At 41.7% G+C, this 57,671-nt stretch carries 20 protein-coding genes and 1 pseudogene (2 of these 21 cut by a window edge); 13 read left to right on the top strand and 8 right to left on the bottom strand.

Translation table 11 applies throughout. From position 1 onward, the window contains the following. From H6G92_RS03120 to H6G92_RS03110, 3 genes are all read right to left on the bottom strand, one after another. Positions 1-222 carry the beginning of a hypothetical protein gene (locus tag H6G92_RS03120; protein ID WP_190890620.1) on the bottom strand. It extends 528 nt beyond the left edge of the window, so the window shows 222 of its 750 coding nt (coding positions 1-222); it begins with the start codon at positions 220-222; its stop codon lies off the left edge, out of view. Positions 223-513: 291 nt separating this feature from the next. Next, positions 514-927 carry a secondary thiamine-phosphate synthase enzyme YjbQ gene (locus H6G92_RS03115; RefSeq protein WP_190890618.1) on the bottom strand — a complete coding sequence of 138 codons (414 nt, stop codon included), beginning with the start codon at positions 925-927 and terminating at the stop codon, positions 514-516. A 219-nt stretch (positions 928-1,146) separates the two neighbouring features. Beyond that, positions 1,147-2,229 (bottom strand): glycosyl transferase, encoded by a 1,083-nt coding sequence (locus H6G92_RS03110; RefSeq protein ID WP_190890615.1) that lies wholly within the window; start codon positions 2,227-2,229, stop codon positions 1,147-1,149. A 6-nt stretch (positions 2,230-2,235) separates the two neighbouring features. On the opposite strand from H6G92_RS03110, the pseudogene H6G92_RS03105 reads away from it, so the two are divergent. Next, positions 2,236-2,648, top strand: a pseudogene (locus tag H6G92_RS03105) (winged helix-turn-helix domain-containing protein); the annotation flags it as partial. 43 nt (positions 2,649-2,691) lie between these two features. Here the strand turns inward: H6G92_RS03105 and H6G92_RS03100 are convergent. From H6G92_RS03100 to H6G92_RS03080, 5 genes are all read right to left on the bottom strand, one after another. Continuing rightward, positions 2,692-4,542 carry an ATP-binding cassette domain-containing protein gene (locus tag H6G92_RS03100; protein WP_190890613.1) on the bottom strand — a complete coding sequence of 617 codons (1,851 nt, stop codon included), beginning with the start codon at positions 4,540-4,542 and terminating at the stop codon, positions 2,692-2,694. A gap of 98 nt (positions 4,543-4,640) precedes the next feature. Continuing rightward, positions 4,641-6,401, bottom strand: a complete 1,761-nt coding sequence (locus H6G92_RS03095; RefSeq protein ID WP_190890610.1) for an ABC transporter ATP-binding protein — start codon at positions 6,399-6,401, stop codon at positions 4,641-4,643. 128 nt (positions 6,402-6,529) lie between these two features. Next, entirely contained in the window at positions 6,530-6,922 is a 393-nt protein-coding gene (locus tag H6G92_RS03090; RefSeq protein ID WP_190890607.1) for a DUF1636 family protein, read from the bottom strand. A gap of 11 nt (positions 6,923-6,933) precedes the next feature. After that, entirely contained in the window at positions 6,934-7,884 is a 951-nt protein-coding gene (locus tag H6G92_RS03085; RefSeq protein WP_190890604.1) for an iron-siderophore ABC transporter substrate-binding protein, read from the bottom strand. Between the two features lie 41 nt (positions 7,885-7,925). Next, positions 7,926-10,685, bottom strand: a complete 2,760-nt coding sequence (locus tag H6G92_RS03080; protein WP_190890601.1) for a TonB-dependent siderophore receptor — start codon at positions 10,683-10,685, stop codon at positions 7,926-7,928. Between the two features lie 635 nt (positions 10,686-11,320). Between H6G92_RS03080 and H6G92_RS03075 the strand changes: the two genes are divergently transcribed. The 12 genes from H6G92_RS03075 to H6G92_RS03020 all read left to right on the top strand — a co-directional run. Further along, a complete protein-coding gene (locus H6G92_RS03075; protein WP_190890599.1) occupies positions 11,321-16,657 on the top strand; it encodes a non-ribosomal peptide synthetase in 5,337 nt (1,778 codons plus the stop codon). 26 nt (positions 16,658-16,683) lie between these two features. After that, entirely contained in the window at positions 16,684-17,550 is an 867-nt protein-coding gene (locus H6G92_RS03070; RefSeq protein ID WP_190890597.1) for a TauD/TfdA family dioxygenase, read from the top strand. An 84-nt stretch (positions 17,551-17,634) separates the two neighbouring features. Then, positions 17,635-23,604: a type I polyketide synthase gene (locus H6G92_RS03065; RefSeq protein ID WP_190890594.1), complete on the top strand. Its 5,970-nt coding sequence runs from the start codon at positions 17,635-17,637 to the stop codon at positions 23,602-23,604. 51 nt (positions 23,605-23,655) lie between these two features. Further along, on the top strand, positions 23,656-24,636 hold the full coding sequence (locus tag H6G92_RS03060) for a cupin-like domain-containing protein (RefSeq protein ID WP_190890592.1): 981 nt from the start codon (positions 23,656-23,658) through the stop codon (positions 24,634-24,636). A gap of 150 nt (positions 24,637-24,786) precedes the next feature. After that, a complete protein-coding gene (locus H6G92_RS03055; protein WP_190890590.1) occupies positions 24,787-25,662 on the top strand; it encodes a class I SAM-dependent methyltransferase in 876 nt (291 codons plus the stop codon). A gap of 122 nt (positions 25,663-25,784) precedes the next feature. Further along, complete coding sequence (locus H6G92_RS03050; RefSeq protein ID WP_190890587.1) at positions 25,785-29,045, top strand: non-ribosomal peptide synthetase; 3,261 nt, start codon at positions 25,785-25,787, stop codon at positions 29,043-29,045. Between the two features lie 22 nt (positions 29,046-29,067). Further along, positions 29,068-33,711, top strand: coding sequence for a type I polyketide synthase (locus tag H6G92_RS03045; protein WP_190890585.1), 4,644 nt, complete (start codon positions 29,068-29,070; stop codon positions 33,709-33,711). Further along, the gene (locus tag H6G92_RS03040; RefSeq protein WP_190890582.1) at positions 33,708-42,740 is read left to right on the top strand and encodes a non-ribosomal peptide synthetase; all 9,033 of its coding nucleotides are present in this window, start codon (positions 33,708-33,710) and stop codon (positions 42,738-42,740) included. The genes H6G92_RS03045 and H6G92_RS03040 overlap by 4 nt, the downstream gene beginning before the upstream one ends. Before the next feature lie 196 nt (positions 42,741-42,936). Continuing rightward, on the top strand, positions 42,937-47,532 hold the full coding sequence (locus H6G92_RS03035) for a non-ribosomal peptide synthetase (RefSeq protein WP_190890579.1): 4,596 nt from the start codon (positions 42,937-42,939) through the stop codon (positions 47,530-47,532). 18 nt (positions 47,533-47,550) lie between these two features. Beyond that, the gene (locus tag H6G92_RS03030) at positions 47,551-52,200 is read left to right on the top strand and encodes a non-ribosomal peptide synthetase (protein ID WP_190890577.1); all 4,650 of its coding nucleotides are present in this window, start codon (positions 47,551-47,553) and stop codon (positions 52,198-52,200) included. A gap of 25 nt (positions 52,201-52,225) precedes the next feature. Further along, positions 52,226-53,269, top strand: a complete 1,044-nt coding sequence (locus tag H6G92_RS03025; RefSeq protein ID WP_190890574.1) for a TauD/TfdA family dioxygenase — start codon at positions 52,226-52,228, stop codon at positions 53,267-53,269. A 14-nt stretch (positions 53,270-53,283) separates the two neighbouring features. Then, positions 53,284-57,671 carry the 5' portion of a non-ribosomal peptide synthetase gene (locus H6G92_RS03020; RefSeq protein ID WP_190890572.1) on the top strand. The gene runs 1,414 nt beyond the window's last position, so only the first 4,388 of its 5,802 coding nucleotides appear in the window; the start codon lies at positions 53,284-53,286; its stop codon lies beyond the right edge, outside the window.

The raw sequence follows: 57,671 nt of genomic DNA, 5'->3' as shown, positions 1-57,671 counted from the left end.
TGGGAAGTTTTGCAACTGAGTACGGACTATGCTTTCAAGAGTTTCTCGAAGAGTGGTGAAAATTTCAATGTCTATGTTTTGTTCAGTAATCAAATCCTCCAACTCTGCAAAACTGGTAATTAATGTCTTTTGAGGATTAAGTGATAACAGGGTAAGAGACTGTTGGGCAAGTATTTCATCAATAAATTGGAAAGTATGAGTTGGTGCCAGTTCTTGCTTCATAGTAATTGAAATAGCCCAAACAGCTTATATTAAATATTATTTTATAATAGAATAACTAGAACATTAAATAACTACAAATAAACTTAACTATTAAATTTACAAATTTACATGAATTTTTAGTCTATATTCTGATTAATTTTGCATGATCAATTTTCAAGAAAAAGCTATCACGGCGAAGTTTATTTAATGCATATCACCGCGAGTTTATGAGATTATACCCAAAGGCTAGGCAGGATAACTAGAGTATTTAAACTCTATAAAACTCCACCTTAAATAAAACTTGAGAATCAGCTATCCAGAAATGTGAACAACCAATTCTCTTAAATGACTGTGCTGGCGGTGTTCCCAAATATAAATTCCCTGCCAAGTTCCCAGTACCAGATGACCACGATTAATGGGAATATGTTCAGAAGTTTGGGTGAGTGCAGTACGAATGTGTGCTGGCATATCATCGGGACCTTCTGCATCGTGGATGTATTTTCCCGATTCTGGGACGAGTTTTGCCATAAAGTTAGCTAAATCCACAAGTACATCGGGATCGGCATTTTCTTGAATGACTAAACTGGCTGAAGTGTGGCGTAAAAATAAAGTACAAAGACCAGTTTCAACTCCTGATTCTGCAACTGTAGCTTCAATTTTCGCAGTGATATTGTAAAAAGATTTACCAGTGGTGGAAATTTTTAGTAACTTTTGGTAGTGAGTCATCTGTAAATTTGATTGATTATTGACTAATAACCGTTAATTTTTTAGTTTGGATGATTTTTCCACCATATCACTAAAGTTTATAGCGGTTATCGTTTGTATACAATACGCGCTTTAAGCGCACATCTGTGCGCTCCTACTGTATTTTACATAATTGAAAACGGCTATAACCTCCTTATAGGAAAGCTAGCAGTTTATTCGATGTTGTAAATTCAGTAAAGTTTAATTACTGCGAAAATAGTTGATAATAGCATGAGCGATCGCTTCATTACCATCCTTAGTAATTGGTTCAGATTGCTTTGGCGATTGAGGTAACTCACGTAGAAAATCCCAAGTCCCTTGAAAAAACTCAGATGGGGTGATGATTTGATGCTGGTTATAATTTGTTATGCCTTCTATTAGAAATGTTGCTTCAGCAAAGTCCTCACGCAGCATCGTAACAATGGGTACGTCTAATAGTGTGGCTTCAGCAAAAGTACTGTAACCAGGTTTAGAAACAACTCGCCCAGAAATAGGCATAAAATCTACAGGGCGGTATTTGCGGTCATTAATTTTCACTAAATTAGGTAAATTAGGGGCAGATTGATCAAAGACGATAAATTGCCAATCTGGAAACCGCCGCAGGTTATCATAGGGAATTTGCTGTAAACCCAAGCCGCCAAAGGTCAACAAAATAGTTTTTTCCACTGGTGCAGTTATTCCCCAAAGAGAACGTAAATCATCAGCAGGGTAACGGGGGGAACCGCCTGTTAAGCCAACATCTGTGATATTGTGAAAAGCCTGCATCGGTTCGTGGAAGGGAAGACGAAATAAGCGATCGCACTTTGAATACCAATCACTAATCCAATCTGCAACTGCGGTAAATTCACCTCCCCAATCTCGGTAGATAAAGTCCCAGCCAAAGTTACTCATCATCCAGCAGGGAATATTTGCACCTTTGGCAAACCCAGGAGCAAGGAAGGGAATATCTGCCAAAATCAGATTAACGCGATTCTGGCGGATAAAATTTGCTTCTGAAGCAATGAGCGAATTTTGTTGTTTCTTAATATCTAGCAACTTTTCTAAAGTCGCTACTTTATCCATTGTCAAACTATCGGTTTGCACTACACCCAAATCAAATGCACGGGGACGATAGATAAAATCGCCTTCTATGTAGCACTCTAGCAACCAGCGCGGGGCTGTAGTCACCATAATTAGCAGAACTTCTGGACATAATTTTTGAATTGTCGCAGCTACAGAAGCCATGCGGGTAGTATGTCCAAAGCCGTGGTTAGTGATGGCTAAGTATAAGATTGGGCGTTCCATTTTAACCAAGATTACTTGTACGAAGAAGTCCAAACTATTTTAGATGTGTCTTTAGGCTCGATAACAGGTTGGAAACAAGCCTATGAACAGAATGGAGTTGATGGACTACGGTTAAACCACAAAGAAAAGAAAAGCTACTTGAGTAGCGAACAACGAGAAGAAGTATTGAGATGGTTGCAAACCAAGGACTGTTGGGAGCTTGGAGAACTAGAGTATAAGTTAGCTTTTGAATACGACGTGGTTTATGAGTCAAAACAAAGTTACTATGACTTGTTCGATGCAGCTGACATCAGTTGGAAGAAAACAACAAAGCTACATCCGAAAGCCGATGCAGACGCTGTTGCAGAAAAAAAGAGATTCAGTCATTGTTGGCAAACCACCGCTACGAAATCGAAACAGGAAAGCTAAATTTTGTATTGGAGAGCGATTACGCCCGCTGATGGCATCGCAAAAGTTTTCGGTCTACTGAATTTCATCTAACTTCCCTTGCGCTTCCACTCTCCCTGCTTTCATCACAATAATCTGATCGGCGCGGCGCAAGACTGAACGCCGATGAGAAACCACAAGACAGGTCGGTGTCCAATTATTTTGCTCTGGTTCTGTGCTGTTAAAGAATATTTGCGACCATAAAGCCAATTCTGTCTCTACATCCAAAGCGCTAGAAAGGTCATCAAACACCAACAATTCCGGTTGACGCACAAACATCCGCGCGGCTGCTACACGCTGTATTTGTCCACCAGAAAGCCGCACACCTTTAGAACCAACTAAAGTTTCTAGACTTTCATTCATAGTTGCTAAATCTTGCTCAAACACAGCCATGTTTAAAGCTGTAGCGATATCTTCATCATCTTTAGACAAGCCCAACAAAATATTTTCTCGCAGGGTGTAGCTAAACAATTGAGGAATTTGGGGAGTATAAGCACTGCGAGGTGGAACAAAGAAACTGGCGGGGTCTTCAATAAGATGCCCATTCCAGTAAATACATCCACTTTGCATAGGTAATAATCCTAACAATAGCCGCAGCAATGTAGTTTTGCCAGAACCAATCTGACCAGTAATCACAGTCAAACTACCACGCTGCATCTCAAAGCTAATATCTGTAATTCCTTGATTAGTACCAGGATAAATATAAGTTAAATTAGATACTTTTAATGATTGCAGGCGGTAAGCGCTAGCCATGCCGTCAAGCTTATCGCTTTGCTCGCCGTAGGCATCGCTTTTATTCTTCAACGGTTGTTCGACTGAGGGCAAGAGTTTTTTGCGACCATTCAGGTCATTAAGATAAAGTTGATTAGGAGCTACCAAAGTATCTACTGATACATCAGACAGTAAACTAGCCATACGTTCAAAAGAAACTTCTGTGTGCTTATACAAAGCCATAAAGCCGCCGAGAAAATTAAAAAAGCTAGTTACAAACGAAAGATTATACACAAACAAAGCAAAGTCACCCACTGTCAACTTACCAACACCACTCTGCATTAATTGGGAAGCCAGCAGCAGAATTATCCCTGTCCCCAGACTCACCATATTTTGAAATAGAGAATTCAGAATAGCATTGAATAGGCTATCCTTAATCATCATATGGCGGCGTTTATCATTGAGGGTGCGAAAGTAATCCAGCACATTTTCTTCTGCTCCAGCTACTTTAATCGCTTGTACTGAGCCAAATATTTCGCCTAAAATTCCTGTCACCTTTTCGGTTGCTTCGCGGCTGGCTGTTCTATACTGTTTAATACGAGTTTCTGCTCGTTGAACAATCACTATCATCCCCACCACCGGCAGAAACACAAACAATGTCATTTGGACATTGATACTTAATAAAATTACTAAAGAAATAACAGAAAATATACCTTGTCCTAAAAGTTCTGATATCAATGCCACATTTTCTTCTACTTGTTCGGCATCATCACGAAAGTAGCTAATTATTTCACCCTGAGATACAGTTTTTTCAGCCTCTTTACTAACAACCATTGGTCGTGCTGTAGGATTTTTAAAAAGGCGATCTAACAAATTATGTCGCAGTAATGACCGCATAATGAAACGGTGCTGAGTTTTGGTAACACGCCCCGCAAATATAAGCGCAATGTGTCCCGAATTCAGAGCTAGTAATAATGCAATTAAAGTCAAAGGTGATAATCCGAATTGCGCCTTGTTAGTCAAGCTGTTGAAGAATTCCCGGATAATTAATCCAGGTAGGGCAGGCAACCCCATAATTAAAATCCAGAAGCAGGAGTCAATTGTGTATAATTTTGGTTTGTACCAAATCAGTTGCCATAATAATTCCCAACCTCTAAGCTTTTTTATTGACACCATGATATTTTATAATTCGTAATTCGTAATTCGTAATACTTCTCTACGAGAGGCTGCGCTCAGTACAAGTTCGTAATTCGTAATTTACAAAGAGAAGAGTATTAGTTTAATAAATCGATCAAACCAGTTTGTAATAATTTGGTAAAATGTGAGTGAGGGTTTTTAATTAATTTTTCTCGTTGACCATATTCAATAACTTGACCCTGTTCTAAAATTAAAATTTGATTTGTTCTTTCTACAGTCGCTAAACGATGAGCAATAATAATCCCTGTACGCCCAGCTAATAACTTGTCTACAGCCTTTTCAATCAGTTTTTCTGTCACAGGATCGAGGCGAGAAGAGGCTTCGTCTAGAATTACTAAACCAGGGTCTTTGAGAAATACTCTCGTAAATGCCAGTAACTGCGCCTGTCCCGCAGATAAGCCGCTACTATCTGGCCCCAAATTTGTTTCTAAGCCTTTGGGTAATGAGTGCAACCATTCTGACAATCCTAAGATTTCTAAGGTTTCATATATGCGTTCATCACTGATATTCTGGTTAAAAAAGGTGAGATTATTACGGACTGTAGTTTGAAACAGTTGGACATCTTGAGTGACTAATCCCACTTTTTGAGGTAAATCTGTTAAAGGAGTTTGGTTAATCGGCACTCCTCCCAAGCGAATTGAGCCTGATTGGGGGTCATATAACCTAAGTAATAATCGCGCCAAGGAAGACTTACCGCTACCTGTACGTCCCAGTAAACCTAGTAAATGACCAGCAGGTAGATTAAAAGATATATCTTGCAGTACCAAATCCCCAGTCTCTAATTCTCGCTCATTGTAGCCAAATGAGACGTTCTCAAAAGTTACGGAAAGTGCACCTTGAGGAAGTTGCTGTTCGCCTTCTGTACTGAGTTTAGATTTAACTTTGAGTAAATCTTGAATGCGATAAATACTGGCTTCTGCTTGTTGGAGGTCTTCAAATTGGTCGCGAATTTGCTCAATCGGTTCACTAAGTAAATTGGTATAATAGTACAGTAGATATACTGTACCAATAGTAATAATATTTTGGCTCCAAAGGTAAGCACCAACGCTTAAGGCGATCGCAGTCCCTAAAGTAAAGATACCGTTAGTTGTACCCCAAAGAATAGTACTAGCAAAACGTGCTTTGTGAAAGATAGGTAACCAGCCTTGCAAAATTTTGTGGAAGCGGTGCATAACATAGCTTTTGGCTCCATTCGCCCGCACATCTTCCATCCCGGCGATTTGTTCACCGACGAAACCAAAAAAATCGGCACTAATTTGGCGATAACTTCTCCAATGGGGAACGGCAATAGAACGTAGACGAATTAAAGTAGATAATGCTGTTAGAGTAAAAAATGCGATCGCTAAACCAGCACGCCAATCTTCGGCAAATAGAACTACAATCACACCCGACATCAACAGCAAATTACCCAAGATGTAAATGGTAAATTTGGAGAAGAATTGCGACAGAGTGTGAACATCACCGTCTACTCTCTCTAGTAATTCACCGGGTGTAGAGAATTTATGAAAGGATAAGTCTAGTTGCAAGCAATGCTCAACTAAGTCAGCACGTAAGGCGTTGGTGGCTCTCCAAGCAACGTTTTCGCCATAATAGGTTGCAGCAATTGTGATCAGTTGAGTAATTAAAGCTACACCAGTAAATAGTAAGGCGGCGAAGAATAAACTTTGTCCAGAACCACCAGCTACGGCTGTATCGATGAAATAACGGAGAATTTGGGGGTTGACTAATTGTAGTCCGATGCTGGCGAGGAGAGCGATCGCAAATTTGGCAACTCTTCCTTTTTGGGGATTGAGATAGTCTACAAGTAAGTTCCAATATTGCTGTAGTCCAATTTTCATAAAGCTTTAGCTATCAGCAAGCAGTATTTTGGAGACTGGCTTAAGAATAAGGTAAAGGAATTGTGGTAACTGCCATAATGCAATGTATGAGGTGATATGTAATTGTATTGCATAATTTTTAGTAATAATCATTCGGCATTTTCATCAATTAATATAGGAGGAATTTGCACAAAAGTATCAGGTTGCAACAGTTCGCGGATTTTTTCATAAGGAATCCCTCCTTTGCTATTACTAATGTACAGTTCCATAAGTTCAAGTAATGCTGAAGCACTTTCATCAGGTTGAAGATCAACGATGAGATAGGTAGGTTTTTTCGGGCTAGAAATAGCCGCAACACAGCCATGATCACAAGCCCACATACATCCTACAGGCTTAATATCCAGTTCTGATGATGGGCATTTTTCCCTAGATAAAGTGTTTAGTTTCTCTAATAAACGTATACCATCTCTCTGTTGGTTTTCTAATGGTTCTTCATCGGAAGTGTGGCAAGATTTACAAACGAATAGAGTGTGTTTAGGCATCACTATTACTGTTACTCTGCTAAATATTTAAACAAATCATCAAGAATTAGATTGGCAGCGATGTAGCTACCACCATGCCAATAATCATCACCTACCTTATAGACTTTGCCCGACTTAACTGCATTCAGTTTTAGCCACAAGGGATGATTAGTAATGTGTTGATAGTTATTTGCTTGTGCGTGCTGTTGCAGAAAGATCACATCCCCGTCTGCATAGTTAATGCTCTCAAGCGAGATATCCATCCCCTTCTTTTGAGCAGAAGGACGAGGTAAGCCCAAATCCTGAATTACTCTACTACATAGATGTTGCCCTTCTCCTCGAAGGCGAATTCTATCTGCGTAAATCCTCACCAGGGAAACTTCTGTAGTGTAAAGGCGATCGCCTAATGCCTGTCTTAACTTTTCTAGCCTTTGCTGATAATTATTTATGACAATATCAGCCTCCGATGATTTGCCCAATGCTTCAGCGAACGATTGAAAGCATTCCTGCCAACGATAAACGCCGTCATACCATCGGTAGCCAACTGTCGGTGCAATTTGGGACAGTTGATTGTATAAGGTTTCTTGGGCTGCGGCATGGGAGGCAAAAAGAATCATGTCTGGCTTAAGCATCAGAATCTTTTCCAAGTTGGGTTGGTCAGCATCACCAATGCTTCCCACTCCTTGAGTTTGTTTCTGTAAATAAGGGGGGAAATTTCCCAACCAAGCAGCAGCACCTACGGGTTTAAATCCCAAAACAAGGGCGATTTCTAAGCTGATATTGTCTAGTACTACTATTCGTTGTGGGTTAATAGGAACGCAGCTTTCACCCATGAGGTGCTTGACTATTTTGCACTCCGGAGGTTGGAAACTACGAGATTTAGTCAAATTTTGAGAGAAATTGCCAGCGCCAGCAGAAAAAAGAGCGATCGCCAGAAACGTCAACCCAAATAATAACCCAATCACACGACGAATTTTATACATTGAGTAAAGTTGATTTGGTTCAACTTGAAATACTAGACAGTTTAAAACTCCACCGCCAATGTCCCGATAACTGTTAACGGCGCACCTACTTCAATGGAGTTACCAACGTTAGCACCAGATTCAAAATAGGTCACATCAAATAGGTTCTTGATATTAATGCCAGCTCGCCAGTTATTGCGTCGATAGTAAATTGCCGCATCGGTGCGGATATAACTCGGAATAAAATAAGGATCATCTGTATCATCTCCAAACTTTTGATCAACATAAAAGATCCCAAACCCAAAACCAAGTCCTTCTAAAGACCCTTGTTGAAACTCATAGTTAGTCCAAAGACTAGCTGCGTTTCTAGGAACATTGGCAAGACGAGTCCCCGGCGCAATATTTTGATCTTCGGTAATAATTGCATCTGTGTAACCATAGGAAGCAATAATTTTCCAGCCTGGAAGAATTTCGCCTGTAATATCAAACTCAATCCCTCGACTTCTAGCTTCACCAATGGCAACAGAAAAGTCTTCATTATCAGGATCGGTAGTAGGAATGTTAGTCTTGGTGATTTGATAAGCAGCAAGAGTTGCCGCCAGTTTACCATCAAATAACTCACCTTTGATCCCAACTTCATATTGTGTGGCGCGGCTTGGTTCCAAGGGTGAACCATCGGCCGTTAAGTCAAAGTAGTTGGGGTTAAATGATTGTGTGAAGTTAGCATATAGGGAAATTGGGTCAATTGGTTGATAAACAATACCAACACGAGGACTAAATGCTTGCTGACTCTGTTCTGCTAAAAATTCACTAACAGGGTCATCATAGCTAAAGTCTACACTATCGAAACGGCCTCCAATTAAGATTTTCAGATTATCCGTAAATGCAATTTGGTCTTGTAAGAAAATACCAAGTCGGTCTGTGCTGATTATATAATCTTGGGTTAAGTTCAGTTCTAAACGATTGGGGCGAGTGATATCTGGGTAAACTGGATTGAAAATATTGATTGATGGGATAAATCCGTTTGCACTTCTACGGACATTACCATCAGATGTGTTTCTAGTTAAATCAACCCCAAATACAAGAGTATGCTTGACTGAGCCTGTTGTAAATTTGCCGACAACATCTGTTTGTAGTCCATAGCTTTCTTCATAAGTTTCTCGAGAGAAGAAATAACGACCCGAAAGCTCACCTGTGTTCTCATCTAAACTTCTAGCTTCAGATCGATAGTCTAGGTAATCTGTTTTTGAATAACGAAAGGCATTACGAATAGTCCAATCATCATTAAATCGGTGTGAGAGTCGATAGCCAGTAGAAAGATTTTCTTGGCGGAGGAAATCTTGGGGTGTACTTAAGACTAAACGATCACGGGGAATATCCGCTACACCGCCATTTACCTCTATTAATCCCCGATCAAAAGGGCGCTCGTCGTTGAGATAGTCTAAATCTAATGTTATCTCAGTGCGATCGCCAAGCTTGAAATCCACTACAGGTGCAATAAAGAATCGACTGATATCAGTATCAAAATTTCCCCTCCACCTTCTTCCAGTTTCATAAACTGTATTTAGTCTATAAAGTGCAGTTTTATCTGTATTTAGTGGCCCGGAAACATCAAGAGTTGGACGAACGAATCCATCACTGCCTATAGATAATTCAGCTCCATAATAAGGCTCCGCTAAGGGCCTTTTTGTCACCAAATTAACTATACCGCCTGGTTCTAGACTACCAAACAGAATTGAAGCTGGGCCTTTGAGAATTTCAATTCGCTCAAGATTGGCAGTTTCTATTAAACCTTGCTGGTTAAATACTCTAAAACCATCTTGAAATATCTGACTGTCTGACAAACCTGAAACCGAAAAGCCTCGCAGGTTAAATTGTTCCCTAGTATCACCAAAACCACCTTCTTCGGAGTAACCACTAACGTTACGCAAAGCTTCGGGGAGTCGTAGCACCTGCTGATCTTTTAAAACCTGTTGAGGAATTACCTGAATTGATGCAGGAGTGTCTCGAATTGGAGTATCGGTTCTTGTAGCAGTTGAGGCATTTGGTACTTTATATCCATCTTGTTCACCTGTCACTACCAGTTCTATCGGTTCTTCTGTCTGAGCTGATGGTTCATTAGGCTCGGTTTGGGTTTCTGGCTGTGGTGTTGGTTGTACTTCTGGAGTCTGAGAAGTCTGTGGTGTTTGCTGTGGAACCTCTGGAGTCTGGGGAGTTTGGGCGGAAGATGCAACCGATGTCAGACCAAAAATCAGACCTTCATCACTATCAAATAGCTCTACTACTGGTACACCCGCCTCACCAATTACTGTCACCCTGATACTGTTGGCATCAACGTTCGTTACTGTGACTTCAGTGATCCCCGCAACTGGGTTTTCTTGCCGGAACGTATTGCCTCCTGATGGTAAGCGCAGTTGCGATGAAGGAATGTCAGCAATATATGTATTGCCTTGCTCCTTTTGTGTTACTTGCAACTGTTCTCCTCTCGGAGTCTCTAGAATAATTTCCAGTTTGTTGTCGATGGGATTAATCTTAACTCCCGTAACTTCCACAACATTTTGAGAACCTGCTTCACCTGGCGTTGGCGATTGCACTAACTTATCGGCACTGATGAGTGGAGGTTTGATCTCACTCAATTGTGGAATCTCTGTGTTTAGTTTAACTAACTGTACTGGAGTGGAAGAACTCGTACCCGCACCAGTTGATCTGCTGTGGCGCTGCACTTGTTGAGTTGGTATCTCCTCGCTATTAGCTGGAGTTGTTGCTAATACGACAACTGAGCTTGTAAGTAACAGGCTTTGCAGTAATTGCTCTACTTTCATTTTTTGTCTCACACCCAATAGCAAACGTCATGTTGTTTGCAACAACGCTGTAATCTCTTGCAATAAATTTGCATATTTTTTTAACTAATAGTCATTAGCTAAATGCAAATATTTCCTATTCAAAACCAACTGTATTAAGAATACTTATCATAAATACCTGGCTTTGGGCAAGTATCCCAAAAATCTCTGTTCCCATAATCATTGATCATAATGAGCCATGAACGTGCATTTTTTAGCGGAAGATCCTGTCCCAGCAATGGTTATAGATTATTTAGTAATCATATGAGAAGGTAGCTGTTGTTATACGCAGGTGATGAATTAATCATAAAAAGCTTTGTCATCTATCTAAAGATATAAAAATTTAATTAAAAAGTAAACTAATTAAATTTTTGAGGTAATGATAAATACTATTTATTATTTTGGGATTGTAAATTCGGGTAAATTGCATTAAGGTGAGATAGTTAATTGAAAATAAGTTGCAATAAACTACATTGAAATTTGCAGGAAAGCCTAGCGATTTATCCGCATTTACGACAACGGCAATCTGGTAACTGAGTGCGGTCTAACAGAATTCCGCCTTGCGCTATTGGGCGCGATCAAAAATTTTTAGTGTGCTTCAGGGTTTTAAAAGTATAATGGCTCGACCTTTTAATGAATTAGGCGTAGGAGAGGTTTCCCTTAGCTGTTCTACGATTGTTGATCTACTACGTTACAGAGCAATACACCAGCCAGACATAGTTGCTTTCACGTTCCTCCAAGATGGAGAAACGCTAGAAACAACACTGACTTATCAAGATTTAGATAGGTGTTCTCGCGCGATCGCAGCACAACTACAAGCACTAGGATTAAGTGGAGAACGTGCTTTACTGCTGTATCCACCAGGATTAGATTATCTGGTCGCTTTTTTTGGTTGTTTGTACGCCGGCGTAGTAGCTGTACCTGCTTACCCACCGCGCAATCAGCGCAAAGCACCGAGAATAGAAGCGATTGTGGCAGATGCACAAGCGAAAACTGCTCTAACTACAACAGTTCTGCTCCCCACAATCCAATCCCTGCTTGCAGACAAGACCAACTGCGGAAATCTTCAGTGGCTAACAACAGATAACTTAACGCCAGGTATAGAAGATTCTTGGCAAGAACCTTTAATCAATATTAATACTTTAGCTTTTCTACAATATACATCGGGTTCTACTGGCACACCTAAAGGCGTAATGCTTGGTCATGGCAACTTGCTACACAATGCTGCCACGACTTACCAAATCATGGAACATTCTCCCACCAGCAAATTTGTTTCGTGGCTACCCACATACCACGATATGGGACTCATCGGTGGGATATTGCAACCTTTATATGGTGGATTTCCTTGCATCTTAATGCCCCCAACATCTTTTTTACAACGTCCTTATCGCTGGTTGCAGGCTATTTCTAGATACAAAGGCACCACAAGTGGCGGGCCTAATTTTGCCTATGAACAGTGCATTCAAAAGATTACTCCAGAGCAACGCTCATCTCTTGATCTCAGCAGTTGGAGTGTAGCTTTTAATGGTGCGGAACCTATCCGTCAAGATACTCTAGAACGGTTTGCAGAAACTTTTGCCGAGTGTGGCTTTCGTAAAGAAGCTTTTTACCCCTGTTATGGTATGGCAGAGGCAACCCTCATGGTTTCCGGCAGTATCAAAACAGTCTTACCTCGTGTTAAACCTGTTGAAAAATCTGCCTTATCCAAAAATCAGGTCATTGAAGCTATTGCAGAGACTGAAGATAGCCAAAGCTTTGTTAGTTGTGGTCAAAGCATTCCGCAACAGCAAATTGTCATTGCTCATCCAGAGACTTTGACTCGTTGCCAAGCAGATGAAGTCGGGGAAATTTGGGTATCAGGGCCAAGTATTGGCCAAGGTTATTGGAATCGTCTCGAAGAAACAGAGCAAACCTTCCACGCCTATTTAAAAGATACGCAAGAGGGGCCATTTCTACGCACTGGCGACTTAGGCTTTTTGGACAATGGGGAACTCTTTGTTACAGGTAGAGCCAAAGATTTAATTATTATTCGCGGTCGAAATATTTACCCACAGGATATAGAAAGAACTACAGAATGCAGTCATCCATTATTACGTTCTGGTAGTAGTGCAGCCTTTTCTGTAGAAGTCGGTGATGAAGAACAGCTCGTTGTAGTTCAAGAGTTGGAGTTTCGCGCCAAACCAAATATTGATGAAGTAACCGCAGCTATTCGTCAGGCGGTGACTGAAGAACATGAAGTACAAGTCTATGGTGTAGTGCTAATTAAAGGTGGTACAATTCCCAAAACCTCCAGTGGTAAGATTCAACGCCGCGCTACTAAAGCAGATTTTCTGGCAGGTAAGCTGGATATAGTTGGCAGTAGTATCCTCCAAAGTAGCGAAGTCGAAGAAAACGAAAATCGTTTGCAACATGCTGAACTCTTGGCACTTTCCCCCCGCGAGTCTCAGCCATTATTAGAGTCGTATCTTAAAGAGCAAGTGGGGCGGGTGTTGACAATCGCACCCCATGAAGTCAACCCAACACAGTCGTTAAGCAGCTTGGGACTCGATTCTTTAAGAGTTTTTGAGTTAAAAAACCGAATAGAGGCTGACTTAGAAGTTGAGATATCTGTAGCAGACTTCTTTGAAAACTTGAGTACGCGATCGCTCTCTACAAAAATCCTATCTCAACTGATGACAACTTCCACCTCATCAGTATCGATAACTCAAATACAGAGAACTACATCTGCTCATCCTCTATCTTTTGCTCAACAACAACTATGGTTTATTAATCAGTTAGCGCCTAATACTCCTGCATATAATATTCCTATCGTTATTAGCTTAACGGGACACGTCAATGTTGCCGCACTAACCCAAAGCCTGAACGAAATTATCCGCCGCCACGAAGTATTGCGGACAAACTTTATCTTAGATGAAGGCAAACCAGTTCAGGTAATCAATACAGCAGTACAGTTAACTTTGCCAGTTGAGGATGTAACCTCACACGACTGGCAACGTATAGCCTCAGAATTCGCACAACAGCCGTTCGACTTGTCTTGTCAACTACTCTTGGGTGTTAAACTTCTGCGCTTGGGTTATCAAGAATATAAGCTGCTCCTCAACATACATCATATTATTGCTGATGGTTGGTCTATGGGAATTCTCATCCGAGAATTGGCAGAATTGTATGAGGCATTTTCTAATGGCAAACCTTCACCACTTGCTGAATTACCCATCCAGTATTTAGATTTTGCGTCTTGGCAGCGACAGTGGTTGTATGAGCGTATGCAACCCCTATTGACATATTGGCAACAGCAATTAGGTGGTGAACTGCCTATATTGAATTTACCAACAGACCGTCCGCGTAGAAGCTTTGCTTCTTGTCGTCAGACATCGCCAATTCAAACCTTCAAAGGCGCTCAAGCTAAATTAATTTTGCCTCAAACCCTGACTACCGCGCTCAAGAAGCTGAGTCATCAAGAAGGCGTAACTTTGTTTATGACCTTGCTAACAGCCTTCAAAATCTTACTTTATCGGTACACAGGCCAAACAGACATCCTCGTGGGTTCGCCAATTGCCAGCCGCAACCGCAGTGAAATTGATTCATTAATTGGATTATTTGTCAATGTTTTGGTATTGCGTACCGACCTTTCTGGCGAACCCAGTTATAGAGAATTATTAGCACGGGTTAAGTCAACAGCCTTAGCTGGCTATGTTCACCAAGACATGCCATTCGAGAAGTTAGTCGAGGCACTACAACCGACACGAGACCTGAGTTATAACCCACTCTTTCAGGTAATGTTCGTCCTCCAGAATATGCCTCTACCGACCCCAAAATTATCAGATATATCGATAACCACTGAAGAGGGTTATAGTGGGACGGCAAAATTCGATTTAACTCTGTTTATCGAAGATAGAGAGCAAGGATTGCTTGCAACCCTAGAGTACAACACGGATCTGTTTAACGCAGATACTATGACTCGGATGCTGGGGCATTTTCAAACTTTGTTGGAAGGTATAACTGCCAATCTCGATTCTCGTATTGCAGAGATGCCTTTGTTAACGGCAACTGAAAAACAACAGCTAATAGTTGATTGGAATCATACCCAGATAAACTACCCGCTTGAACTCTGTATTCATCAGCTATTTGAGCAGCAGGTAGAACAAACACCAGGTGCTGTAGCAGTAGTCTTTGAAAACCAACAAATAACCTACAGTGAGTTAAACAATCGAGCAAATCAGTTAGCGCACTATTTGCAAAAGCTAGGTGTCAAACCAGAGGTAATTGTTGGTATCTGCATGGAACGCTCACCAGAAATGGTGATTGGACTATTAGCCATTCTGAAAGCCGGAGGTGCTTACCTACCATTAGACCCCAGCTATCCCAAAGAACGTTTAGCTTTGATGTTGACAGATGCACAAGTACCGATGCTAATAGTGCAACAACATCTAGTCAAAAAACTACCGCCACACCAAGCCCAAGTTATCTGTTTAGATACCAACATTTCAAAACTCATTAATCAGCAAACTCAACAAAACCCAGTCAGTGAAGTTAATTCAGAAAACCTAGCTTACGTAATTTATACCTCCGGTTCTACAGGAAAGCCCAAGGGAGTAATGAACACTCACCTTGGTTTATGCAACCGCTTGCTTTGGATGCAAGATGCTTACCAGTTAACAGCAACCGACAGAGTTCTCCAAAAAACACCATTTAGTTTTGATGTTTCTGTTTGGGAATTTTTCTGGCCCTTGTTTACAGGTGCGCGGTTAGTTGTTGCTAAACCACGAGGACATCAAGATACTAATTATCTTGTAGAATTGATTGCCCAGCAGCAAATCACCACACTGCACTTCGTTCCCTCAATGCTGCAAGTCTTCTTAGAAGAACCATCTTTGAATAGATGTAATAACGTAATCAAGCGGGTGATTTGTAGTGGCGAAGCGCTTCCCTTTGAGCTTCAGCAATTATTCTTTGCTCATCTTGATGCAGAACTGCACAATCTTTATGGGCCAACGGAAGCTAGTATTGACGTAACTTTTTGGGCTTGTCAACCGCATAGCAATGAGAAAATTGTTCCTATTGGTCGCCCTATTGCCAATACACAAATATATATATTAGATAGACATTTACAACCTGTTCCTGTTGGTGTTCCGGGTGAATTACACATTGGAGGTGTAGGATTAGCACGAGGCTATTTGCATCAACCAGAGTTAACAAACGAGAAGTTTATTTCCAGTTCTTTAAAATCAGGGAAACGCCTATATAAAACAGGAGATTTAGCACGCTATCGCCGCGATGGAAACATCGAATATTTGGGTAGAATTGACCACCAAGTTAAAATTCGTGGTTTCCGCATTGAACTGGGAGAAATTGAATCGGTTTTAAGACAACATCCACAGGTGCGAGAAGCGATAGTTATTGTCAGAGAAGATATCCCCAATGAACGTCGCTTAGTCGCTTATGTAATTACCCAGAAAAATATTGAAATTTCTATCAATGAATTACGGGATTTTCTTAAGGATAAGTTACCTGAATATATGGTGCCTTCTGCCTATATACTATTAAATGAATTCCCACTTACACCTAATGGAAAAGTAGACCGTCGTGCCTTACCTGTTCCAGAGGGACTGCAACCACAATTAGCTACAACTTATCAGTCTCCTCAATCTCATGTAGAAAAAACTATTGCCCAAGTTTGGCAAGAAGTATTGCATCTAGAGAAAGTCGGTGTAAATGATAATTTCTTTGACCTTGGTGGACATTCATTACTGATAATTCAGGTGAATCATAAACTACGGAATATTTTCAAGCGGGAATTATCGGTTGTTGAGTTGTTTCAAAACCCAACTATTAACTCTTTGGCAAAGTATTTAAATCAAAATCTAGAAGTTCAGGATAATTTTGATCAAATACGCGATCGCGTGCAAAAACAAAGAGCATTGCTGACGAAGCAGACGAAAAGAAAAAATCAGTAGAAGAAGAATTTAGCAGTTGGAACTATATGATAAAAACTGAGCTATCTGGTAATACTATTACCAAAATAATTCAAAATGAGAATCATCAAAATATTTTGCAACTTTCAGTTCAAAATACTTTAGAAGCATTTCAGTCGTTTGGTATTTTGCTCTTTCGAGGGTTTAATGTCAACCATACACAAATGAAAGACTTTGCCGAAAAGTTCAGTTCTAGATTTGTTCTGGATAAAGATAGACCTATCATTGATTCAAGTAATAAATTTGTGACGTTAGTAGACCCAGGAATGCACTATGTAAGTCCTCATTGTGAAAATGCTAATTCTCCTTTCCGTCCTGATTTAGTATGGTTTTGTTGTGCTGTGCCTGCATCCCAAGGAGGTGAAACTTTATTTTGGGATGGTGTTCAAGTATGGCAGAATCTAAGTGAAGAATTAAGACAATTATTTATTTCTCAGAAAATTAGATTTTTGCAAAAATTTCCGGTTACTGACTGGAAGCGTTTTCTCGGAACTGGTGCAACCATAGCTGATGTCAAGAGAACTTTGAATAATATTGAAGGTTTAAATTATCAAATAAATTCCGATCAATCTGTTTCTATTGAATATTGTTGCTCGGCTGTGGTAAAAACAAAATATGGTAATCAAAATGCATTTGCTAACAGCCTAATTGCCGAGTATAAAAATCCTAGAGGAGCAGTAACTTTTGAAGACGGTTCACCGATTCCGGTGATAGCTATTAACCAAGTTAACGAAGTTATGAACAGGTTGACTGGGATAATACCGTGGCAAGTAGGTGATTTAGTGATGATTGATAATTCAAGATTTTTACACGGGCGTAGGTCTTTTGCTGATACCAATAGACGGATTTTTTCTTTACTAAGTTATCTGAAATAATTAGTCACAATGTGAATATTCAAAGTGACGCAGTAGAAATTAGTATAATTTCGCTAAGGTTAAATAACCCTAAAAAGAAGAAAAATGGGTAGTTCAGAAGTATACGAATCAATAGATAGAATAGCCATTATTGGCATGGCAGGTCGTTTCCCAGGAGCCAACGATATTGATGAATATTGGCAAAAATTACAAGATGGCATAGAGTCAATTTCTGCGTTTACACATGAAGATCTATTAGCAGCGGGTATAGAACCAGCTTGGCTGAACGATCGCAATTATGTTAAAGCGGGTGGTGTATTAGAAGATATTGATTTATTTGATGCTTCTTTCTTTGATATGAACCCGAAAGAAGCAGAAGTCACAGACCCACAACACCGTATTTTTCTGGAATCTGCTTGGAAAGCTTTAGAAAGTGCTGGCTATGACTCTACTAAGTGTGAAAGTCGCATTGGAGTTTACGCAGGTGCTAGCCTAAATAACTATTTATCTTTTAATTTAAATAATGACCAAGTAGGGTCAGCGAAATCTTATCAAAAACTAATTGGGAATGATAAAGATTTTCTGACAACCCGCGTTTCATATAAATTAAATCTCACAGGCCCAAGCATTACAATTCAAACTGCTTGTTCTACCTCATTAGTCGCAATCACTCTTGCTTGCCAAAGTTTACTAAATTATCAATGTGATATGGCTGTGGCAGGAGGAGTTTCGATTCGAGTCCCACAAAAAACAGGTTACTTGTATGAAGAAGGAGGAACATTATCTTCTGATGGGCATTGCCGCGCCTTTGATGCTAAAGCCCAAGGAATAGTTGTTGGTAATGGTGTGGGAGTTGTAATCCTCAAGCGGCTATCTGAAGCGATCGCTGATGGTGATTGCATTCATGCTGTGATTAAAGGTGCAGCCATCAACAACGACGGTTCTGGAAAAGTGGGTTATACAGCCCCTAGCGTTGATGGTCAAGCCGAGGCGATCGCAGAAGCGATTATGTTCGCCGATACTGAGCCAGAGACAATTAGCTATATTGAAGCGCATGGTACTGGTACAGCTTTAGGCGATCCCATTGAAGTTGCTGCACTAACCAAAGTTTTTCGCGCCAGCACCGAGAAAAAGAATTTCTGTGCCATTGGTTCAGTCAAAACAAATATCGGTCATCTAGATGCAGCTGCTGGAGTGGCTGGGTTAATCAAAACTGTTCTTGCCCTCAAACACAAACAGATCCCACCCAGCTTAAATTTTGAGCAACCCAATCCCCAAATTGATTTCCCAAACAGTCCCTTTTATGTCAATACAAAACTGACAGAATGGCAGGCGGGATTCACTCCTCGTCGGGCTGGTGTAAGTTCTTTAGGTATGGGCGGCACTAATGCCCATGTAATTATAGAAGAAGCACCAGCATTACCAGCCTCTAGCCCTTCTCGTCCGTGGCAGTTATTGGTACTCTCTGCGAAAACTGAGTCTGCATTAGAAACTGCTACCCAAAATCTAGGAGAATATCTTACACAACATCCTGAGTTAAACCTAGCGGATGTCGCTTATACCCTGCATTTGGGGCGTAGAGAGTTTAATCATCGTCGCGTATTGGTGTGTCAACATATCCAGGATGCAATCAACATCTTGAAGCAGCAAGGCTCACAAAGAATTTTTACTTCCTTTGAGGAAAACAGCAATCGCCCCATCGCCTTCATGTTTCCTGGACAAGGTGCCCAATATGTGGATATGGGTAAAGAACTTTACCAGAATGAGGCAATATTTCGTGAGCAGGTAGATCGCTGTTGTCTATTGCTCATCCCCTATTTAGGATTAGATTTACGTTCAGTAATTTATCCCAACGACTCCCAAACAGCCGCAGCAGAAAAGCTCAAACAAACTCGCCTCGCTCAACCTGCACTGTTTGTGATTGAGTATGCTTTAGCCCAGTTGTGGATAACATGGGGCATTTCTCCAGAGTCCATGATTGGTCATAGTATTGGAGAATACGTGGCTGCTTGCCTAGCTGGCGTTATGTCTCTTGAAGATGCTTTAGCTTTAGTTGCCATACGTGGGCAATTAATGCAGCAATTGCCTTCAGGAACAATGCTTGCAGTTCCTTTACCGGAAGCAGAAATTAAACCTCTACTGAACGAAAACTTATCTCTGGCTGCCATCAACGCACCAAATTCATGCGTAGTTTCGGGAACCCATGAAGCTGTAGATGCAATTGAGCAACAACTTACTGCTCAAGGTGTAGAATGTCGCCGTCTGCATACTTCCCATGCCTTTCATTCTCAGATGATGGAGCCTATTTTGGAGTCATTCATCCAAGAAGTTAAAAAAGTAAAACTTAATCCGCCCCAGATTCCTTTTATCTCCAACGTCACGGGAACTTGGATTACCGCAGCAGATGCGACAGATCCAAATTATTGGGCAAGGCATTTGCGGCAAAGCGTGGACTTTGCAGCAGGCATATCTACATTACAGCAAGAGCCAAATCGCATTCTCCTAGAGGTAGGGCCGGGGCGTACTTTGTGTACCTTAGCTAAACAGCATTCAGCACGGACTACTGAGCAGTTAATACTCTCTTCATTACGACATACTAAGGAAGAACAAACAGATATAGCGTTCTTGCTGAATAGATTGGGTCGTCTTTGGCTAGCAGGAGCCTCAGTAAACTGGACTAACTTTTATACTGATGAGCGCCGTCACCGCATACCTTTACCGACATATCCATTTGAACGCCAGCGTTACTGGATTGAACCGCAAAAACAATCTAGCAATTCTGCTTTAGCAAACCACAAAAAGCCAAATGTTGCAGACTGGTTCTATGTCCCAGTTTGGAAACAAGCGATCGCACCGCAAGTTCTCCAATCTAGAGAACAGGTGCTAATCTTTGCCGATACTCGCATCGGCGTAGAAATGGCAAAATGCCTAGAAGATGGTGGTCATAATGTAATCACTGTGGTGCAGGGAGAGCAGTTTAGCCAACTGAGCGATCGCAAATACACAATCAATCCCCAGCAGCCTGAAGATTACGATGCCTTAATTGCACAGTTGCAGACACAGGGTCAAATTCCAGATGCGATCGCCCATTTATGGAGCCTCACACCAAACGACCAGACACAAACAACAATTGAGTTTTTTGACAATTGTCAAAATCTTGGTTTCTACAGTCTACTGTTTCTGGCACAATCCTTCAGCAAACAAGATATTACTCAGCCTATAGATATTTTAGTTGTCACTAATAATATCTACGATTTGACAGGTTTTGAAAGTTTAAATCCAGAAAAAGCAACTGTGCAAGGAATATGTAAAGTCATTCCTCAGCAGTATTCCAATATTACCTGTCGCAGTATTGATGTTGTCATTCCCGCAGCCAAATCACTTCTAGAAAACCAATTAATAGACCAACTTTTAATAGAGTTGAGTGCTAAATCCGCTGACACAGTAGTTGCTTACCGTGGTAATCATCGCTGGTTACAAACATTTGAAGCGATTCATAGTGATGAGACTACAAGTAGATTACGAGAGCAAGGAGTATACCTGATAACTGGTGGATTGGGAGGTATAGGTCTGGAAATAGCCGAATACCTAGCTCAGACAGCCAGAGCCAAACTGATTCTCATAGGGTATTCAGCTTTGCCTGCGCGAGATGAATGGAATGAATGGCTGAAAACTCATGATGAACAAGATAAATTCAGCCGCAAGATACTAAAAGTACAGGAACTAGAACAACTGGGTGCAGAGGTTCTGATTCAAAATGCTGATATTGCTAATGAAACACAAATGCAAGCAGTTATGGCTAAGGCTGTTCAGCATTTTGGTCAGATTCATGGTGTCATTCATGCTGCTGGCATCAAGTTATTTAAAACTATTCCAGAAATCACTAGAAACGAATGTGAACAACAATTGAGAGCCAATGGATATGGACTGTTTGTATTAGAAAAAGTTTTGCAAGGGATAGAACTTGATTTCTGTGTATTGATATCTTCCTTATCATCTGTATTAGGTGCATTGGGCATGGCAGCTTACCCAGCCGCGCACCTCTTTACTGATGCTTTTATTTGTAAGCACAACCAAACAAGTTGTACACCGTGGATAGCTGTGAACTGGGACAACTGGTTAACCAGCCAATTAGCTGCTGAATTAGCCACAAAACCAGAAATTTCTACGGAATTATTCATGAATAATCAAGAAGGAGTAGAAGTATTTGAACGCATTTTATCCCTCAAGAAAATCAATCAAATAGTTGTTTCTACAACCGATCTTGAAACTAGAATTAAAAAGTGGATTAAGTCTAGAGAACCTGGAAATCAAGTAAATTTATTATCATTCCATTCCAGACCCAACTTACTCAACACCTATGTTGCTCCTAGAAATGAAGTTGAACAAATCATTGCTAACATCTGGCAAGAAGTTTTAGGAATTGAACAGGTAGGTATTGACGATAACTTTTTAGAGTTAGGTGGTGATTCTCTCCTCAGCATTCAAATTACTGCTAGAGCCAACAAAGCAGGCCTGCGGATTACTAATCAGCATCTATTTGAATACCCAACGATCGCACAGTTAGCTGAAATCGCCAACAGAACTCAGACTGTCTGTAGCGAACAGGGATTAGTGCAAGGAGAACTTCCTTTGACACCTATTCAGCACTGGTTTTTTGAACAGAATTTACTTGACCCGCATCATTGGAACCAGACAGTTTTGCTAGAGGTACAACAAACTCTCGACCCAATACTTTTAGAGCAGGTAGTTCAAAAGTTGCTTGAACACCACGATGCGTTACGTTTGCGTTTTGTACCCGAAGAATCTATGTGGAAACAGATAAATTTCGGTCTTGACACAGTTGTGCCATTCTCACACGTAGATTTATCGGCGCTGTCACCGCATTTGCAAGAGCAGGCTTTTGAGGAGGCTGCAATAGAATTGCAAGCATCGCTGAATTTAGCGTCAAAACCGCTTGTACAAGTTGCCCTCTTTCACATGGGTACACACCAACCAAGCCGTCTGCTGATTGTTGCCCATCATTTAGCTGTAGATATTGGTTCTTGGCGGATTTTACTTGAGGATTTAGAAACAGCATACCAACAACTTAGTCAAGAGAAAGTGGTTAAACTACCACCAAAGACAACCTCATTCAAACAGTGGTCTTCAAGGCTAATTGAATATGCACAGTCAATAGAGTTGGAACGAGAGCAGGTGTATTGGCTGGCAGCTGAGCGCGACTGGGTATCACCACTGCCGGTAGATTATCCAGATGGCGCTAACATCGTGGCATCGGCTCGGACTGTATCGGTAAAATTAAGTGTCGAACAAACCCAGGCACTGCGAGAAGAAATAACAGCAGCTTATCGAGTACAAATGGATGATGTGCTGCTGGCTGCCCTAGTACAAGCAATGACCAAGTGGACTGGAACATCCTCACTGCTGGTTGACTTAGAAGGTAATGGCAGAGAAGTAATTTTTGATGATGTCGATTTATCAAGGACGGTGGGATGGTTTACTAACATTGCCCCTGTGCTGTTGGAAATTGGAGAAATTTCGCCAGTAGGGGAAGCATTGAAAGTGATTAAAGAGCAACTGCGGAGTTTTCCGAATCAAGGGCTGGGTTATGGCGTGCTGCGCCATTTGAGTACAGATACATTAATTACAGAAAAATTGCGATCGCTACAGCCAGCAGAAGTAATTTTCCTCTACCTTGGTAATCTTGAGCAAACTTTACCTCAATCTTCTTTGTTTAAGCTATCCCAAAATTCTAGTGGCTCACCCCGTAGCCCGCGTGGAAAACGGAGCCATCTGCTAGAAGTTAATGCTTCGATTGTTCATGACCAAATTGTTGTCGATTTAATCTATAGCGAAAATATTCATCGACGAGAAACAATCGAGAAATTAGCTGATGAGTTGGTCACAACCCTACAAGCACTCATTACTAACCGCCAGCCTGACTCAGTAGAAAACTTAACACCTTCTGATTTTGCAGAGTTTAAATCTAGTCAGTGGAGTCAAGCCGACCTCGACAATATTTTGGCTGCCCTCAATCAATCTGAAGGTTTGACAGCGTATTCAGAACAAAAGTAGTAACTCCTGACATAGATAGTATTGGCAGATTATGACATTTACAAGAGTGATATGACTTTACAATTACCTATTTATTTCTATCAGACAATTTGGTTTAGTTTTGCGATTATTACGTTGATTATTGGTACACGCTTACTCATATTTATGCTAATGAGGATGTGGCGTAAGCAAAAATATAAGTTGGTATGGACGCCAATTTCTTCTATCGAACGTCGCAGTAACTTATCGTATGATGAGTTTTTCCGGGAGTATTCGTCTGTTGGCAAGCCTGTGATCATCACTGACGCGATGAAAGATTGGCCTGCCTCAACGAAATGGACTTTGGATTTCTTCAATTCAGAGTGTGGCTCCCTCAAAGCTAGCGTTAGAGAAGACGGTGATTATAAAAAGCAGCTACAGATTACTATTGGAGATTACATTGATTATTTGACTGCTGATGAGCGCAGCAAAACACTGTATTTATTTGACTTTCATCCTTATAATTATCCTCAGCTTTACAATGACTACAAAGTTCCAGTTTACTTTCCTAATTGGTTTGATAGACTACCCAAGAAGTTTCAAGAAAAATATGATTACCCGTTAGACTACATCATGATAGGTGGCAAAGGTTGTTCAATAGGTCTTCACGTTGATGGTGGATACACCTATGCATGGCTAGCATTAATTTCTGGTAAGAAAAGATGTGCCTTATTTACACCCGATCAAACAGAGTTTTTGTATAATGGCAAAGTTGATGTCTTCAACCCAGATTTAGAAAAGTTTCCGCTCTATGCTAAAGTTAAGCCCGTGGAAACTATATTAGAACCGGGAGAAATACTTTACATTCCAACTCGTTGGTGGCATCAAGTAGAGACCCTTGAAGATAGCATTGCTTTAAGCCACAATACAATAAATGAATTTAACGCAGAATTGTGTTTCCAAGATATTTATAAACACAGTCCAATAAATAGTTATATTTTACCATTGGCTTTGGAATTTCCGTTGGTTACCAAGTCTTTATTTGCTCTTAATTTTTTTCAAAAGCGTACTTGATAACTTTCCAAGTATTTATTTAAAAATTTTACATTTAAACAAAAATTATCTTTTAGAAAACTAAATAACTAGCCATCATGAACTGGGCACACTAGAAGCTGAAGTTTGACAGTGAATTAAAAACTATTTCTCTCTCAAGGATTTTTACCAATGAAAATAAAAAGCGATCGCCAAATATTTTTGAAGAATCTACCTCATCAATTAAAGTCATTTATCTACCGTAAGGATTTAACCAAGTTGCTACCTCTTTATAACAGCAAATGGAATCCTCACATATATGGTCAACATTACCAACATCACTTTGCCCCTTTGAGAACCAAAAAATTGAAGATTTTGGAAATTGGTGTAGGTGGCTATGATGATCCTCTATCTGGAGGAGATTCTTTAAGAATGTGGAAGACTTATTTTCCTAACAGTATGATTTACGGTTTAGATATCGTAGATAAAAGCTCTTTAGAAGAAGACCGGATCAAAATATTTCAGGGTAGCCAAGTTGATGAAGTGCTTTTAAAAAAGCTTGTCTCTGAAACTGGTAAACTAGACATTATTATTGATGATGGTAGTCATCGCAATGACCATGTAATTCAAACTTTTAAAATTCTGTTCCCAGAATTAAATGATGGTGGCATTTACGTAGTAGAGGATACACATACTTCTTATATACCCAGTTACGAAAATTGGTCAAAGTTTTCTAGCGATGCTTTTCCTCCTCATTGGGCAGAATATGGAGGCAGCTTGGATTTATATGATTCTAAAACAATGATCAATTTTTTTAAAAGACTGGTTGATTGCCTCAGTCATCAGGAGTTTATACATCCAGGTTATACACCTAATTATTTTGACCAGCATATTGTGGCAATACACTTTTACCGTAATCAAGTTTTTATCCATAAAGGAGATAATACAGCACCAGGTAACGCAGTTAAAGATAACGTACTTAGGGCAGAATTTTTAAAAGAAATTGGGATAAAATCAATGGATGAATTAGGGTTAGAATTCTCTAATATTGACGATCCAACAAAGTGATTAAATAAACATTAGATTCCTGCTAAAACTTTCTGCATCTGGCGCAGTTCATCACCTACCTAAAAGTTATTTTTAAGTCCAGTGAATGGAGCCAATACTCACTCTAAAATTTCTACAGCGCCATGAAAAATATTGAAGACTTTTATCCGCTTTCACCGATGCAACAGGGCATACTCTTCCATGCCCTTTATACTCCAAAATCTGGGGTTTATTGCGAACAATTTAGCTGTAATATCCACGGACATTTAAATATTTCACTATTTAAGCAAGCTTGGCAGCAACTCGTAGAGCGTCACCAAATTTTACGTACTTCCTTTATTTGGGAAGGACTTAAAGAACCCGCACAAGTGGTACATAAGCAAGTTGCGCTGCCTTGGGAGCAACAGGATTGGCAGGGTTTAACGAACGTCGCCCAGCAAGAACGAATGGAGGATTTTCTCAAAGTAGAACGAGAGCGAGGCTTTGAACTTTCTCAACCACCGCTAATGCGCTTGAGTGTGATTCAGTTAGGCGAAAATGACTACCGTTTTATCTGGAGCCATCATCACTTACTGCTGGATGGATGGTCTTCTTCCCTACTCCTCAATGAAGTCTTTGCCCTTTACAAAGGATTCACTCAAGGTGAAAACTTATCTCTAGAGCGCCCTCGTCCTTTCCGTGATTACATAGCTTGGTTGCAACAGCAAAACCTAGCAGATGCCGAGATATTTTGGCGGCAAAGGCTTAAAGGTTTTTCCACATTAAATTCTTTTAGGGTAGACCGGAAAACTGATAGCTTGGTTAGTCAAAGCAATAACTATGACACACAACACGTCCGGTTATCAGAGAAAGAAACTTCTGCATTGCAACAGTTTGCTCGACAGCAACAGCTTACACTCAACACCTTATTACAGGGCGCATGGGCTATCCTCCTGAGTCGTTATAGTGGCGAACACGATGTCAACTTTGGAGCCATTGTTTCTGGCCGTCCGCCAACTTTAGCTGGAACTGAATCGATGGTGGGGTTGTTTATCAATACTCTGCCAATGCGAGTGTGCATTCATCCAGAAGAGTCTCTCTTACCTTGGCTAAAGAGCCTGCAAACAGAGCAGATTGAGGCACGTCAGTATGAGTACAGTCCACTAGTAAAGGTGCTTGGGTGGAGTGATATGCCTAATGGGTTGCCCTTGTTTGAGAGTATTTTAAACTTTCAGGACTACCCAACAGATTTTTTTGCACAACAGCAGTTTGACAACCTGCAAATTTCCAATTTTTGCAATTTTGCTCATACCCATTATCCGCTCACAGTATCAGTAGAAGTGGATTCACAGTTATTACTAGAAATTGAATACGATCGCCAGCGCTTCGACTCAGCTACAATAACTCGAATGCTGGAACATCTCCAGACTTTACTTGCGGGTATGGTCGCAAATCCGAATCAGCGACTTGCTGACTTACCGTTACTGACTGCACAAGAGCGTCATCAATTACTGGTAGAGTGGAATAACACTCAAGCTGATTACTCTCAAATCTGCATTCATCAGCTATTTGAGGCACAGGTAGAACGTACACCTGACGCTGTGGCAGTGGTTTTTGAGCAAGCACAACTGACCTACAGAGAACTAAATCAACGTGCGAATCAGCTAGCAAATTACCTGCAAAAACAAGGAGTTGGGCCAGAAGTACTTGTGGGGATTTGCGTAGAGCGATCGCTGGATATGATAATAGGTCTATTAGGCATCCTCAAAGCTGGTGGAGCTTACGTTCCTCTCGATCCAACTTATCCTCAAGAACGCTTGACCTTCATGTTGAAGGATACGCAAGTTTCAATCATCTTAACGCAGCAATCATTGCTGGCTGTACTCCCTGAACATCAGCAACAAGTAGTGTCATTAGATACAGACTGGTCAGTTATTGCTCAAGAAAGTTGGGAAAACTTGGTAACTCAGACTCAACTTGATAATCTCGCCTACATTATTTATACATCCGGCTCTACTGGTACACCTAAGGGTGTAATGATTGAACATCGCTCCTTAGTCAACTATATTGAAACTGCTTGTTTAGAGTATCAGATCAAACCGAGCGATCGCATTTTGCAATTTGCCTCAATCAGCTTTGATGCCGCAGCCGAAGAAATTTTTCCCTGTTTAGTACAAGGTGCAACTTTAGTGTTGCGTACTGATGAAATGTTGAGTTCCATAGCAGAGTTTGTGCAACAATCTCGGCATTTGGGATTAACAGTACTTGACCTACCCACCGCTTTCTGGCATCAACTGACAGCCGAAATATCTACTGCAAATTTGCCATTACCCGAAACACTACGATTAGTAATTATTGGTGGCGAACGCGCTGAATATTCTTATCTAGAAATTTGGCAGCAATATGTAAGTCAACAAGTGCGCCTCGTTAATAGTTATGGCCCCACAGAATCAACGATTGTCGCAACGCATTGCGATTTATCTGGGCCCATAGCTGTTAAATCATTTGGGCGAGAATTGCCCATCGGCAAGGTAATTCAGAACGCTCAAACCTATGTGCTTGACTCCAATTTACAACTTACTCCGGTAGGCGTTCCAGGCGAACTTTACATCGGAGGGGTAGGTGTGGCACGAGGCTACCTCAACCAACCAGAACGCACAGCTTTAGCATTCATATCTAATCCTTTTGAGAAGGCAGAAGGAAGTCGTCTTTATAAAACGGGTGACTTGGTTCGTTACCTCCCAGATGGAAAGCTGCAATTTCTAGGGCGGATCGACAACCAAGTAAAAATTCGTGGTTTCCGCATCGAACTTGGAGAAATTGAAGCGGCATTAACACAATATTCAGCAGTGCAGCAGGCTGTAGTGATAGCACAAGCAGATGAGCGGGTTCACAACTATTTAGTGGCTTATGTTCTTCCTAACCAAGAACAAACACCCACAATTACTGAACTGCGGCATTTCTTGGAAGATAAATTACCGAATTACATGATGCCTTCAGTATTCATTTTCTTGCAGGAAATACCACTTTTACCTAATGGCAAACTGAACCGTAATGCGCTACCGACACCAGATAATTTACGCCCACAATTGGCAGTTGATTATGTGATGCCAAAAACAGAGCGTGAACAAGCCATTGCTAATATTTGGCAGCAGGTATTGAATGTAGAAAAAATCGGTATCCACGATAATTTTTTTGAATTAGGTGGGAATTCATTGCTAATGCTTCAGATTCATAGCCAATTGCGTAAGGTATTGTCGTTAGAATTATCCTTGCCGGAAATGTTTAAATATCCTACTATCAATTCATTAATAGATTATTTTAGTCAAGCCAATAATAAAGTTTCTTATTCTGAACGAACTGAAAAGCTAACAGAAGGTAAGCAAAGACTCGAACAACGTCTTAAACAAAGACAAAAATCTTAAACTATTAAAGAGTTAGAGAAAAATGAATACTTCTGCTGAAGCATACAGCGTAACAACTGGTTTAGAAATAGCAATTATTGGCATGGCGGGGCAATTCCCCGGAGCTAAAAATATTGATGACTTTTGGACAAATTTACAAAATGGTGTAGAATCAATTTCATTTTTTCCGGATGAAGAAGTAAAGGATTCAGGAATAAATCATAATTTGCTACAGGATACCAATTATGTAAAAGCTGGAGCAATATTAGAAAATGTAGAAACATTTGATGCTTCATTCTTTGGCTTTAATCCTAGAGAAGCAGCAATTACTGATCCACAGCACCGGGTATTTTTGGAGTGTGCTTGGTCAGCCATTGAAGCAGCTGGCTACAATGCAGAAACATACGAAGGATTGATTGGAGTTTTCGCTGGTACAGGTCTGAACACCTATTTATTCAACCTTGCTTCTGGGCGGGAGAATTTAACAGACTTCAGTGATTTTCAAATAGCTATTGCTAATGATAAAGATTTTCTAACTACACGCGTATCTTATAAATTAAATCTGAAAGGGCCGAGTTATACAGTTCAAACTGCCTGTTCAACTTCCTTAGTTGCTGTCCACTTGGCTTGTCAAAGCTTACTAAGTGGAGAATGTGATATTGCTTTGGCGGGTGGCGTAGCGATCGCACTGCCTCAAAAAGGTGGATATTTGTATCAACAAGGAGGAATTTTGTCTCCTGACGGGCACTGTCGGGCTTTTGATGCTCAAGCGCAGGGAACTGTCAGTGGTAATGGTGTAGGTATTGTAGTTTTAAAACGGCTAGCAGAAGCGATCGCTGATGGTGATTCTATCTCTGCTGTCATCAAAGGTTCAGCTATCAACAATGATGGTTCATTCAAAGTTAGTTATACAGCGCCCAGTATAGATTCTCAAGCAAAAGTGATTCGGGCGGCTCAAATAATGGCAGAGATTGAGCCAGATACTATTAGTTATATAGAAACCCACGGCACCGGCACAACTTTGGGCGATCCGATTGAAATCACAGCCCTGACACAAGCTTTTCGTGACAAAACGGAGCAAAAAGGCTTTTGTGCTATTGGTTCGGTAAAAACAAATATTGGACATCTCGATACCGCAGCTGGGATCGCAAGTCTGATTAAAACTGTATTGGCAGTTAAAAATAAACAAATACCAGCCAGCTTGCACTTTGAGCAGCCTAATCCTCAGATAGATTTCGCTAACAGTCCTTTTTACGTCAATAGCTCCCTGGCGGAATGGAAAACCAACGGCACTCCTCGCCGTGCGGGAGTAAGTTCCTTTGGCATTGGTGGCACTAATGCCCATGTAATTCTCGAAGAAGCCCCAATTGCTGAATCTTCCAGTGCTTCTCGCCCCTGGCAATTGTTACTACTTTCGGCAAAGACTAGTACATCTCTGGAAACTGCTACAGCAAATTTAGTTGCTCACCTCCGACAAAATCCTGATTTGAACTTGGCTGATGTCGCTTACACCTTAGATGTGGGCCGTCAGGCTTTTGACCATCGCCGTATGGTAGTATGCCAAAACCTTGATGATGCGGTAAAAGTGCTGGAAATTGCGGATTCTCCAAGAGTTCTTACCAGCTACCAGACACCCAGTAATCGCCCTGTTGTGTTTATGTTTTCTGGACAGGGAGCGCAGTACGTAAATATGGCGCTGGAACTCTACCAGAGTGAACCGATCTTCAGCGAGCAAGTTGATTACTGCTGCCAAGTGCTAAAACCGCATCTTGGGTTGGATTTGCGTAGTGTACTTTATCCCCACGAGAAAGACACTACCCAAGAGCTAATGCAGACTTCTTTGGCTCAACCTGCACTATTTGTAATTGAGTATGCCTTAGCTAAGTTGTGGATGGCATGGGGAGTACATCCGCAAGCGATGATTGGTCATAGCATTGGGGAATATGTAGCTGCAACTCTAGCCGGAGTTTTTTCTCTAGAAGATGCTTTAGGACTAGTAGCTACGCGAGGAAGACTGATGCAGCAACTTCCTGCTGGGGAAATGGTAGCTGTACCTTTATCAGAGTCGGAGATTAAACCCCTACTTGGTGAGAAACTTTCTTTAGCAGCCATCAATGGGCCTGCCATGTGTGTGGTTTCAGGTGATAGCGAGGCGATCGCTTTACTACAAAATCAACTCACTGAAAAAGTTGTGGAATATCGCCCCTTGCATACATCTCATGCCTTTCATTCCCAAATGATGGAGCCTATCCTCGCTCCATTCATGCAGGATGTTGCAAAACTCAATCTGAATCCCCCAGAAATTCCCTTTGTATCCAACGTAACTGGTACTTGGATTACCGCAACAGATGCGACAGATCCGAGTTATTGGGTGAAGCATTTACGCCAAACAGTTCGTTTTGCCACAGGTATGGCTGAGTTACTCCAAGAACCAGAACGCATTTTCCTAGAAATTGGCCCTGGAAAAACTTTGAGTACTTTTGCTAAACAGCAGCTTGTTGGACATACTCAACAGGTTGTGGTTTCTTCAATTCGTCACCCCCGCGAACAAGAGTCAGATATAGCGTTTTTGCTCACTTCTCTCGGCAGACTTTGGCTGGTTGGTGTGCAGGTGAATTGGTCGCAATTTTACTCACAAGAACGCCGTCACCGCATCCCCTTGCCAACTTATCCATTTGAGCATCAGCGTTATTGGATTGATGCTCAAAAACAGCCAGACCTTCCCAAGACTGATTTACCAGTATTACTTGCAACTTCCAAAAAGCCAGACGTTGCAGACTGGTTTTATATCCCATCTTGGAAACGCTCTATAGCCTTGACCTTCAAACCAGGGGAAATGCAGATTCGCTCTACTTGGCTTGTTTTTATTGATGAGTGCGGGTTAGGTTACCAACTGGTAAAAAGACTGGAACAAGAAAATCAGAACGTGATTATTGTCAAGGTCGGGTTAGAGTTTTCTGAGGTGAGTGAATCTCTTACAGATAAATATTTTCAACGTATATTTACTATTAATCCTCATAAAAATCAGGATTATAATGCCTTAATGGAAAAACTTGATGCAACAGAGAATATTCCTACAAATATTATTCATTTATGGAATGTAACACCAGATATTTATCAAGCATCAAGTGTTAATCAAGCTCAAGATTTAGGTTTTTATAGCCTGTTATTTTTAACCCAAGCCCTGGAAAAATACAAATTTAATAATCAGGTAGAAATTGTTGTTATATCCAACAATATTCAAGTAGTAACTGGAGAAGAATTGCTATGTCCTCAAAAGGCAACTGTGCTTGGTTTCATAAACGTCATCCCTCAGGAATATCGAAATATACGTTGTCGTAATATTGATATTGTTATTCCCAAACTTTTTAAAGAGAATAAGCAGAAACTTACAGAATATTTATTATTAGAAATTACCAAAAAAACTTCTGAATTAGTAATAGCTTATCGTGGCGATCATCGCTGGGTGCAAACTTTTGAACCACTTCGATTGGATAACTTTAATAGAACAACTACTAAATTTAGAGAAGGAGGAGTTTATTTAATTACAGGTGGACTCGGAGACATTGGACTAGTGCTGGCTGAACATTTGGCTAAGACTGTTCGCGCCAAATTAATACTAATAGGGCGTTCAGCACTTCCCGCACCAGATGAATGGGAAAAATGGTTAGTTACTCATGATGAAAACGATGGCACAAGCCGCAAAATCCAAAAATTGCAGGAATTAGAAAAACTAGGATCTGAGGTGATAGCGATCGCTGCTGATGTCGCCAATGAACAACAAATGCAGGCAGCGATCGCGCAAGGTGAGAAGCGGTTTGGTCAACTCAATGGTGTGATTCATGCTGCTGGGATCGTCGCAGGAGATTCATTTAAATCCATTGCACAGATTGGTAAAACGGAGTGTGAACTGCAATTTCAACCAAAAGTATACGGAACCTTGGTTTTGGAAAAGATTTTGCAGAACAGAAAGCTTGACTTTTGCGTATTAATGTCTTCCCTATCCACAATTTTAGGAGGACTAGAATTTATTGCTTATTCGGCAGCCAATGTTTTCATGGATGCTTTTGTTTATCAGCATAACCAGAAAAATTCGTTCTCTTGGCTCTGCATAAATTGGGATGGTTGGCTATTAGAAGAAGAACATCAACCAAATATATCCTTTGGTGGAAATTTGACTAAATTGGCAATGACACCAAAAGAGGGTGTGGAAGCATTTGAAAAGATTTTATCTTGGGGTGAAGTCAACCAGGTAATTATCTCAACTGGAAATCTACAAGTCAGGATTGACCAATGGATTAAGTTGGAATCTTCACCACAAAAAGCTACTTCTCAAATAAATAATTCATTCTCACTTCATGCCAGACCAAATTTACCCAATGCTTATGTTGCTCCGAGAAATGAGACTGAGCAAGCACTCGTTAACATCTGGGAAGAACTATTGGGGATTGAGCAAGTAGGGATTTACGACAATTTCCTAGAATTAGGAGGACATTCTCTGCTAGGAACTCAAGTTATCTTACGAGTGCGCGAAGCATTTCAAGTCAATCTGCCGTTGCATGACCTGTTTAAAGAGCCTACCGTAGCCGGACTAGTTGAGCAAATTGAGAGAATTCGTTCGATAGTCGAACAGATAGGCGATCGCCCTGCTGCAATAATGAACAACCGAGAGGAGATAGAGTTATGAAAACTATCGAGGAGTTTTTGTCTTACCTTGGCAACTTGGACATTAAGCTTTGGGCTGATGGCGATCGCCTGCGCTGTAACGCACCCGAAGGAACCTTGACATTAACTTTGCGTACTCAAATACAAGAGCGTAAAGCAGAAATACTCCCGTTTCTTCAAAAAGCTCATCTTGCTTCTAGTTCTACTTTTGAGGTGATACAGTCCGTACCACGAGAAGGAAAGCTACCTCTATCCTTTGCTCAACAACGGTTGTGGTTCCTAGACCAGTTAGAGCCAAACAGTGCCTTGTACAACATTCCGGTTGCTGTGCGCCTGCAAGGTCAACTAAACATACTAGCCTTAGAACAAAGTCTTAAAGAAGTTATTCGCCGCCACGAAATTTTACGCACCAACTTCATCAAAGTTGATGGGCAACCAGTTGCAATCATTCAGCCAGAAAGTGTTTGGCAATTGTCAGTTTTTGACTGCGAAGATCTGCCAACAACTGAGCAACATCAGCATTGGCAGGAATTAGCAACACAACAAGCCCAGCAACCCTTTGACCTAGCGACTGAACCGTTAGTACGGGCGACTTTACTAGTGCTGAGTGAGACAGAACACATCTTGCTACTCATCATGCACCACATTATTTCTGATGGGTGGTCAATAGGTGTAGTTGTGAGTGAGTTAGCCACACTCTATGAAGCCTTTTGTATTGGACAACTCTCACCTCTAGCCGAACTACCAATACAGTACGCAGACTTCGCAGCTTGGCAACGGCAATGGTTGCAAGGTGATGTACTAGAAGCCCAACTCACTTACTGGCAGCAGCAACTCGCAAATGCGCCAGCTTTATTATCACTGCCTACTGATCGACCCAGACCAGCAGTACAAACTTTCCAAGGGGCATCTCAATCCTTCGTACTCTCTGTAGAGCTAATTGCAGCACTCAACTTACTGAGTCAGGAAGCTGGAGTTACCTTGTTCATGACCCTGTTGGCAGCCTTTGACACATTACTTTACCGCTACACAGGTACAGAAGACATCTTGGTTGGATCACCCATTGCTAACCGCAATCGCAGTGAACTTGCAGGATTAATTGGCTTCTTTGTTAACACTTTAGTCTTCCGCGCTGATATCTCAGGCAATCCCAGTTTTCGAGAATTACTGGGTCGAGTCCAGAAAACAGCAATGGATGCCTATGCTCATCAAGACCTACCGTTTGAGATGCTGGTAGAGGCATTGCACCCGCAACGAAACTTAAGCCATACACCTGTATTTCAGGTAATGTTTGTACTCCAGAATGCTCCCATGCCCAAGATGGAGCTTCCCGGCTTAACTCTGAGTCCATTGGCAGTAGAAAGCTTGACAGCAAAGTTTGATCTTACCTTGACAATGGAGAACACCCCTAATGGATTTGTGGGGTCGTGGGAATACAACACTGACATATTTGATGCTACCACCATCGAGCGAATGACAGGGCATTTCCAGACCTTACTCGCAGGGATTGTTGCAAATCCGAAAGTGCCAGTTTCCCAATTGCCGCTACTTACAGAAATTGAACGTTACCAATTACTGCATAAATGGAACGACACTCAAAGAGACTATCCCCAGGATAAGTGTATCCATAATTTGTTTGAGGATCAGGTAGAGCGATCGCCAGATGCCATTGCTGTAGTATTTGAAGAGCAACAGTTGACCTACCGAGAACTGAATCAGCGAGCCAATCAGCTAGCGCAGCACCTGCAAAAGCTGGGAGTGGGGCCAGAGGTACTAGTGGGGATTTGCATAGAGCGATCGCTCTTAATGGTAATTGGTCTTTTAGGCATCCTCAAAGCTGGTGGAGCCTATGTACCAATCGATCCCGACCATCCACAACAGCGCTTAACCTTCTTTTTACAAGACTGCCAAACAAGAATATTATTAACTCAAAATAAATTCAAACAAGCCCTGTCCAGTCATGAAATTCAACTGATTTGCCTAGACAGTGAGTGGGCTACCATTGCCCAAGAACGCAGCGATAATCCAGTCACAGGCATTGCATCTCATAATTTAGCCTACGTCATTTACACATCTGGTTCAACAGGTGTACCAAAAGGAGCGATGAACACTCATGTAGGAGTATGCAATCGCCTACTTTGGATGCAGGATACTTACCAATTAACCCAAGCAGACCGTATTCTCCAAAAAACTCCCTTAAGCTTTGATGTCTCTGTTTGGGAATTCTTTTGGCCCTTGTTTACAGGTGCTTGTCTTGTGGTTGCCCAACCGGGAGTTCATAGAGATAGTGCTTATTTAGTCAAGCTAATTGCGGAACAAAAAATCACCACAATTCATTTTGTTCCCTCTATGCTGGCTATTTTCTTAGAAGAACAGAGGCTAGAAACCTGTAATTGTCTTAAGCGTGTGATTTGCAGTGGTGAAGCATTGTCTTTCAATCTACAGCAACGCTTTTTTGCACATTTGGGAGCAGAATTGCACAATCTGTATGGGCCAACTGAGGCGGCGATTGATGTTACAGCTTGGACGTGCGATCGCGCAAGCACGAGGCAAGAAGTTCTTATTGGTTCTCCAATTGCTAATATGCAGATGTATGTACTGGATAACCAGCAGTGCTTAGTTCCTGTAGGCATACCAGGCGAACTGTATATTGGTGGTATTGGCTTGGCGCGGGGGTACTACAACCGTCCAGAACTGACTGCTGAAAAATTTATACCCCATCCCTTTAGTCAAGAACCAGGAAAACGACTGTACAAAACTGGAGATATCGGGCGATACCGACCAGATGGAACCATTGAGTACTTGGGACGAATTGACAATCAGGTAAAAATCCGCGGCTTCCGGATAGAACTCGGAGAAATAGAGTCAGTACTAAGCCAACACGCCAATGTGCAAGAAGCTTTAGTGATAGCGAGACAAGACACTCCCAATACTCAAAGCTTGGTTGCCTACTTTGTCCCCAGCCACAAACAGACACTGACAATCAGTGAGTTGCGGCAGTTCCTCAAAAGACAACTGCCTGAGTACATGGTTCCTTCAGCTTTCGTGATGCTAGAAACCTTACCACTAACTCTCAATGGCAAAGTAGACCGCCGTGCTTTACCAGTACCTGAATCATATCGAGAACTGGAAATCGGCTTTGTTGCGCCGCGAACTCCTATCGAAGAAATACTAGCGCTGATCTGGGCTGATGTCTTGCGAGTTGAGGAAGTGGGAATTCACGATAATTTCTTTGAACTAGGTGGACACTCCCTGCTAGCAACTCAACTCGTCTCACGGGTGCGAACCACCTTCGGGTTAGAAGTTCCATTACGTAGCTTATTTGAAGCTGCTACAGTCGCCGATTTTGCCCAGTACATTCAGCAAAGGCAGCAAGAAAAGTCAGAACTATTAGCACCACCGCTATTACCAACAGCAAGGGATGCAGGGTTACCACTGTCATTTGCTCAAAAACGCTTGTGGTTTCTAGATCAGTTAGAGCCAAACAGCAACTTTTACAACATCCCTGCTGTTGTCCGTTTCCAAGGTAAACTTAACCCAACCGCTTTAGAAGAAAGTCTTAAAGAAGTTATTCGTCGCCACGAAACCCTACGCACCAACTTCATCACAGTTGATGGGCAACCAGTTGCAATTATTCAGCCAGAAAGTACTTGGAGACTGTCAGTTGTTGACTGGCGACATCTACCAACGAGTGAGCAACAGATTTCTTGGCAGGAATTAGCAACAAAGCAAGCCCAGCAACCCTTTGACCTCGCTACTGAATCGTTAATACGAGGTACTTTACTCGTGCTGAGTGAGACAGAACACATATTGCTACTCACGATGCACCATATTGTTTCTGATGGGTGGTCAATAGGTGTACTTGTAAGTGAATTAGCTACGCTATATCAAGGCTTCTGTAGCGGGCAACCTTTATCCTTACCGGAACTACCAATACAGTATGCAGACTTCGCAGCTTGGCAACGGCAGTGGTTGCAAGGTGATGTACTAGAATCTCAACTCGCTTATTGGCGGAAACACCTTAGCGGCGCACCCACAGTACTAGAGTTACCGTGCGATCGCCCGCGTCCTGCGGTTCAGACATTCCGGGGTGCTACCCATGCTCTCAAACTATCTCAGGAGCTATCTATTGCACTCAAAAATCTGAGTCAGCAGCAACAAAGTACTCTATTTATGACTTTGTTAGCAGTCTTCAAAACACTGCTCTACCGCTATACCGGAAGTACGGATATTGTCGTAGGTACACCGATCGCTAATCGCAACCGAACCGAAATAGAAGGGTTAATTGGGTTTTTTGTCAATACTTTGGTACTGCGAACAGATATTTCTGGAAACCCCACCTTTGAGGAAATACTGCGGCGAGTGCGCGAAGTGGCATTAGGAGCATATGCCCACCAGGATTTGCCATTTGAACTGCTAGTAGAAACACTACAGCCACAACGCAACTTGAGCCATTCGCCTTTATTCCAAGTGATGTTTGTGCTTCAGAATGCACCGATGTCTGCGTTGGAGTTGCCGGGTTTGACTTTGAGTTTCTTGGAGGACAACAGCGACACGGCAAAGTTTGATTTGACCTTGTACATGGAAGAGACAACTGCGGGAATGATTGGGACTCTGGAGTACAACACCGATTTGTTTGACGCAAGTACTATACAGAGGATGGCAGAGCATTTGCAGACTTTGCTGGCAGGAATTGTTGCTAACCCACAACAGCAGATTTCGCAATTACCCCTGCTGACAGCATTTGAGCAACAGCAGTTACTAGTAGAGTGGAACGACACTCAGGTTGACTATCCACAGGATAAGTGTATCCATCAGTTGTTTGAGGAGCAGGTAGAGCGATCGCCAGATGCCATTGCTGTAGTATTTGAAGACCAACATTTGACCTACCGAGAACTGAATCAGCGAGCGAATCAGTTAGCGCACCACTTGCAAAAGCTAGGTGTAGGACCAGAGATACTAGTGGGGATTTGCATAGAGCGATCGCTCTTAATGGTAATCGGTTTATTAGGCATCCTCAAAGCTGGTGGAGCCTATGTACCAATCGATCCAGCCTATCCACAAGAGCGCTTAACCTTCTTTTTACAAGACTGCCAAACAAGAATATTATTAACTCAAGATAAATTTAAACAAACCCTGTGCAGCCATGAAATTCAACTGATTTGCCTAGACAATGAGTGGACTACTATTGCCCAAGAACCCAGCGATAACACAGTCACAGGCATTGCATCTCATAATTTAGCCTACGTTATTTACACATCTGGTTCCACAGGTAAGCCCAAAGGCGTTTTAGTCAATCACTCTAATGTAGTTCGTTTGTTTGCAGCGACAAACTCTTGGTATAACTTCAACGCTGAAGATGTGTGGACACTGTTCCACTCTTATGCATTCGACTTTTCTGTGTGGGAAATTTGGGGTGCATTGTTTTATGGTGGACGACTGGTAGTAGTGCCTTATTTAGTGACGCGATCGCCCGAGTCCTTCTATAAGTTATTGTGTCAAGAGCAAGTCACAATTCTCAATCAAACACCTTCAGCCTTCCGCCAGTTAATTCAAGCCGAACAGTCAATAGCAACTATTGGTGAGTTAAAATTACGCTTAGTAATTTTCGGTGGAGAAGCCTTAGAACCCAAGAGTTTACAACCTTGGTTTGAAAGCCACGGCGACCAGTCGCCCCAATTAGTTAATATGTACGGAATTACAGAAACCACTGTACACGTTACCTATCGTCCACTAAGCAAAACCGATTTGCATGGCACGGCAAGTGTAATTGGTCGTCCAATACCCGACTTACAGGTGTATGTGCTGGATGAATATAAAAAGCCAGTACCAATTGGTGTTCCAGGCGAGATGTACGTTGGTGGTGCTGGAGTAGCGCGTGGTTATCTGAATCGTTCCGAATTGACACAACAACGGTTTATCTCTCATCCCTTTAGTCAAGAACCAGGAAAACGACTGTACAAAACTGGAGATATCGGGCGATACCGACCAGATGGAACCATTGAGTACTTGGGACGAATTGACAATCAGGTAAAAATCCGTGGCTTCCGGATAGAACTCGGAGAGATTGAGGCTTTATTAAGCCAACACCCAGCATTGCGAGAAACTGTAGTGACAAATCAGCAGGATATACGTGGTGAGCAGTGTTTAGTCGCCTACGTAGTTGCCAAGGAACAGCCAGCACCCTCTACTAGTGAACTGCGCCGCTTCCTGAGTGAAAAGTTGCCCGAATACATGATTCCTGCTGTGTTTGTGCCGCTTCTTAGACTACCTCTAACTCCTAACGGCAAGCTAGACCACAGGGCACTACCAGCACCCGATACAGCCAGACCCGAATTAGACAAAGCGTTTGTAGCTCCTCGCACTCCCATTGAGGAGGTAATAGCAGGAATTTGGACTCAGGTACTTGGTTTAGAACAAGTTGGCAGCAATGACAATTTCTTCGAGTTGGGAGGACACTCCCTATTGGCAACGCAAGTTATTTCTCGCCTCCGCGATGCCTTTCAGGTAGAGCTACCACTACGCTATTTGTTTGAGTCACCAACAATAGCAGAACTTGCCCAAAGGATTGAAAAACTGATGAAAGCTGGGCAGGGACTCAAGGAACTACCTATTCAGCCTTGCTCACGCGAGACAAATTTACCTCTGTCGTTCGCTCAACAACGTCTGTGGTTTATCGACCAGCTAGAACCTGGTAGCTCGTTATACAATGACACTATCGCTGTGCGCCTTACAGGTACGCTTAACATTGCCGCTTTAGCGCAGAGCCTCAATGAAATTGTGCAGCGTCATGAAGCTTTACGTACTACTTTTACAACAGTAGATGGACAACCAGTCCAAGTAATTACGCCTGTCTTAAGATTAAGCTTACCGATAGTAGACTTGCGTTCACGAAGTGTCTCTTTCAGAGAATCGCTCCCTCCAAATAAGCAGCAGATAGAGATAGAACGTTTTGCTACAGAAGAGTTACAGCGACCTTTCAATTTGGCAGAGGGGCCACTACTGCGAGTCATGCTACTGGAATTGGATAAAAATGAGCATGTACTTTTATTTACAATCCACCATATAGTTTCTGACGCTTGGTCGTTAGGGTTACTCGTCCAGGAAGCAACGACGCTTTACGAAGCTTTCAACCGTGGTCGACCGTCACCACTACCCGAACTCCCCATCCAATATGCAGACTTTGCTTATTGGCAGCAGCAATGGCTGGTGGGAGAAGTTTTGGAAGCGCAACTTTCATACTGGCAACGGCATTTAAGTGGCGCTCCCACTATGCTCAAGTTACCGATGGCTCGACCACGACCGACAGTCCAGACTTTCGGTTTAGGAAGTACTAACTTTGTCATCCCCAAAGCGTTAACCGAGGAAATCAAAACGCTCTCGCGCCAGGAGGGAGTCACTCTTTTCATGACCCTACTGGCAACCTTGCAAACGCTTTTATCGCGTTACACCCATCAAGAAGACATCGTTGTTGGTACAGATGTTGCTAACCGTAACCGTAGCAATACCGAACAACTAATCGGGTTCTTTGTCAACCTACTAGTCTTGCGGACTGACCTCTCTGGCAACCCTAGTTTTCGGGAGTTACTGCGGCGGGTGCGAGAAGTGGCATTAGGAGCCTATGCTCACCAAGATTTACCTTTCGCCAAACTGGTAGATGCCTTACAGCCAGAACGCAAGTTAGGTCATACACCACTATTTCAAATATTATTCGTCCTTCAAAATACCCCAAACCCAACCGTAGAGCTTTCAGAACTTACCTTGACACTGATGGAAATTAACACTGGTATGGCAAGGTTTGACTTAGCTTTATTTGTTACAGAAACCGAACAAGGACTTATTGGCACTTGGAAATATAGCACTGATCTTTTTGATGCTGATTCCATCACCCGCATGTCAGGTCACTTTGAAACACTGCTCAAGAACATTGTGGCGCAGCCCGATACTAGAATTAATAGTTTAGAAATGCTGACTGAACCTGAAAAGAAACATCAAAGCTTAGAACAAAAACAACGCCAAGCGGCTAAGTTAAGCAAATTCAAAACGGTTAAACCTAAAGCTGTAAGTTTGCCATCAGGAGAATTAATTAAAACAGATTTTCTCCATTCGGAAAACACCTTGCCTTTGGTAATACAACCTGATGTAGCAGATATTGAACTTGCAGACTGGGCAAAAAGTCACCGCGACTTCATCGAAACTCAGCTATTAAAGCATGGTGCAATTCTCTTCCGCAACTTCAATATCAATTCAGTTTCTGAGTTTGAAAATGTTGCTGGTGCTATTTGCCCAAATTTATTCGGTGAGTATGGCGATTTACCACGTGAGGGAGTAGGCGGTAAAGTTTATGGTTCTACCCCTTATCCCAACGACAAAGCAATCCTGTTTCATAATGAAAGTTCGCACTTACAGCAATGGCCAATGAAAATTTGGTTTTTCTGTGTGCAACCAGCCCAGATTGGTGGAGAAACACCGATTGTCGATTGTCGGAAGATTTATCAACTCCTCAACCCCAAACTGAGAGAGCGATTTGCTGATAAAAAACTGATGTATGTCCGCAACTTCACAGAAGGTTTAGATGTGAGTTGGCAAGAGTTTTTTAGAACTACAGAAAAAGCAGTAGTTGAAGATTATTGTCGCCAAGCAGGCATGGATTTTGAATGGTCAGATAATAGTTTAAGAACTCGCTCTTATCGACAAGCGATCGCCAAACATCCTCGCACTGATGAACTAGTATTTTTCAATCAATTGCAGTTGCACCATATATCATACCTAGACTCTGAAATTCAGAATTCCCTCTTGTCATTGTTTGGAGAACAAAGGCTACCACGTCATGTCTATTATGGCGATGGTTCTCCTATTGAACAATCAGTAATTCAAGAAATTAGCGAGATTTATCAACAGTCACAAGTTAGTTTTACTTGGCAAAAAGGGGACATAATAATGTTGGATAATATGTTGGCTGCTCACGGAAGAAATCCCTTTGTTGGTTCACGAAAAATTGTAGTCGCAATGGGAGAAATGATAAATTTTGAAAAATTAGCAAAACTTTAATGAATAGAAGATAAATTCATAGTAAAATCTTTCTATAACGAACCTAAGTTTATAAATTCTCTCTCCTTCCTTCGCGTCCTTTGCGGTTCGTTAAAAAAGCATTTTTCACAAGTCAACTAGCACTACTACATCATATTTATATTCCTTTGCTGTCTTGGCTGGTAGAAGAAATAAGACACAAAAACTCGAAAAATCAATGCAAAAGCAAATAATCGAAGGATTTCAACTTTCTCCTCAACAAAAGCATCTTTGGTCATTGCAACAAGGTAGCTTTGCTTATCAAAGTCAAGCTGCTATCCTCATTGAGGGGAATCTCAAAACAGAATTTCTTGAGTTAGGCTTAAAAAATGTTATTAGCCAAAATGAGATTCTGCGAACCATTTTTCCTCGTAAACCAGGAATAAAAACTCCTCTTCAAGTTATATCAGAGAGTAGTGAAATATGTTGGCACAATATCGATTTGAGTAATTTTGACTTTCAAGAACAGGAAGCACAAACAGAAAAAATTATTCAGAAAGAAAGACACCAAAGTATCGACTTTGATAAAAGTCCTCTGTTGCGTCTATGTTTATTGAAACTGTCAGCCCAAAAGCATATTTTACTGATTAGCCTGCCAGCAATTTGCGCCGATGGCAAATCACTTCAAATTCTGGTTGAGGAAATTTGCCAATCTTATACTGCTTGTTTTCAAGGAGAAGAATTATTCTCAGTCGAAGAAGGTATACAATATATTCAATTTTCAGAATGGCAGAATCAATTACTCAATGATGAAGATGGTGCAGTTGGTAAAGAATACTGGATTAAGCAAGATTTGTCTGCTCTAACTACTCTAAAATTGCCTTTTGAAATCCAACAAAGTAATGATTATGCTAAATTTGAGTTTAACTTCTTTGAATCGAAGTTAGAGCCTAAAATAGTTACTGAAATTGAAGCGATCGCACGAAAACATGAAACTTCAATTTCTATAGTTTTGTTAACTTGCTGGCATATTCTGTTGTCGCGTATCACTGGACAACAGAATATTATAATTGGTACTGCCTTTGATGGTCGTCAATATGAAGAGTTAGAGCGATCGCTAGGATTATTTACTAAATACTTACCATTAAATTGTCATTTTGAAACTGATTCCAAATTTTCAGAAATACTTCAGCAAGTTAATCAAACTGTCAATGATGCCTATGAATGGCAAGAGTATTTTACAGTAGAAGAAATAGTCAAGCATCCAGAGACATTTTATTTTCCTATAGAATTTGAATATGAACAGTGGCCAGGAAAGATTTTAGCTGGTGATGTATGGTTCTCACTTGTTCAGCAATATATCTGTCTAGATAAATTTAAATTGAAACTTTCCTGTAATCATTGCCAGGATGTACTAATAACAAAATTCCACTACGATGTAAATTACTTTACCGAAGATAATATTAAACTTCTGGCAGAACAATTCCAGACATTATTAGTAAGCGTTATTAATAATCCAGATTCGGCTATACTGAAATTAAATATTCTCAGCGAAAACCAACGAAATCATCTATTAATTGAATGTAACAAAACAACTATAGATTATCCCCAAGATAAGTGCATTCACCAACTATTTGAAGAACAAGTCATCAAGACACCAGATAAAATTGCTGTTGTGTTTGAGGAGGAGCAACTAACCTACAGCGAACTTAATAGTCGTGCTAACAAAATAGCTCATTATCTCCAACAATTGGGAGTCGGGCCAGATGTATTAGTAGGTATTTGTGTAGAGCGTTCGTCGAAGACGTTGCCGAAGGCATCGCTCGAAATGATCGTTGCACTGCTTGGTATTCTCAAAGCAGGCGGAGCGTATCTACCAATAGACCCGACCTTACCAACTTCTGGCATCGCTTTGCGTTTGCAGGATGCTCAAGTACCAATCCTCTTAACTCAGCAGCATTTGGTAAATCGTGTTTTTGCACAGACAACACGGGTAGTCTGCTTAGATACTGACTGGGAAGCCATCGCTCAAGAAGCTAGCCACAATCCAACTAGTAAAGTTAGACCTGAGAACTTAGTTTATGTAATTTACACCTCTGGTTCCACAGGCATACCCAAAGGCGTGTTAGTTGAGCATCAGCAACTACTCAACTACCTCTACAGCATCCAAGAAAAATTGAATTTTCCCGTCGGTGCGAATTTTGCGACTGTTTCCACCTTTGCCGCCGACTTGAGCAACACCGTTATCTTCCCTTCCTTGTGTAGTGGTGGATGTCTGCATATTGTATCAAGCGATCGCGCCGCCGATCCTGAAGCCTTAGCAGATTACTTTTTCCGGCATCCTATAGACTGCCTCAAGATTGTGCCATCTCACCTAAAAGCATTGCTGAGTGCCAAGAACAGCAAACAAGTTCTCCCCCGTCAGCGACTCGTGCTAGGAGGTGAGGCCACAAGTTGGAATTTGATTGAGCAGATTCAGCAATTAGCACCAGATTGTCAAATTTTTAACCACTACGGCCCAACCGAAGCCACGGTAGGCGTGCTAACTTATCGTGTCGAGAGCATACCAACTAATCAGGAATCTCAAACCGTTCCTATTGGTCGTCCTCTGGCGAACACCCAAATCTATTTACTTGACTCACTGGGACAACCAGTCCCTATTGGTGTAACAGGCGAACTGCACATTGGTGGTGCTGGTTTAGCACGGGGTTATCTCAATCAGCCAGAACAAACAGATCAGAAGTTTATTGACAATGCTTTTATTCCTGGAAAACGCCTTTACAAAACTGGAGATTTAGCTCGCTATCGCAGCGACGGCAATATTGAATTTATTGGACGTATTGACGACCAAGTTAAGCTGCACGGCTTCCGCATCGAACTTGGAGAAATTGAAGCTTTATTGTTGAAACACCATGCTGTCAGTGAAACTGTGGTGATTTTACGGGAGGATCAACCAGGCAACAAGCGGTTAGTAGCTTATGTCGTGCCTAAAGCTAAATTGTCTCCGACAACTAGTGAACTGCGGCAATTCTTGCTGGAGTTGCTACCCGAATATATGCTCCCTGCTGTTTTTGTCCAGCTAAAGGCTCTGCCTTTAACAGCCAACGGTAAGGTGAATCGCCAGCTACTACCCGCACCTGATACATCTAGACCGGAGTTGAAAGCAGCCTATGTAGCACCACGCACACCTAACGAGAAAATATTGGCTGAAATTTGGGCACAAGTTCTCAGGGTTGAGCAGGTTGGCATTTATGACAACTTCTTCGAGTTAGGCGGTGACTCGATTATCAGTATTCAAATTGTCGCCAGAGCTAATCAAGCAGGTCTCAAACTGACACCTAAGCAACTATTTGAACACCAAACAATTGTTGACTTAGCAGCAGCGGCTGGCACTAGTTTGGTGATGGTGGCGGAACAAGATATAGTAACTGGTTCCCTGCCTCTGACACCAATTCAGCACTGGTTTTTTGAACAAAATCAGCCTGAACCACACCACTGGAACCAGTCAGTTTTACTGCAAGTTAGGCGATCGCTTGATCCTGTGTTGTTACAAAAGACAGTCCAGCAGTTATTGATATACCATGACGCACTGCGCCTGCATTTTGTACAAACAGAATCTAGTTGGCAACAAATCAACGCTGATTTTGAGAATCTGGTGCCATTTACACAAATAGATTTTTCAGCACTCCCAGAAACAGAGCAACAACAAGCTTTAGAAACAGCCGCAGCAGAGTTACAAACCAGTCTTGACCTATCCTCCGGCCCACTAGTCCGGGTAGCTTTATTTAATTTGGGTGGATCTAAACCCAGTCGCTTGTTAATTCTCATCCACCACTTAGCTGTTGATGGTGTCTCTTGGCGGATTTTGCTGGAAGATTTCCAAACAGTTTATGAACAACTGGAGAGGGGAGAGGCAATGCAATTGCCACCGAAAACGACCTCTTTCAAACGATGGGCAGAGTTACTAACAGACTACGCAAACACAACAGCAGTACAGCAAGAGTGGGATTATTGGCGTACTCAAACTCAGAAATCATTTTCCTCCTTGCCAGTGGACTATTTAGAAGGTGATAACACAGCTGCTTCCGAAAAAATAGTCTCAGTATCCTTAAGTCAAGAAGAAACTCAAGCGCTACTTCAGGAAGTTCCAGCTGCGTATCGTACACAAATCAACGAAGTTTTGCTGACAGCGCTAGTGCAAGCTTTTGCTGAGTTAACAGGAGAAAATTCGCTGTTAGTGGAGATGGAAGGTCACGGACGCGAGGAAATCTTCGATAATGTTAACTTATCACGTACAGTTGGCTGGTTTACAACTCACTTCCCAATACTGTTGGATTTAGGGGAAAATGCCGAACCTGGAACAGCATTAAAACTAATCAAAGAGCAACTGCGTAGTATACCGCATCGGGGTATTGGCTATGGCTTGCTGCGTTACCTCAACGAAGACCGTAATATTACCGACGAACTGGCAAAACTGCCGCAACCGCAAGTGAAATTCAACTACTTGGGTCAATTTGACCAGGTGATGTCATCATCATTATTTGAACCAGTTGACGAATCTAGTGGGCCAGAACGCAGTTTGCAAGGTAGCCGCGATCGCTTGTTGGTAGTTAACAGCTTAATTACTTCCGGTCAGCTGCAATTGAATTGGAGTTATAGCGAAAATATCCATCGCCGAACCACGATTGAGACTTTAGCTGAGAATTTTGTCAAAGCATTGCGCGAACTCATCACCCACTGTCAGTCTCCAGAGGCTGGAGGATACACGCCTTCTGATTTTCCCCAAATGCAGTTGAGCCAAGAAGAGTTTGATGAACTGCTTGCAGAACTATAGTGAATCATTATTAAAAATATGGAAAATAAAAAGAATATAGAAAATATTTATCCCCTTTCGCCCACGCAGCAAGGCATACTTTTCCACAGTCTCTATTCACCCAATTCAGGAGTATATGTAGCTCAAATTAGCTGTACTCTTAGCGGCTCTCTCAATATCTCGGCATTAAAGAAAGCCTCGCAGTTGGTAATGGAGCAGCACTCAGTATTGCGTACTTCTTTTCATTGGGAACGTCGTGACCAACCGTTTCAGGTCGTTTATCGGCATATAAACTTACCTTGGGAACAGCATGATTGGCGGGGAATTTCTCCAGATGAGCAACAACAATTGCTAGAGAATTTCCTACAGGCAGATCGAGAGCAGGACTTTGACCTTGACAAACCGCCGCTAATGCGTCTAACTCTGATCCAGCTAGCTGACGACAAACACCAATTTATCTGGAGCAAACACCATCTAATTCTAGATGGGTGGTCAACGGCAATTGTTTTCAAGGAAGTTTTTGACGCTTACGAAGCGCTGCATCAAGGTAACAATTTGCCTACGATCCGCAGCAGACCTTACGGAGACTACGTTGCTTGGCTACAGCAACAAGATTTGCTGCAAGCCGAAACTTTCTGGCGGCTAATGCTTAAAGGTTTTACTTCACCTACTGCTTTAAAAGTTGATCGGAATTTTAGGGACTCTAACAGCAAGCTAGACCAGAGTGAGCAGCAAATCCAGCTATCTGAAGCCACAACATCTGCCCTAAAGTCTTTGGCTCAACAGCATCAGCTAACCTTGAATACTCTTGTCCAAGGAGCTTTTGCTCTACTTTTGAGTCGTTACAGTGGAGAGGCAGACATCTTATTTGGCGTAACTTCTTCTGGTCGTCCACCAACTCTAGCTGGTGTTGAATCAATGGTAGGTGTTTTTATTAACACCCTGCCACTACGAGTCAATGCAAATCCTGAAGATTTTCTTATACCTTGGCTGAAGCAGTTGCAAACTCAACAAATTGAGGCACGAGAATACGACTATAGCCCCTTAGTCGAAGTCCAAGCATGGAGTGAAGTGCCACGAGGTACACCTTTATTCGAGAGTATCTTAGTATTTGAAAACTATCCCATTGACTCTTCTTTACCAAAGCAAAGTGAAAATCTGGGTATTCGTGAGGTTCGCTTTGTTGAATCAATAAATTACCCCCTTACTATGCTGGTAAATGGTGGTACAGAGTTGTCAATCAATATTTGGTATGATTGCCAACGTTTTGATGCAGATACTATTACCCGGATGTTGGGGCATTTCGGGACTTTGCTAGAAGAGATGGTTGCCAATCCTGAGAAGCGCCTCAAGGATTTGCAGTTATTGACACAAGGTGAACGGCATCAACTGCTGGTAGAGTGTAATGATACTCAGGTAAATTATCCCCAAGACAAGTGCATTCATCAGTTGTTTGAGGATCAGGTAGAGCGATCGCCAGATGCCATTGCTTTAGTATTTGAAGACCAACAGTTAACCTACCAAGAACTCAATCAGCGAGCGAATCAGTTAGCGCACCACTTGCAAAAGCTAGGAGTGAGGCCAGAGGTACTAGTGGGGATTTGCATAGAGCGATCGCTAGAAATGATAATCGGTCTTTTAGGCATCCTCAAAGCTGGTGGAGCCTATGTACCAATCGATCCAGACTATCCACAACAGCGTTTAGCCTTCTTTTTAGAAGACTGCCAAACAAAAATATTATTAACGCAAGATAAATTTAAACAAACCCTGCCCAGGCACGAAATTCAACTGATTCGCCTAGACAGTGAGTGGGCTACCATTGCCCAAGAACCCAGCGATAATCCAGTCACAGGCATTGCAGCCCATAACTTAGCCTACGTTATTTACACATCTGGTTCAACAGGTGTACCAAAAGGAGCGATGAACACTCATGTAGGAGTATGCAATCGCTTACTGTGGATGCAGGATACTTACCAATTAACCCAAGCAGATCGTATTCTCCAAAAAACTCCCTTCAGCTTTGATGTGTCTGTTTGGGAATTCTTTTGGCCCTTGTTTACAGGTGCTTGTCTTGTGGTTGCCCAACCGGGAGTTCATAGAGATAGTGCTTATTTAGTCAAGCTAATTGCTGAACAAAAAATCACCACAATTCATTTTGTTCCCTCGATGCTGGCTATTTTTCTAGAAGAACAGGGACTAGAAGCATGTAATTGTCTTAAGCGTGTGATTTGTAGTGGTGAGGCATTGTCTTTCAATTTACAGCAACGCTTTTTTGCACATTTGGGAGCAGAACTACACAATCTGTATGGGCCAACTGAGGCGGCGATTGATGTTACAGCTTGGACGTGCGATCGCACAAGCACGAGGCAAGAAGTTCCTATTGGTTCTCCAATTGCTAATATGCAAATGTATATACTGGATAACCAGCAGCGCTTAGTTTCTGTGGGCATACCAGGGGAACTGTACATTGGTGGCGTTGGCTTGGCACGGGGGTACTACAACCGTCCAGAACTGACTGCTGAAAAATTTATACCCCATCCTTTTAGTCAAGAACCAGGAAAACGACTTTACAAAACTGGAGATATCGGGCGATACCAACCAGATGGAACCATCGAGTACTTGGGACGAATTGACAATCAGGTAAAAGTCCGGGGCTTCCGCATTGAGTTGGGGGAAATTGAGGCGATCCTACTTCAATACTCTGGTGTACGGGAAGCGGCGGTTCTGGTTCGGGAGGAACAACCAGGCGATAAGCACTTGGTAGCTTATATTGTTCCAATGTCTGAGCAAGTCCTTACAAGTAGTGAACTACGAAACTACCTGAAGGGGCGAATGCCTAATTATATGGTACCAACAGCTTTTGTCATGCTAGAGGCACTGCCTTTAACGCCTAACGGTAAAGTCGATCGTCGCTCCCTACCTGCACCCGACACAGTTAGACCCGAATTGAACGAAGGTTTTGTCGCACCTCGCACGCCTGTAGAGGACTTATTAGCTGGGATCTGGTCTCAAGTTCTTTCTCTTGAGCGGGTTGGCATCCACGACAACTTTTTTGATTTAGGTGGGCATTCATTGCTGGCGACTCAAGTCATGTCCCGCTTGTACAAAGCTTTCCAGATAGAGCTACCACTGCGCTATTTGTTCGAGTCACCGACTATTGCCAGATTAGCAGAGCATATTGAGACAGCAATAAGAACTGGGTCAGGATTAACAGTTGTGCCTCTTGAGTCGGTTTCACGGGATAAAGACTTACCTCTATCCTTCTCCCAACAACGCCTCTGGCTCCTCAACCAATTGGAGCCAAACAGTTCGTTGTACAACATTCCCGCAGCAGTGCGCCTAACAGGTTTACTTAACATCGCAGCACTCGAACATAGTTTCAATGAGCTGATCAGGCGTCATGAAGTTTTGCGGACTAGATTTGTGACAGTGGATGGGCAACCGTTTCAGATAGTTGAACCAACCTTAAGCTTGACCCTACCATTAGTGGATTTGCGTTCACGAAGTGTCTCTTTCAGAGAATCGCTTTCTCAGACGGAACGAGAAGCTGAGGTTGAGAAATTAGCTCAACAGGAAGCTAATCGACCTTTTGAACTAGCCAAAAGTCCCCTGCTACGATGTGTGTTGCTGCAACTGGATGATACAGAGCATGTGTTGCTAGTCACTATGCACCACATTATTTCTGATGCTTGGTCTGTAGCAATCCTCATCCGAGAGCTAGGGGAACTCTACAAAGCTTTTTCTGCCAATCAGCCCTCTCCACTTACTGAACTCCCCATCCAATATGCTGACTTTGCTATTTGGCAGCGTCAGTACTTGCAGGGAGAAACGCTCAAAACTCAGTTGAACTACTGGAAGCAGCAACTAAACGGCGCTCCTCCCTTGCTGCAATTACCTACAGATCGACCGAGACCAGCAGTCAGAACTTTCCGGGGTGCAACCCAATCTTTTACTCTACCAAAGTCCCTAACTGAGGAAATCAAAAACCTCAGCAACCGTGAAGGGGTAACTTTGTTTATGACTCTGCTGGCAGCTTTCAAGACTTTACTCTATTGCTGGACAGGGCAGGAAGACATTATAGTAGGTTCACCCATTGCGAATCGCACTAGAGCAGAACTTGAGGAGCTAATCGGATTTTTTGTCAATACCTTAGTTTTGCGGACTGATTTGTCTGATAATCCTAGTTTCCGAGAATTGCTAAGTCGGGTACGGGAGCGTACGTTAAAAGCTTATACTCACCAAGACTTACCATTTGAAAAACTGATAGAAGAGTTGCAGCCTGAGCGAAATCCGAGCTACAATCCACTGTTCCAAGTGTGGTTTGTTCTCCAAAATATTGCAATGCCATCTTTAGAGCTTTCAAATTTACATATCACTTCATTAAATATTGATAGCGATAGGGCAAAGCATGATTTGAGGCTTGAGTTAGCAGAAAGTGAAGAGGGGCTTATTGGCTCAATTGGTTACAGAGTGGACTTATTTGAAAAGGCTACCATCGCTCGCATGGCAAAAGATTTTGAAAGTCTTCTGATACAGATTACCATGCAGCCCAATATTAAATTAAACAATCTTGTAGAAATACTAACTGAAACTGATAGACAACAACAGATGATCAGAGAAAAAGAGCTAGAAAATGCCACTAGACAAAAGCTCAAGATGACTAAACGCAAGTCTATTAGTGGCATTTAATTTCATTTAAATTAGATAAATAACCATGAAAAACCCAGAGATTGACAAACCTATTATCAAAAAATTAGGAACTTTTAAGCGGCAAATAGTTAGCATTTCTCCAGAGGAATTGATCAAAACAGAGTGTCTAGAAGGTAGGCTATTACCTTTGATAGTTCAGCCTACTATACAAGAGTTAAATCTTGCTGCTTGGGCTAAAAATAATCAACAGTTTATCGAGACAAATTTACTCAAGAATGGCGGCATTCTTTTTCGCAACTTTCAGATAAATGGAGCAGCAGAATTTGAGTTATTCATTCAGGCGATCGCTGGAAATTTATTAGACTATTCTTATCGTTCAACACCACGTCATCATGTCAGTGGCAAAATCTACACTTCAACTGAATATCCGGCTGAAGAATCTATTCCTCTACACAATGAAATGTCATATTCTTGCAACTGGCCAATGAAGATTTGCTTTCATTGTGTGCAACCTGCAAAGGAAGGAGGAGAAACACCAATTGCCGATAGTCGTAAAGTTTTTCAACGCATTGCTCCTAGCATTAGAGAAAAATTTCAGCAAAAAAAGGTCATGTATGTGCGAAACTATAGAGATAAATTAGACCTTCCCTGGCAAGATGTTTTTCAGACTAATAGCAAAACCGAAGTAGAAGATTATTGCCGCAATAATGGCATTGAATATGAATGGTACGATCAAAATAGTCTGAAAACTCGCCAAATTTGTCAGGCTGTTTCTACTCATCCTCAAACCAACGAAATAGTCTGGTTTAATCAAGCTCATTTGTTTCATGTTTCTAGCTTGAATCCAACTGTTCGAGAAGGTCTATTAGCTGGTTTCAAAGAGGAAGATTTACCACGTAACACTTATTATGGTGATGGTTCACCTATTGAAACTTCTGTATTAGATAGTATTCGGGAAATTTATCAGCAAGAAGCAATTACTTTTCCTTGGCAAGCTGGTGATGTATTGTTACTAGACAATATGTTGACTTGTCATGGACGCGCTCCATTCATAGGCTCTCGAAAGGTTTTAGCAGGTATGGCAGAGCCGTTTATTAGTAAGAATTAATCAGAGGATGAAAAATGCAACAGGAAATCATTGAAGGTTATCGGCTTTCGCCTCAACAAAGGCATTTGTGGTCGTTACAACAACTTGATTCGGCACTACCTTATCGCGCTCAGTTTTCTCTTCTAATTGAGGGAAATCTCAATCAGAAAATTTTAGAGGTTGCCTTAGAAAAGCTTGTCAATCGACATGAAATTCTTCGGACAAACTTTTGTTACCTACCTGGAATGACAATTCCACTTCAAGTAATAGCTGATAACAGTAAACTCTCAGTTCATTATTCTGACTTCAGCAATTTATATAGCCAACAACAAGATGCCAGAATTGCAGCACTTTTTGATGAAGTATTTCGATTACCTTTTAACTTTGAAAAAAAGCCAATTTTTGATGTATATCTAATAACTCTATCTATAAATCAGCATATATTGCTGATTAGTTTACCATCTCTTTGTGCGGATACTGCAACCATCTTTAAATTAGCAGAAGAAATTAGTGATTTATATGCAGTATGTTGTCAGGATGAAGAATTAACTGACGAACCTACACAATATGCCGATATTGCTCAATGGCAAAATGAAATAATTGAAGCCGATGACACAAAAACAGGAGTAGAATATTGGCAACTTATAAATATTGAAAATATTTATAATACGCAGCTTCCTTTTGAAAATAAAATTACACATAAATTCAGATTTGAACCTCAATCTTTTACTTTAAGTATTCATCCAGATTTAGTAGATAAAATTGCAGCTTTAGCTCAAAAGTATGAAACTTCAACTTCTACATTCTTACTAGCTTGCTGGCAAATTCTGTTATGGCGTATTACTGGAGAGTCAAAGATTATTGTAGGTCAGGCTTTCGATGGTAGAAAATATGAAGAGTTAGAGGAAGCAATAGGGCTAGTTGGCAAATATTTACCGATCGCTTGTGTTATAGAAGATAATTTACAAATTAATGAAGTTATAAATCAAGCCAGTAAGTTAGTCAATGATGCCTACAAATGGCAAGAATATTTTGATTGGGAGCAACTAAAATTTACTAAAAAAAGCATAGAATCAGCATTTTTACCTTTTAGTTTTGAATTTTTAGAATATCCTGAAAAATATTCCAATAGCGGAATTACATTCTCGCTTTTGAAGCAATATGTCTGTTTTGACAAATTTAAAGTAAAATTATCTTGTATTTGTCGAGATGATTATTTAACATTAGATTTTAACTACGATTCATCTTTATTTAACGCAAAAGTTATTGAACGTTTAGCAAGCCAATTTCAGACTTTGTTGCAAAGTGTAATCAATGAGCCGGAAGTGGCAATTGGCAAGTTAGAAATCCTCAATCATATTGAACGACAACAATTATTAATTGAGTTCAATCAAACCAAAACTGACTATTCACCAGATAAATGTATTCACTATTTATTTGAACAACAAGCAGACCTGACACCAGACAAAATTGCTGTTGTATTTGAAGACCAGCAAATTACTTATGCTGAACTCAATACCAAGGCTAACCAACTAGCTCATTATCTCCAGCAACTGGGAGTCCGACCTGATGTATTGGTGGGGTTGTTTGCCGAGCGATCGCTTGAACTAATCATAGGAATCCTTGGTATCCTAAAAGCTGGTGGAGCATACCTACCTTTAGACCCAACATTGCCGAAAGAAGGCTTAAACCTAAGGTTGCAAAATACCCAAGCCCCAATACTATTGACCCAGCAGCATTTAGTTGAGACACTACCTGATTACGCTGGAAAAATAGTAACTTTAGACACTGGCTGGCACAACATTGTCCAGGAAAGCCATGAGAATCCCACTAGTGAAGTTGGACTAGATAATCTAATCTATGTGCTGTTTACTTCTGGCTCTACAGGCAAACCCAAAGGTGTTGCTGTTGAACATCAACAACTGTTCAACTATATCAACGCTATCAAAGATAGACTAGAGCTTTCTGGCTGTAATACATTTGCTACAATTACTACCTTTGCTGCTGACTTAGGCAACACCACAATTTTCCCTTCGCTGTGCAGTGGTGGATGTCTGCATATAGTTTCATCAGAGAGAGCATCTAATCCAGAGGCATTAGCAGATTATTTTCATCGTCATCCCATCGACTGTCTGAAAATTGTGCCTTCTCACCTTGCAGCCTTACTAGCATCTTCTCAAGCCCAAAAAATATTACCAAAGCAACGGCTGATTCTTGGTGGTGAGGCTTGCAGTTGGGATTTAATTGAGCAGATTCAACAATTAAAGCCAGAATGCTTAATTTTTAATCATTATGGGCCCACAGAAGCTACTGTAGGCGTGCTGACTTATCCAGTCAAGCTAGGACAAACAGATTATCGTTCTAAAACTGTACCTATCGGACGCCCAATTGCTAATGCCCAAGTATATCTGCTGGACTCTTATCTGCAACCAGTACCAATAGGCGTACCAGGAGAGCTATATATTAGTGGTACAGGTATAGCTAGAGGCTATTTAAACGAACCTGATTTAACCAGCGAGAAGTTTATTTCTCACTCTTTTGACGAGGTAGGAGGCAAAGGAGCAGAGGAGAATTTCCCAGCCACCAGACTTTACAAAACAGGGGATTTAGCTCGCTACTTACCTGATGGAAACATTGAATTTCTGGGAAGAATTGACCACCAAGTTAAAATTCACGGCTACCGCATTGAGCTTGGGGAAATAGAGGCGGCGTTGAGACAACACCCGGCGGTGCGGGAGACTGTGGTACTGGTTCGTGACGAATCAGGTAACAAGCGTCTGGTAGCCTATGTTGTGCCTGAAAAACAATCTGCCCCCAAAACTGCCGAATTGCGGGCATTCCTGTCAGAAAAGCTACCTGAGTACATGATTCCCTCTGCTTTTGTACGGCTGAAAGCTCTGCCACTGTTGCCCAACGGTAAGTTAGACCGTCAGGCACTCCCAGCACCCGACATGAGTCGCTCGGATTTAGAAGGAAGTTTTGTAGCTCCTAGCACGGCTTTTGAAAAAGTGTTGGCTGAGATTTGGGCGAAAATTCTCCGACTTGAGCAGGTAGGAATTCACGATAATTTCTTTGAGTTGGGTGGAGATTCCATCCTCAGTATGCAGATTATCGCCAAAGCTAACCAAGCTGGTCTACAAATTACTCCCAAGCATCTGTTTAAACACCAGACAATTGCCGAGTTAGCAGCAGTAGCTCTCAAAAACCGAATTATTCCAGCTGAACAAGGGCTAGTGACAGGTCAAGTACCGCTTACACCGATTCAGCACTGGTTCTTTGAACAGAATCTTCTCGATTCCCACCACTGGAACCAATCAATCCTGCTAGAAGTTCACCAATCTCTCGACCCCGCACTTTTGGAACAGGTAGTTAAGCAGTTGTTGGCACATCACGATGCCCTCCGCCTACGCTTTGTTCGCCAAGAATCTACTTGGCAGCAGGTTAACGCTAACCTCGATGAAGTAGTGCCATTTACCGTAGTAGATTTGTCAAGGTTATCACAGACAGAACAAGCTGCGGCAATATCAGTTACAGCAGCTCAACTACAAGCCAGCCTGGACTTATCCTCAGGGCCGCTGATGCAGGTAGCTTTCTTTAACTTGGGAGATACTAAGCCAAGCCGACTGCTGATGACTATCCACCACTTAGCTGTGGATGGTGTTTCATGGCGGATTTTATTGTCTGACCTGGAAACTGCTTACCAACACATCAGCCAAGGCAAGGCAATACAACTACCACCTAAAACTACCTCCTTCAAACATTGGGCAGAAAAATTGCAGGAATATGCCGAGTCTACAGTACTACAACAAGAATTAGAATACTGGTTGGCGATCGCTGCTGAGCAATTTGCCCAAATCCCGGTAGATTTTCCTGAAGGTGACAACACAGTAGCTCAGGCGCACACTATATCGGTAGCCCTCAGCCAACAAGAAACGCAAGCTTTGCTACAGAAAGTCCCGGCAATTTATCAAACCCAGATTAACGATGTCTTGCTCACGGCGCTGGTACAAGGCTTTAAACCCTGGACAAACGAAAGGTTACTAGTTGACCTAGAGGGACATGGACGAGAAGAAATCTTTGAAGATGTAGACTTGTTGCGTACTGTGGGCTGGTTTACTACCATCTTCCCTGTTGTGCTAGATGTCAGCAAAACCTCCGGTGTTGGCGAAGCAGTCAAAGCAGTCAAAGAGCAGCTACGTAGCATTCCAAATCGAGGTATTGGCTATGGCGTGCTGCGCTATCTCAAGGGTGAGTCACGACTGCATCAACTAAAAGCCAATGTCAGATTTAACTACTTGGGTCAAACTGACCAAGTATTTGAATCATCTATGTTTGCACCAGCCTCAGAGTCTACTGAACCAGGGCGCAGCCTGCGAGGAAACCGCAACTATTTACTAGATATCAACGGCATTGTTGCTGATGG

Origin of the sequence: Nostoc foliaceum FACHB-393 (assembly GCF_014698505.1) — a bacterium.
GTDB lineage: Bacteria > Cyanobacteriota > Cyanobacteriia > Cyanobacteriales > Nostocaceae > Nostoc > Nostoc foliaceum_A.
This window is presented reverse-complemented; position numbering and strand designations above follow the sequence as displayed.

What these genes read in the sequence shown, in the direction of transcription:
- H6G92_RS03080 (WP_190890601.1), bottom strand. Translation starts at nt 10,685, where the DNA reads ATGAAAGTAGAGCAATTACTGCAAAGCCTGTTACTTACAAGCTCAGTT.
- H6G92_RS03065 (WP_190890594.1), top strand. Translation starts at nt 17,635, where the DNA reads ATGGGTAGTTCAGAAGTATACGAATCAATAGATAGAATAGCCATTATT.
- H6G92_RS03030 (WP_190890577.1), top strand. Translation starts at nt 47,551, where the DNA reads ATGGAAAATAAAAAGAATATAGAAAATATTTATCCCCTTTCGCCCACG.
- H6G92_RS03070 (WP_190890597.1), top strand. Translation starts at nt 16,684, where the DNA reads ATGATAAAAACTGAGCTATCTGGTAATACTATTACCAAAATAATTCAA.
- H6G92_RS03050 (WP_190890587.1), top strand. Translation starts at nt 25,785, where the DNA reads ATGAAAAATATTGAAGACTTTTATCCGCTTTCACCGATGCAACAGGGC.
- H6G92_RS03035 (WP_190890579.1), top strand. Translation starts at nt 42,937, where the DNA reads ATGCAAAAGCAAATAATCGAAGGATTTCAACTTTCTCCTCAACAAAAG.
- H6G92_RS03025 (WP_190890574.1), top strand. Translation starts at nt 52,226, where the DNA reads ATGAAAAACCCAGAGATTGACAAACCTATTATCAAAAAATTAGGAACT.
- H6G92_RS03095 (WP_190890610.1), bottom strand. Translation starts at nt 6,401, where the DNA reads ATGAAAATTGGACTACAGCAATATTGGAACTTACTTGTAGACTATCTC.
- H6G92_RS03055 (WP_190890590.1), top strand. Translation starts at nt 24,787, where the DNA reads ATGAAAATAAAAAGCGATCGCCAAATATTTTTGAAGAATCTACCTCAT.
- H6G92_RS03110 (WP_190890615.1), bottom strand. Translation starts at nt 2,229, where the DNA reads ATGGAACGCCCAATCTTATACTTAGCCATCACTAACCACGGCTTTGGA.
- H6G92_RS03075 (WP_190890599.1), top strand. Translation starts at nt 11,321, where the DNA reads ATGGCTCGACCTTTTAATGAATTAGGCGTAGGAGAGGTTTCCCTTAGC.
- H6G92_RS03060 (WP_190890592.1), top strand. Translation starts at nt 23,656, where the DNA reads ATGACTTTACAATTACCTATTTATTTCTATCAGACAATTTGGTTTAGT.
- H6G92_RS03045 (WP_190890585.1), top strand. Translation starts at nt 29,068, where the DNA reads ATGAATACTTCTGCTGAAGCATACAGCGTAACAACTGGTTTAGAAATA.
- H6G92_RS03040 (WP_190890582.1), top strand. Translation starts at nt 33,708, where the DNA reads ATGAAAACTATCGAGGAGTTTTTGTCTTACCTTGGCAACTTGGACATT.
- H6G92_RS03085 (WP_190890604.1), bottom strand. Translation starts at nt 7,884, where the DNA reads ATGTATAAAATTCGTCGTGTGATTGGGTTATTATTTGGGTTGACGTTT.
- H6G92_RS03100 (WP_190890613.1), bottom strand. Translation starts at nt 4,542, where the DNA reads ATGGTGTCAATAAAAAAGCTTAGAGGTTGGGAATTATTATGGCAACTG.
- H6G92_RS03090 (WP_190890607.1), bottom strand. Translation starts at nt 6,922, where the DNA reads ATGCCTAAACACACTCTATTCGTTTGTAAATCTTGCCACACTTCCGAT.
- H6G92_RS03115 (WP_190890618.1), bottom strand. Translation starts at nt 927, where the DNA reads ATGACTCACTACCAAAAGTTACTAAAAATTTCCACCACTGGTAAATCT.